The following is a 56,015-nucleotide window of genomic DNA, read 5'->3' on the forward strand; positions in this document are numbered from 1 at the left end:
CTGAACACGCCGGCGTCCTGGAGTTCGAGCGTGAGCGTGACCGGGGTGCTGCCGGAGTTGGTGTACGTGACCGGCTTGGTCACCTTGTCCTTGCTGTGCGGCCATTTGACGAAGCCCATGCTCAGGCTGCCGACGTTCGCGGTGACGGCCTGGCTGACCGCACGAGCCACGTCCACCCTGCCAGCGCCTTGCTGGTAGATGGTCGCCGAGACGGGGTTCGCGGTGCTCATCAACGCGGCCTTGATCTGCTGGCCGGTCCAGTCGGGGTGTTGGGCGGCAAGGATTGCCGCCGCACCAGCGACATGGGGCGTGGCCATGGATGTGCCGTCCAGCCGCGCGTAGTGCTCGTCAACGGCCACGTCGTCGAGCGTGCCCTTGGCCCGTGCGGCCACGATGGCCTCGCCGGGTGCGGCGATGTCCGGCTTGACGGCGAAATCACCGGTGCGCGGCCCAGGGGAGGAGAACCGACTCGGCTCGTCCTGCTTGTTCACGCTGGCCACGGCCAGTGCCGCGTCGGCGGCTGCGGGCGCGGACACCTTGAGGCGCGGGCCGTAGTTGCCCGCCGCGATCACGAACAACGTGCCGCGCTCGGCCGAAATCCGGTTCACCGCGGTCTCAAGGGGACCGGTGCCGTCACCAGGTCCACCTCCGAGACTCATGTTGACGACCTTCGCGCCGCTGTCGGCGGCCCACTGCATGCCTTCGAGGATCGCGTCGAACGGGCAGCCGTTGACCTGGCAGACCTTGCCGATCAACAGGTCCGCGCCCTTGGCCACACCGGTGTACTTACCGCCACGGCCCGCTGCGGTCGACGCGACGTGCGTGCCGTGACCGACCCGGTCTTGGATGCCTTCGTTGACGAAGTCCTTCTCGCCCTTGACGATTCCCCGCAGGTCCGGGTGCTCCGGGTCGTATCCGGTGTCCAGCACGGCGATGGTGGCACCGGCACCGGTGTGCCCGGCCTGCCACGCGGCGGGCGCGCCGACCTGCGGCACGCTCTGGTCCAGCGACGGATATGCCTTGCCGTTGAGCCAGATCTTGCTCGTCTTCGCCGTCTCGAGCACGTCTGCCGCACGCTGCTTCGGCGCGGCGACCGCGGTCATCCGCACTGCGGGCAGATCCCGCTTGACCTGGCCGAGCGCGGCCACGGCGGGCCCGGATTCCACCAGCAGCGGGATCTCCGGTGTGGCGGCGTCGTCGTAGCCCAGTTTGATCAGGCCTGTCACGTCGAACAACGCCTTGTCGAGCCGGCCTGACCTGACCAACGGCACCGCGTCCGACGGGATGACGATGACCCCGTCCGGCCCGACTGACTTGACGAAGCCGCGCGGTGCGCCGATGCGTTTCGCCGGTTCGATCCTGGCGTCCCAGGTGTTCCCGCGTTTGGTCACGGTCACCTTGTCGCCGGTGATCAGCGTGACCGTCTTACCCGGTTGCGGTCTCGCCGATGCGGTGTTCGCAGGGTCAGCGGCCGCGGGCAGCCCCGCGAGTCCGCTGATGAGCACGGCCAGGGCAGCCGTGTAGATGGTTCCGCGCACAGTTGTTGCCCCTCGTCGGAATTCCCCAGCAACTGGTAGACGCCGGTGAGGGGGGTGATGTTGGTTCTTTGGAAATCAATTACCTGGATGGCCGAGTGATCGCGCCAATCAGTAACAGAACGCAACCGCCCGCCGTGTTCCAGAAGCCCTGCCTGAACTGCGACGCGAACGCCTCGACCTGCATCTGCTGGCCGAGGAACACGGCGAACACGACGACCGCGAGGAACGCGCCGAGTGCCATCAGCCAGCGTCTGCCGATGATCAGCCCCAGCATGGCCAGCGCGACCGCGACCACGATCGGCACGAACAACGAGTTGACCATGTCGGTCGTGGTGGCCGTGACCCCGTTCCACAGTTCGTTCAGCGGGATCTGCCTGCCCTGCCGGTCGCGGTACCACGGCAGGAACGTGCTGTAGACGACCGCCGCGGCACCCGCCACGGTGGCCACTATCGCGATCACCATCCGCATGACCACCTAGCATGCCAGCGTGGCGGAGTACCGGATCGACGACCTGGCCAGGGTGAGTGGCACGACCGTGCGCAACATCCGGGTCTACCAGGACCGCGGGCTGCTCCCGCCGCCCATTCGCCGAGGCCGGACCGCGATCTACACCGACGCGCACCTGTCGCGGCTGCGGCTGGTGACCAACATGCTCGGCCGTGGCTACGCGTTCGCGCAGATCGCCGAGATGCTGGCGGCCTGGGAGTCCGGCCGCAGCCTTGCCGACGTACTCGGTCTGGAAGAGGCCATGGGCGCGCCGTGGTCGTCCGAACTCCCGGCGCCGATCACGATCCGCGAGCTGCGCCGGATGTTCGGCAACCAGCTCACGCCCGCGAACACCCGTAAGGCCTTGGAACTGGGGTTGCTGCAGCGCCAGGGCGTGGGTTTCGTCGCGCCGAGCCCGCAGCTGCTGGAAGCCGGGTACGAGCTGGTCAAGCTCGGTGTGCCGCTGGACGAGGTGATCGAGCTCGCCGGGGTGCTGCAGCGGGAGGTCGACCACGTCGCCGGGCTGATGGTCGGCCTGGTGCGGCGGTACGTGCTCGACCCGAAGGGCGAGGACTGGCTGCCCAGCGGCGACGAAGTGCCTTACTACGCCGACGTGCTGCGTCGCCTGCCGCCGGTGGTGATCTCGGCGCTGACCGCCGCCGTGGCCCGGTCGACCGCTCGCGTCATCCCGGACATGCTCGGCGACCGGCTCGAAGCGTTGATCAAATCAAGCAGGCTTTCGAGCGATTAGCACCGCGCCGCGTTTGGTCACGGTCAGCGGGACAGCAAGCTCCCGTGCGGCCCGTTGTGCGGCTTCCTCGGCGACCCGCCTGGCAAGTAGATAGTCCCGAATGGACTCCGCGGTGGGCAGTGTGATCAGGGGAGCGTCCCATGCGTCCACTTCGACGTCGTCGAACACGGTCCGCACGACCTGCGGCGCCTCTTCGGCGTCGAACGGGCTCGGCGGGCGCTCGCGGTACGCGCTGAATTCGGGGGAGTCGGACCGGGCGATCGTGGACGCGACCAGGACGCCACCGGGTTTCAAGACCCGCTTGGCTTCTCGCAGTGCCTGCGTCGGATCTGCCAGGTGGTACAGCATGTTCAGTGTGGTCACCGCGTCAAAAGTGTTGTCCTGAAACGGAATCGCGGTCGCACTGGCCTGGACGCGGGGCTCGGGGTGATTGCGCAGGAACGTTATCGCCATATCGAGGCCGATCACACGCTTGTCCGGCATGGCCTCCCGCAGCACGCCTTCCGCGCATCCCACGTCCAGTACCAGATCGGCGCTGGTCAGGTGCGACGCCACCCGCGCGTAGAGATTGGCTTGGGAGTAGGCCTTCGACAGCCGCGCGCCGCTGCGGTAGCGGTCCGGGTTGCTGTCGTAATCGACAGGTACGGCGTCAGGAGTTGCCATGGGAACAGCCTTTCACCATTCTTCGACATCAGGGAGGCGCGCCATCCGTGATGGGAGTTGCCGATGACCGACTTCGAGCGATATGTCGTCGAAGAACATATCGAGGATTTCAATGACGGCGTGATCAGCCGCCGCGAACTGCTCCGCCGGGTCACCCTGATCACCGGCAGCACGGTGGCCACGATGACCTTGCTGACCGCGATGGGCTGCAGCACCGAACCGAACGGGTCGCCGGTCCAGCCGACGCCGCGGACCTCCGACAACCCGCAGGACTTCGCCACACCACCAGCACAACCGACGCCGGACGGCGTGACCGTCCAGCCCAACGATCCCCGGATCCGTGTCACCGACCTGGCCGTCAAAGGGACCGATGGGGCGCCGCTGATCAGCTATCACGCCTCGCCGGCCAATGGCACACCGGCGGGCGGGATCTTGGTCGTCCACGAGAACCGCGGCCTGGTCCCGCACACCAAGGACGTGGTCCGGCGGGTGGCGACAGCCGGATTCGAGGCGCTGGCTGTGGATTTGCTGTCCAGGGACGGCGGTGCCGACAAGCTCACCGATTCGGCGGCGTACTCGGCCGCGTTGAGCAAGCGTCCGGTCGACGCGATGGTCTCGGACGTCCGGGAGTCGCTGTCCGCCTTGTCGGCGACGGGAAACGGCGTGCGAATCGGGATGACCGGGTTCTGCTTCGGCGGCGGGATGACGTGGAACGCGTTGGCCTCCGGCGTGCAGATGAAGGCCGCCGTGCCGTTCTACGGGCCCGCGCCAACGAACATCGAGGCGCTCGCGAGCGTCCAGGCAGCGGTGTTCGGCGTCTACGCCGAGCGCGACGCCCGGATCACCGGCTCGAAGGACGCCGTCGAGGGCCAGCTCAAACGCAGCGGCCGGCCGTACAAGGTGACCGTCTACCCGGGCGTTGACCACGCCTTCCACAACGACACCGGAGCTCGCTACAACGCGGCACAGGCGGAGGCTGCCTGGATTGCCACGATTGAGTGGTTCAGGCAGTACGTGGTCTGATACGCCCAGGAATCTACTCCCGGTAACCGCGTTTGACCTGCAAAAACAGCACTCCGCCATTGCGATGATGTCAATGGCCGTTGTAACGTTTCTCGTTGTCAGCGACGACGGGAGCGGCCATGCGGACGGTCAAATCGGGTGACGTGTCCCTTGCGGTGTACGAGCAAGGCGACCCGGCCGATCCGACTGTCCTGCTGATCCACGGATACCCGGACAACCACACGATGTGGGACGGCGTCGCAGCGCGTCTCGCCTCCCAATTCCACGTCGTGTCCTACGACGTCCGGGGTGCCGGCGCCTCAACACGGCCACGTGCGGTCGCGGACTACCGGATCCCGGAGTTGGTCTCGGATGTGTTCGCGGTCGCGGACGCCGTCAGCCCCGACCGGCCGGTGCACGTCGTGGCGCATGACTGGGGCTCGATGCAGGCCTGGTACGCGGTGACGTCCGGGACTTCCCGGATCGCCTCGTTCACCACGATCTCCGGGCCGTGCATGGACCACGTGGCCTTCTGGACACGCCGCAGGCTGGCCCGCCCGACACCCCGAAACCTGGCGCAAGTGGTCTGGCAGCAACTGCATTCCTGGTACATCCTGCTGTTCCACCTGCCGGTGGTCCCGGTTGTGCTGTGGCGGCTTGGCTTCGGCAAGATCCTCGCCAGGATCGAAGGGCTGGACCGTGTTCCGTCCGTTGTGGACGGTATTCACGGCATGAAGCTCTACCGTGCCAACATCTTCCAGCGCATGAAGGACGCGACCGAGCAGCGGACCGACGTCCCGGTCCAGATGATCATGCCGACCCGCGATCGTTACGTGACTCCGGGTCTGCTCGAAGACGTGCCGCGATGGGTGCCGAACCTCTGGCGCCGCAAGGTGATCGGCGGCCACTGGGTCGCACTGGAGCGACCGGCGGTGATCGCGCGAATGGCCGAGGAGTTCATCGCGCACATCGAAGGCGAGCCGGTGACCCGCGGGTTGCAACGCGCACTCGCGCCGTCCTCGTTCGCGCATCGCCTGGTCCTGGTCACCGGGGCGGGCAGTGGCATCGGACGGGAAACGGCACTCGCGTTCGCCCGCGACGGCGCCGACGTGCTCGTCACTGACGTGGACTTGTTGTCAGCCAAGGAAACCGCGGACATGATCGGCCCCGCGGCGACGGCCTACCACCTCGACGTGACCGACGAATCGGCCATGCGGCGGCTCGCCGACGCGATCGTGGTCGAGCACGGAGTCCCCGACGTTGTGGTGAACAACGCCGGAATCGCGGTCGCCGGGCCGTTCCTGGAAACATCCGCCAAGGACTGGTCGCGCATCGTGGATGTGAACCTGCTCGGTGTCGTGAACGGCTGCCGCGTGTTCGGCGCACTCATGGCCGAGACAGGCGAAGGCGGGCACATCGTGAACGTCGCCTCGGCTGCGGCGTACCTGCATTCCCGTGCGCTGCCAGCGTATTCGGCCACGAAGGCCGCGGTGTTGGCCTTGTCGGGCTCGCTGCGAGCCGACTTCGAGTCCGCTGGAATCGGCGTGTCGGCGATCTGCCCAGGCTTCGTGCACACGCCCATCACCCGTGCGACGACATTCGTCGGTGTGGACTCGTCCACCCAGGACGCCATGCGGGAACGGACTTCGCGGCTCTACAGGCGGCGCGGGTTCCCGCCTTCGCGGGTCGCCTCGGCGATCGTGGCCTCGGTCCGGTCGAACAAGGCGGTCGTGCCGGTCACGGCCGAGGCCAAATTCGGACTTCTGCTTTCGCGGTTCGCGCCGGGAATCATCCGGCGCCTGGCACGAATCGGGGTAACCAGGTGAACATCTGCTACGAGCGTCGCGGCTCAGGAAGCCCATTGGTGCTGCTGCACGGCATCGGACACCGTTGGCAGGCATGGGAACCCGTACTGGACCGGCTGGCGCAATCGCATGACGTGATCGCGATGGACCTGCCCGGATTCGGGCTTTCGCCGTGTTTGCCCGAGCCGTACTCGGTGGCCGCGGCTGTGGATGCGGCTGTGGACACCTTCAAATCCCTGGGGATAACGCGGCCACACATGGCAGGCAACTCACTGGGCGGAATGCTCGCACTCGAACTGGCATCCGCCGGGCACGCGAGTTCAGTGACAGCATTGGCCCCAGCGGGTTTCTGGACAACGGCTCGTGGGCGGGCGTGGGCCTTGCGGGTGCTCAGCATGATCCGGGCGACCGGGCGGTTGCCGGAGCGAACCCGAACGGCTGTGATGTCCCGGAAGTCATTGCGGTTGGCGAGCGGCAGCTTGCTTTTCGGGCACCCCTCGCGGGTTCCGCTCGAGGTCATGCTGGCCGACTTGGCCTCCATGGCGGCGGCGCCGGGGTTCGACTCCGTGGCCAGGGCAGGCCGGGACTACTTCTACCGCAGCCCTGCGCCGACGGTGCCGGTGACGGTGGCGTGGGGGACCCGGGACCGGATCTTGTGGCCGACACAGGCACGCCGGGCCGCTCAGCTCCTGCCAGAGGCCCGGCATGTCACGTTGCCGGGGTGCGGGCACGTGCCGATGCACGACGAGCCGGAGTTGGTGGCCCGCACGATCCTGGAGACGTGCGCCCGGGTCCCGGTCGCCTAGATCGCCCCGAAGGGATCATCGGCAAATCCAGTTGTCCACAACCCTTGCGAACCCCGCCGCCGACCAAGCCCCACCGATAAACTGGACCAGGGACGCCCCCCGGGAGTGGTGGGGGCTGCTTTGGGGCGGGGCTGTCTTGAGGCCCGGCTGTCTTGAGCCCGGGGCGGGGCTGTTTTGAGGCCGGGCCGCCTTGGTGCCGGGCCGCCTTGGGCTGGGGGCTGGGCTGTCTTGGGCCGGGTCGGTCAGTGGGCTTGGCCGGAGATGATGTCGGCTTCGGTTTCCAGTGGCTCCAGCAGGTTCGAGCTTTGGTTGAGCAGCTGGCTTGTTTCGCGCAACCGCTCGGAAACCCGTTGCCGCAAACCGGTGAGCTGGTCGATTTTCTGCTGCGCTTCGGTCGTCCGGCGGTCTGCTTCGGCTGTCGCGTCGGCGACCAGCTTCTCTGCCTCGCGCTTGCTGGAAATCCGGCGGTCGGCGATTTCCTGGTCCAACGCCGCCCGCCTGGCCGCCATCGCCGACTCGAATTCCTGTTCGACCTGCCTGTGCTGTGCGTCTGCTTGCTCGCCGAATTTGCTGCGGCGTTGCTCGGCCTGGTTCGACATCTGCGTCAGCTGTGCGCGGGCTTGGTCCAGTGCCGCTTTGTGTTCGGCCTGCATCTGGGCTTGTTGGGCTTCCAGATCGGCCACAAGGAACTCGTAGCGGCTGCGCAACGCGGCCGAGGCCTGCTGCGCCGTCGCGAACGTCTGTTCGGCCGCGGCTTGGGCGCGCGCGGTGATTTCCATGGCCTCCGCGCGGGTCACTTCGAGCATTACCCGCAGCTGTTTGTGCACCTCGTCGGCCGCCTTCAGCGGCTGGGTCGCGCCGTTGACCTGCTCGCGCAACTGGGTCAGTTCCGCGCGCATCGCGTCCAATTGTCTGCTCAGCTCGGCAGACTGGGCGCGGGCGTTGTCCCGGTCCGCGGTCAGCCGCCGCAGATTGGACTCCAGATTGGTGACGTGCTGCTGCACTTGCGCGCGGTCGTATCCGTGGCGGACCACGTCGAAACCGAGCGGTATTGGGGCATCGGCGGGGGCCATGCCGCGAGGCTACCCGCCGTGTCCAGATCTACCAGTGGAACCCTCTGGTCAATCTGACCAACGCGGCCGCCGCGGCGGACAGTTTTCGCTCGCCCTTGCCGAACTTGACACGGCCTTCGCCGCCGGCCGCGGTCGAGTCGGGGAACACGCGATAGCCCTGGTAGGCGATGGCGTCGACCAGTCCGGGGGCCAGCGTGTAGGCGGTTTGGATCATGTAACCGGTCGGCGTGCCGATGTGCTTCGGACGGTCACGCAACGCCTCCATCACCATGTCCGCCGCCTGATCGGGTGATTTCGCGGGGAAGGCGTCGTAGATCTTCGTTGGTCGGATCATCGGGGTACGCACCAGCGGCATATGCACCGTCGTGAACGTCACTCCGGCGCCATGTGTCTCGGTCGCGGCGATCTTGCTGAAGTAGTCGAGCGCCGCCTTGGACGCCACGTATGCCGAGAACCGGGGCGCGATTCCTTGAACGCCGATCGACGAGACGTTCACGATGTGCCCGAAACGCCTTTCCGTCATATGCGGCAAAAGCGCCAGGATGAGCCGGATCGCCCCGAAGTAATTGATCGCCATCGCGCGCTCGTAGTCGTGGAAACGGTCGTACGACAGCCTGATCGACCGGCGGATCGACCGCCAGGCATTGTTCACCAGCATGTCGATGCCGGGGTGTTCCTCCAGCATCAGCGCGACCGTCTTGGTCACCGACTCCGCGTCGGTCAAATCGCACGGATAGGTGTACGCCTGCCCACCGGCGGCCACAATCTCGGTGCGCAACTCGTCCAATTCGGTCGCGCGCCTGGCCACCAGCAGCGGAATTCCGCCTGCCGCCGCGACTTTCAACGCCGTCGCCCGGCCGATCCCGGAGGACGCCCCGGTGATCACGATTCGCCTGCCGTCGAGTTTCCCGTGCCTGCCGGATCGGCGGGCCCGGAACGGGTCCAGGTGCTCCCGCCAATACCGCCAGAGCACATCCGCGTACGAATCCAGCTCGGGAACCTGGAAACCCGGCAGTTCTTTACGGGTCTCGGCCGATTCGAACCGCGACTGGAACGTCAACGCCGACAGCACGACCGGGGGAATGCCCAGCCGATCGAGTATCGCGTCACGGGCCAGCGTGAACCCCGGCAAGTACTCGCTCAGCTTGGCCAATTCGACCAAAGGCTTGCTCAGCCCGGTGCCCAGTTCGAAGTCGACAGTGGGCGCGCCCGCGGCACGGGCGAACGCGTTGTAGACCGACTTCGCGGACTGCGGCGACGGGTTGACCAGGTGGAACGTCCGGCCGTCCAAGCCGGGTCTCGCGACGAGGTGCGCCAAGCAGTCCGCGACATAGTCCACGGGAACGATGTTGGTGTCGCCGATGTCCGGCGCCACAACCGGAACGCTCGGCAAAGCCGCGAGCCGCGACAGCGCGGGGAAGAAGTAATAGGGACCGTCGACCTTGTCCATTTCGCCGGTCTGCGAATGCCCGACCACGATCGCGGGCCGGTACACCCGCCACGGCACGGTGTCCTGCTCGCGCACCAGCCGCTCGGACTCGAACTTCGTCCGGTGGTACGGCGTGACGAGGCGTTGCCCAGCGTCGAACATGTCCTCGGAGAACGTGCCCGGGTAGTCCCCGGCGACCGCGACCGACGAGACGTGGTGCAGGCACCCGGCTTCGATGTCCTCGGCCAGCTCGATCACGTGCCGCGTTCCGTCGACGTTGGCAGCGGTGCTTTCCTCGTCGTCCGCGGTGACGTCGTACAGCGCCGCGAGATGCACGATGTTGTCCACGCGCCCGCGCAACGTGGTCAGATCACGTTCGGAGATCCCCAGTCTCGGCTGCGAGATGTCGCCGACGACCATGGTCACCCGGTTCGGCGTCGGCCACGAGCGCACCAGCCTGGCCAGCTTGTCCTGCGATGCGGCCCGCACGACCAGCCAGACCCGCTCGACGTCGGCCGTCTCCAGCAGGCGTCGCGTGAAATGCCTGCCGATCAGCCCGGTCGCACCCGTCACCAGATAGGTCGCCATGACGGGTGATTGTGCCCCCTATGCGGCCGTGTCGGCAGCCGCATAGGGGACGTGCATCAGCAGTCGCGCAGCTCAGGACTTTGGTTGAGCAGCTGGCCACGGGGCGAGATGAACTTGCGGTACCGCTCACCGTCCACAGCGGACGGCAGGAATGCCGCGACCCGGTGGCAGTTCTGGAAGCTCAGCTTCACGCCGAAGTGGCGCTCGAGCCCGCCGCGGATCGCGTCGGACGCCAGCGCGCGCAGCAGCTGGCCACGTTCGGCCTCGCTGGGTGGCGGCGTGGTGTTGTCGGCGAACTCCTCGGTGCCTTCCTTGGCCCTCGCGGCCACCTCGCTGATCAGATCCCACGCGTATGGCAGGGACACACGGACGCAGTCGACGAACTCGGCGTCGGTGACATCGCCACGCTCCGCCTTCTCCAGCAACGCGGTTGGCACGTCCAAGGACATGAATACCTCCGTGTTCTGCGGTTGGTGTTATCCAGCGTTGACGGCTGAGCCAGCCAACGCGACCGCCCCAAGGGTGAACTCGGGGTCGATCTGCTCGGCGAGATCCCGCCCGGTGCGCTCGTTCGCCCACGCGTGCGCGTTGCGGAGGTGGAATTCCACGGCCTGGTCCTGGTAGCGCTGCCAGTCCTTGCCGGTCGAGTCGACCAGGGTCTGCATGGTGCGCAGTGCCTCGCGGTTCTCCGGCTCGAAGGCGTCGATCGGCCGGACCTCGCCGCGTTCGGCCGCGCGCACGTGCCCCGACCGGGTCACCCACGTCAGCAGGTCCTCGCCGACCTGGTCGCGCAGGAACGCGAGGTCGTCATCGTCGGAGATCTTGTTTCCGACGACCGCGACCTTCACCCCGAAGTCCTTGGCGTAGCCCAGGTATTGGCGGTACACGCCGATGCTGCGCACGGTCGGCTCGCAGACCAGGAACGTCACGTCGAACCGGGTGAACAGGCCGGACGCGAACGAGTCCGCCCCCGCGGTCATGTCGACGACGATGTACTCGCCGGACCCGTCGACCATGTGGTTGAGCATCAGCTCGACCGCGCCGACTTTCGAGTGGTAGCAGGCGACTCCGAGGTCGTCCTCGCCGAACGGGCCGGTCACGGCCAGCCGCACGCCGTCGATCTCGCGCACACACGCGTCGTAGATCGGGTTGTCCTCGACGACTCGCAGCACACGGGATCCGCGGCCGGCTGGGGTCGTCTTGACCATCTCGTCGACCGAGGCGATCCGCGGGTTGTCGCCGCGCAGGTAGTTCTTGATCAGTGGCAGGTTCTCGCCAAGCGTCGGCAAAGCGACGGTTTCCGGCTCCGAAGCGCCCAGTGCGCCTGCCAGATGCTGGTTGATGTCGGCGTCCACGGCCAGTACCGGCCGCGCTGCGGCGCCGAGGTGGCGGAGGAACAGTGAGGCCAGCGTGGTTTTGCCGCTGCCTCCCTTTCCGACGAAAGCGATCTTCACCCCGACATTGATATCGGTTTTCATTATCTGAGCGCAAGTCGGGTCCGGCGCTGTCACCCGGTCGGTGCGTCGCTCAGTACTTGACACCAGGCAGTTCGACGATTGTGAACAGGTCCTTGTCGCTCAGCGGCGGCTCGGCCCTTCGCTGGTCGCCGTACGGGGACACGGTCCGGTTGGTGGTGACGACGTGGACCCTGGTGCCGTCTGGGCGGGCCGCGTCGACCGTGACCTCCCGGTAGCTTTCATTGCTGGTCATGGAGACGTCGTCGCGGCCTACATACCGGCTCAACGCCGCCTTCGTCCCGCCAGGCAGCGTGGTGTCCGCGCAGTGGACGAGGGTGACGTTCCTGAGCGGTGGTGCGCTGGGACTCGTGCAGCGGCCGTCCGTGCCCTTGTCGTTGACGTACACGGCGAGCGACCCGAATCCGTCCCTGTCGTTGCCCACCTCGGCGCTGGCGAAGTAGGGCCACTGCGGCCGCTGCAACGCCCCGTTGGCCGTCCTCATGACCGTGAGCACCGGGATGCCGCCTCCGTACCAGCTGCCAGGAGGTGACTTGGCGGTCAGCCCGGCCGGGATGAACTTGTCGGTGGACTCCTGCAGTGCCCTGGTCAGCGCACGTGACCGTTGGTCCTCGGTGAACATGGGGACGACCGGGCACGCCGCCGACGGCAAAACGCACGGCGTGGGCGCGGCCGATTCGAGGGGGAGGGCCGTCGAGTTGTCCGGGGTTGGCCGGACAAGCGTGGTGAGAAAGACAACACCGACGACAGCCAGCGCGACGGTACCGATGGTGGCCGAGCGGATGACCACGGTGTGGCGGCGTCCTTTGCGCACCAGTTCCCGTGAGTCGATGGTCACAGGCGGCTCGTCCTGCAGCAGCGAGCCGAGCAGTGCGCGTGCTTCTTTGCCCTCGTTGTCGCTCATCGGTGTCCCTCCAGTTGATCGGCCACCAAGCCCCGCAGCGCGGCCAATCCCTTCGCACACTGACTTTTCACGGTTCCCTCGGTGCAGTCCAGCAGCCGCGCCACCTCCGCGATCGGCAAGTCGTCCCAGTAGCGCAACACGACGGCCGCGCGCTGCCTAGGCGGCAACGCTGCCATAGCCCGCCGTAAGTCCATCGAGGCGTCTTGGTCATAGCTCGCCGATACGGTGTCAGGCAGGGGATAAGTGGGCCGTTCGTTGCGCCAGAACCGCCGTGATTCATCGATGACCGTGTTGGTCAGGGTCTGCCTGGCGTAACCCAGCGGCGAGGCGGAGACCTTCGACCACGACTTGTACACCTTCAGGAACGCGACCTGGACCAAGTCCTCCGCGCGATGCCAATCACCGCACAGCAGATATGCCGTACGTCTGAGCCGGGCGGCGTTCGCGTCGACGAACTCCGCGAACTCCAAGTCGCGATCCCCCATGCACCTCAGGACGAGGTGGCAGCCGGGAAAGTTGCCATGGTCCTCAGGTTTGTGCTGCTGGGAGCTTTCGCAGTTGTTCGAGCACGGCTGGGTCCTGGGCTTCCATCCACCTGATGACGTCGGAGAACGTCGTGCACACGGTCTCCGGTTTGACGCATACCTCGGCCATGAACTGCTCGGCCGCGACACCGAAGCCGCCGCCGGCCCAGTCGAGGAAATGATTGCCGATCAGCAAAGGCGCGCGGTTTCCGCGCAGTGTGGCGTCGTAGGCGGCGCGGTAGACCTCCAGCGTCGCCCTGGCGAACTCGTCCCGCTTGGTCTTGTCGTCCTTCGAGCGGTTGAGCGCGTCCCAGATCTGGTAGTCGACCATCGTGACCTTTTTGTTGTTCACGGCGGGCATGCGCACCATCGGCAGCGCGAACTCCCAGATGTCCTTCTCCTTGGCCGGCCACAGCACGCCGTCGGAGACCTGGCTGGAGTCGTAGGTCAGGCCACGGCTTTTCATCGCGTCGAACACCGCGTCGAACTTGCCTTCCAGGCACGGCAGCCTGCTGCCCTTGATGGCCGCCGAGTCCACCTTCAGGCCCTGCACGCCCGCCTGGTCGACGAACTGGAAGAACTGCTGCAGTTCGGACTGCCATTGCTGGGTGGTCCACCGCTGGCTGCAGTAATGGCCGTTGTAGTGCGTACCGATCTCGATTCCGGCCTTGGCGGCGGCGTTCAGATCGGCGATCCGGGTCCTGACCTGATCAGGTGATCCCCCGAACGAGATCGACGACTGGCCGGCCGGGTGCCCCGGCGCGGTGTACTGCTTGCGCTGGTCGTCGGCCAGCAGGTACACGCCGGACAGGAACGCGGTGAACTTGGCGTTCGACCTGCCCGCGAGGTCAAGCAGCCGCTGCCACTGGTCGTGCGCGCCCGCGCCGTCGAAGGAGAACAGCACGAACTGCGGCGGGCGCTCGCCGGGGGCGAGTTTGCGCATCCAGTCCTGCGCAGTAGCCGACGCCACTGGTGCGGGCCGGCTGTCCTCGGGCTTCTGCGTGCCGATGACCAGCAGGACCACGAAGGTCACGATCAACGCGGCGCCCAGCGTGATCGGCCGCCAGTTCCTCGCTCTGCGTGCACCCATCACCCACAAGGTAGACGCACGATGCGAGGACGTTACAAGTGGCTGAAAACCCCAGGTGAAGGTTACGAACGGGGCACATCGCCCCATCCGGACGCGTTAGGCTGCGGTTCGACCTGATCGATTTGGTTGGATCGATCTGAGTAAAATCTGCTTTACCCGACGGGAACACACGGGCACTTTCGGCCGTTGGACCCGATGAAGGCCACAACAGGCCCATGGAGGATCAGGTGCGTTCTTCGAGCAACCCCGCGTTCCGCAACTTGCAGGGTCGCGGAAACGTTGGTTACGCGGGCTTCGGCAGTCCGCAGGGTTATCCACAGGGTGGGATGCCCGGATACGGCGTTGACCAGGCGCCGCCGACTCAGGCGGACCGCCCGATCACCGTCGACGACGTCGTGATGAAGACCGCCACGACGCTGGGCGTGGCCCTGCTGACGGGCATCATCACGGCCGTCCTTGTGCTGGGCGGATCGATCAGCCCGTACCCGCCGCTGATCATCGGTGGCCTGGTCGGACTGGTCGTGTCGCTGATCGTCATCTTCAAGCAGACCCCGAACGCGGGTCTGATCTTGACCTACTCGGCCGCGGAAGGTGTCTTCCTCGGCGCGTTGACCGGTGTGTTCGAGACGTTCGCCCCGGGCATCGCCTTCCAGGCGCTGCTGGGCACCGGTCTGGTGTTCGGCGTGATGCTGGTGGTCTACCGGACCGGCGCGGTCAAGGTGACCCCGAAACTGACCAAGTGGGTCATCGCGGCCGCCGGTGGCGCGTTCCTGCTGATGCTGGTCAACCTCGTGCTCAGCCTCTTCGGTGTCAACATGGGCATCCGGGGCGCTGGCCCGCTGGCGATCATCTTCAGCCTCGTGGTGATCGGTATCGCCGCGTTCATGCTGCTGCTCGACTTCGACCTCGCGGACCAGATGATCCGTCAGGGTCTGCCGTCGAAGTGGGCGTGGTACGCCGCGTTCGGCCTGATGACCACACTGGTCTGGCTGTACGTCGAGATCCTGCGCTTGCTCTGGGCACTCAACAGCAGCGATTGACAACCACAGCGCAACTCATCTACCGGACCCCGGCTTTCCGCCGGGGTCCGGTTTTTTGCGGGCCCAAGGGGAGAGCGGCTGGAGCGAAGCGAAGGGGACCGTGCGGGAGTGCCGAACTCTCGGGGTTCTCGGTGGCTCGCGGTGGCTCTCGGTCGCCGAAGCCGTGACCCGGCGGCTGGAACACGGGTCTCGCTGTGTCGGAACGCGGATCTCGGGATGCCGCAGAGTGCATTTCAGAGTGTCGGAGTGGTCGACACACGTTCGAGCCGCCGCGGCTGAGGCCGGACTGTGGATCTCGTGGTGCCGCAAAGTGGGTCTCGTTGTGTCGGAACGCATATCTCGGGGTGCCGCAGAGTGTGTTTCTGGGTGCCGGAGTGGTGGACACACGCTCGAGTCGCCGAGGCTGAACCGGAACGTGGATCTCGCGGTGTCGCCAAGTGCGTTTCGCGGTGCCGGAACGGCGGCCCTCGCGGTGGCGAAGGCGGCCAGGCTGGCGACGCCTGGAACTGTCGGACCCCACCGGTAACGTAGAAATCAGGGGCTCCCCTGGATGGCGGGGTTTGTCGGGAGTGGAGCAAGTGGGGCAGCCCGGGGCGTCGGCCGGAGAGGTTAAGGCGTTGCTGGGGTGTTCGGGGCCTCGCTGAAGGCTTGAGGCGTCGCCGGGAGGCTTGAGGCGTCGCCGGGAGGCTTGAGGCGTCGCCGGGAGGCTTGAGGCGTCAGCGTCGGCGGAAGGCTTGGGGACGTCGTTTGAGGGCTGCTCGGGCGTGGCCGGGAATCTGAGGGCCTAGCCGGGGCGTGGGGCGTCATCGGGACCTTGAGGTGCAGCCGGGAGCTGGGCGCGCGTAAGCCGGAGCTTGGCCGGGTTGGCGGGAAATTGGGCGGAATCTGGGTGTGGGCCGGTGCCTCTTCCGTGATGGAGGAGGAGGGTCTGATGAGCAGCCAGATCAATCCGGCGCCGCCGAAGAGCCTGGTGGAAGCCGCGAGTGCGGGCGGTTTCCTGCTGACCGAGGAGGGTGGCCAGCCGATCATCGACGCGATCGCCAGGGTCCGCAAGGAACTCGAGGCGCACCGCAAAACGCTCGACCAGATCGACCGCGAGCCGTACTTGAGCAACACGCCGGGCGGCAAGTTCGTCTCCGAGCACGCGCGGCTTGTCGCGGCGGGCGATGAGCAGTCGTTGCGGGAAGTGCTTGACCAGGTCGAGCAGGTTCTCGATGACCTGGAGTCCGGGTTGTCGACCGCGATGGACAGCTATCAGCACGTCGAACTGGCCAACGGCGGACTGATCGAGGGGTCGAGCAGCGCATGACCGAGAAGGAGCGCAACCTCGCGGACTCGTTCCGCAAGCTGCACAACGCCCAGGAGGACCTGGCTGACAAGAAGCCTGGCACGCAGGAGTACAAGGACGCCCAACGCAAACTGGCCAAAGCCGAGAAGGACCTGCAGAAGCAGACCAAGACGCAGGGCAACCGGCTGCAGAAAGGCGCCGAGTACCGCTCGCTCGGCGCCCCGCCCAACCCGGATTACCTCGGCTATTCGCACGAAGAACTCAAGAAGATGGTCGACGGCCGCAACGACCCCGGCCAGGTCGGCACGATCGGGTCGTCGTGGACCAAGCTGGGCAACGCTTTCGTCGAGCTTTCCGATGCGTTGCACAAGTCCGTCACCAAGAGCGCGTCCGAGTGGCAGGGTGCGAGCGCGGACGCGGCGCGGGACTTCACCGGTTCGCTGAGCACGTGGTTCAACTCCGTGGCGCAGGGCGCGCAGTTGGCGGGCAACAGGTTGACGGCGCAAGCCCAACTCGCCGCGGACATCCGCAACAGTGTGCCGCCGCCGGTGCGGTTTTCGATGACGGACGCTTTGCAGCAAGCCAATGCGCAGACTGATCCGGTCGCGCAGCAGCAGGCGATGTCCCAGATGCGGGAGAACGCCGCGGCGCAGGAAGCCGCGCACCGGCAGGCCGCGGAAATGGTCGAGAAGTACGACAAGGCACTGATCGACTACGCCGCCACGATGCCCGCGTTCACCCCACCGCCCACAATGGCCGGTTCCGGGCAGTCCGGGCAGAACTTCGTCACGCAGCTCGACGGTCACCAACCGCAAGGCACACGTGATGTCCTGGACGAGCAAAACCAACGGCCGCAACTGAATCCGCAGCAGCCGTCGCCGGACATCGAGCCGAGGCAACCGATCCCGGTGACGCCGGCTCCCGTCGGGCCACAGATGCCGTCTCCGTCGGTAGCTCCGGACATCGGTACTGGGCAGCAGAGTTTTTCGATGCCGAGCATGAGCTCGTTCGTTCCGTCCAGCGGATCCTCTACCGGGTTCACGAGCGGGTCTCCCGGATTCTCAACGGGTTTCGTCGGAGCAGGAGCGCCGCCGCCCATCACGTCCCAGCAACCTGGACCCGGCTCGCGAGCTGGAGTCGGCCCGATCGCGCCCGAGCGCGGCGGAATGGCGGCACGCCCTGGCACGCCAGGAAACCCGGGCATGCGGGGCATGCCTGGGATGGCCGGAGTGCCTGCGGGACAAGCACAACGCGAGGAGGATTACGAACACCAACGCGCCGACTACCTGGTCGAGCCGGACCCGAACGCGCTCTTCGGGATCGACCAGCAGACCGCGCAACCGGTGATCGGGGAGTGATGACGGACTTCACGTTGTCGTTGGCGGCAATGGACATCCTCAGGCAACAACTCGGCATTGAAGCGTCCGCGTATCCCTTCGAGATCCCGCACAACGGCGTGACCCCGGAACAACGTGTCGGTATCCGCATGGCTGTCTTCGCCGATCTGGAACGCCGCGGCTTGGCGCATCGCGGCAAACTCTCGGCGGAGATCGAGGACGCCCTGACGGCCATGGCCAAATGGGACGCGGCCATCGCCGTGGTCGGGATTGAAGAGGGCAGCTCGTGTGCCCGCGCGTTGGTGGTGAGCGCGGGTACACGGGTGTACCGGATCGTGCAGGACAACCAGCTGTTGCGGTTCGACCGGCCGGCCAGTGTCGTGCGCGGCACGGTCGACTTGCTGCCGGACGTGAAGGCGGGGCAAGGCCGGTCGGTCACGTTCACCGCCGACTCGGAGTCAGCGGACGCCCTCACGGCGGGCACGTACCTGAAACGGCCGCGGCGAAGGCTGGGGCAACTCAGCGTTGTCGACAGGCTGGAGCTCACCTGGTTCGACACCGACGTCGGGCGCTACATCTCCTACGCCCAGGACGGCTGGCTGACGTACGCACCCGCCGACAAGAACCGGATCGCCGCGCTGCTGCAGGCGGCGATCTGAGCCGGAGCGCGTTTTTCGGCAGAATTGACCCATGGCGCTCAACATCCCCGGTCCGCGGACCGTGTTCGGCTGGGCCGTGCAGACGGTGACCACGGTCGTGTCGATCCCCGGCCGGGTATTCGGCCTGCTCACCGCCGCGGAACAGGCCGTCCGGCGGGCGAACGAACTCGTTGAACGCACTGACACCGTGGTCACCTCGGCGGAGGCGGCGGTCGAACACGCCCGCAAGGTCACGGTCGCGGCCGAGGAGGTCATCGAGGCCACGAAGCCGATGGTCCGGTTCGCCGCGGAGATGTCCGTGCACGAGGTCGAGGCCGCGATCCGGCTGGTCGACGAGCTGCCCAAGCTCGCCGAGCACATGGTCGAGGACATCATGCCGATCCTGGGCACCCTCGACCGCGTCGGCCCGGACATCCACGAACTGCTGGATGTCGCCAAGGACGTCCGGCAGGCGATCCTCGGCATCCCCGGCTTCAACTACCTGCGCCGCCGCGGTGAGGACCGGCAGATCGAGGAGTGATTCCCGGCCGGTCAGGGGCAGGCACCCTTCCATCCGGGACGTCGGGACGCGGATTCTCCCCAGCACGTGACAAGGGGAGTGAACCATGGTCAAGACCCGGATACTGGTCGTCTTCGCCGCGATCAGCGCACTGTTGTTCACCGCGCTGGCGACACCGGCGTCGGCGGAAGTCCGCTACAACGTGCTGATCCAGAACTCGTACACCCGCAAGTGCCTTGACGTGCGGGACTGGAGCAAGGAGAACCTCGCACCCGTCGTGCAGTTCGACTGCCACGGCGGGGCCAACCAGCAGTGGACACTCAACACGCAGACCGGCATTGTCACCAACGCCCACAGCGGAAAGTGCCTGGAGATCATCGGCTGGGTCACGGGCAACGGTGCCTACGCCGTGCAGTACGACTGCCACTACGGCGCGAACCAGCAGTGGAACATCAACCGGTCGAACGGCGTGATGGTCAACCGGCACAGCCAGAAGTTCCTGTTCGTGCTCAACAACAGCACGGCGAACCTCGCGCACGTCGGCCAGTGGGACTACAACACCTCGGGCCCGGCCGTGCACTGGAACATCGGCTGATCTGACGCGAATGCCCCCAAAGCGCGTGCTTTGGGGGCATTGCAAGCAAGGAGCAGCGGTCAGCTGAGGCGTTCGATGACCATGGCCATGCCCTGGCCGCCGCCGACGCACATCGTCTCCAGGCCGAACTGCTTGTCGTGGTGCTGCAAGGAGTTGATCAGCGTGGTGGTGATGCGGGCGCCGGTCATGCCGAACGGGTGGCCGACGGCGATGGCGCCGCCGTTGACGTTCAGCCGGTCGATGTCGATGCCGAGGTCCCGGTAGGACGGAATCACCTGCGCGGCAAAGGCTTCGTTGATCTCGACGAGGTCGATGTCGCCGATCGACATCCCCGCACGGGCCAGCGCGCGCTGCGTGGCCTCGACCGGGCCGAGACCCATGATCTCCGGCGACAGGCCGGAAACACCGGTCGACACGATCCGGGCCAGCGGCGTGATGCCCAGCTCCGATGCCTTGTCGGAGCTCATGATCACCAAAGCTGCCGCGCCGTCGTTCAACGGGCAGCAGTTACCCGCGGTCACCCGGCCGTCGGGCCGGAAGACCGGCTTCAACGTCGCGGTCTTCTCATACGTCACGCCAGGGCGCGGGCCGTCGTCAGCCGAGACCACGGTGCCGTCGGGCAGGGTGATCGGGGTGATGTCCTTGGCCCAGAAGCCATCCGCGATCGCCTTCTCCGCCAGGTTCTGCGACCGCACGCCGAAGTGGTCCATGTCCTCACGGGACACGCCCTTCAGCAGCGCCAGGTTCTCCGCGGTCTGGCCCATCGCGATGTACACGTCCGGGACCTGACCTGACGAACGCGGGTCCTCCCACGAGTCCGCACCGGTTTCCGCCACCGAGGCCGTCCGGGCCTCCGCGTCGGCGAAGATCGGGTTGTGGGTGTCGGGCCACGAGTCGGAGCTGCCCTTGGCGAACCGGGACACGGTCTCCACGCCCGCGGAGATGAACACGTCGCCCTCGCCCGCCTTGATGGCGTGGAAGGCCATCCGGGTCGACTGCAGGCTGGACGCGCAGTACCGCGTCACCGTGCAGCCGGGCAGGTGGTCGTAGCCCAGTTCGACGGCCAGCACGCGTCCCATGTTGAAGCCCTGCTCGCCGCCGGGCAGGCCGCAGCCGAGGATCAGGTCGTCGATCTGCTTCGGGTCCAGCTGGGGCACCTTGTCCAGCGCCGCGCGCACGATCTGCACAGCGAGGTCGTCCGGCCGGATGCTGACCATCGATCCTTTGCCGGCACGGCCGATCGGCGATCGGGCGGCCGAGACGATGACGGCCTCAGGCATGGTGCAGCTCCTTTGCTCCGCGAAAGTTACTCACCGGTCACTGTAGGCCCAACGGTGAGAATCGCGAGGGGAGCCCGATCACATTGCCGGTCACGTCGACGCTGTTAGCGCTCGGCACAACGGAGCCAGCAACACGTCCGACGCGTGCCGGTATCCGGCGCCGTTCGGGTGGAACCGGTCCGGGCTGAACAGCTCCGAATACCGCATGTGGAACTCGGCCGAGATCAGGTCGGCGGCCGGCACCGGGATCCCGCCTGCCCGCAGCACAGCCGCCCGCTGAGCCTTCGCCAGCATGCGGCCCCACTGCCGGACGATCGACCGCAGCGGCTGCGGAATCGGCCTGATGGTCCCGAGATCAGGGCAGGTCGCCACGACCACAGCGGCCCCGGCCGCCCGCAGCCGCGCCACCTCGATACCCAGCAACGCGGCGGAGGTCCGCACGCGCATCTTCCCGGTCACGTCGTTGCCGCCGATGATCACCAACGCCAGATCCGGCGGATCCGCGACCGCCTGGTCGACCTGGGAGATGAACGTCCTCGTGGTCGCCCCCACCCGGGCATACGTCGTCAGATGCACCGAACGCCCGGTTTCCTCGACCAAACCGCGTGCGAGCAACACACCCGGCAGCAGGTCGGCGTTTTCCGCGCCGAGCCCGGCGGCCAGGGAATCACCCAGTACGGCGAACTTCAGCACACTCCCGACTCCGCCGGGGTAAAGCCCGTCCGCCCGATGCGGGTCCGTTGTGGACCGCCCAATCAATGTCCGCGCCCGCTTGCCCTGCCCGGTGAGCAGTCCGTACATCGCGCCGGACAGTCCGCCCACCCCGCAAAGAGTCACAGCGGCGACCCGAATCCCTCGCAATATCCCCACGGTCGCCTCCCCTCGCAGCCCTGATCCCACTAATACACGGATCATGGCTGATCGGGCACCCGGAATCTCCCCTAATCGGGGTACCTAAGGGGCAGCCCTTCGGTCCGGGGGGACGGAACAGCGCAGGTCGGGATGGGCCTGCGGGCGAACGCGACCTCGAAGCCGTAGCCACGGATCCGGGTCACGTGGTGCAACAACGTCACCTTGTTGAGAAACGGCAACGCGCCAGGTGGATCCATCGCGTAGACGAACCGCGGTTCCTCGACTGTCCAGTCGGGCCAGTGGCCGCGGTGGATCTCCGACAGTTCGTCCCGGCACGAAGGCCATTCCCGCCAGCGTTTCGCGGTCGCACTCGCCCTGGCGAACGTCTGCGTGGTGAACACCAAGTCCATGTCCCTGGTCATCACATCCGCGTGCCGGACAAGGGAAACGCACGGCTGTAACGCGATTTCCCCTGTCACGTCCGGGATCGCGGCGAGTTTGCCCTCCAGTGCGGCCAACTGGCCGCGGTCGACCAGAAACCAGTGGTGTTCGGCGAACACGTAGAACTCGCCGCGGTGGCGCAGTTCCGGCTCCTGCTGCCCGACGTTCAGCCCGGCCCTGATCCGGTGGCCAAGTGTCAGGTCCAACTGCGCCTTGACGTTCGACCGGGGCGGGACCGCGCGGATGATGTCCAGCAGTGGCGCTTCCGTGCGATACCGGGTCGAGGTGTACCGAGCCAGCAGTTCGGCGAGCAGTTGCGGCACGGGCTGCCTGGCTTCCACATGCAGGGTGTGTGATCCCGTCATGCCGCGCACGAGTCCGTCGTGCGCGAGCGCGCGGGACCACTCCGGGTCGAGCCCGATCGCGGGCAGGTACACCGAATTGGCAGCGACTCTGATGCCGAAGTCTGGGACGAGCAGTTCGCGCGGCGGTGTGTTGCCCACCGCGAACAGCCGTCCGTCGACGTCGTACGAGTTGGCGTCGTGCAAGTTGGGCAGGTCGGCTGTCTCCAACAACAGGTGCACGCTCAGTCTCATGCGAAACACCCCCTGTAACTAAAACCATACGGTCGCCCAAGTCCCCCAGTTGTGCTCCTTACGAGTGAAAAACCGCAGGTTAGGTACTGTTGGCCGAGTGAACTTGGCCGATTTCTACCGCGATTTGCACGAGCACCCAGAGCTCTCCGAACACGAGCACCGGACGGCCGAGCGAATAGCGCAAGCGCTTGTTCCCCTGGGCTATGAGGTCACGACCGGCGTAGGCGGCACAGGCGTCGTTGCGCTGCTACATAAAGGCGACGGTCCGACGGTCATGCTGCGCGCGGATATGGACGCGCTGCCGGTCGAGGAGAAGACGGGCCTGCCGTACGCCAGCAAAGTGCCCGGTGTCATGCACGCCTGTGGCCACGACATGCACGTCACGTGTCTGGTCGGCGCCGCGCGTGAGCTCATGGAAGACCTGTGGTCCGGCACGCTGATGCTGGTGTTCCAGCCGGCCGAGGAGATCGCCAAAGGCGCGCGGGCGATGGTCGCTGACGGCCTGTTCGACCGTTTCGGCAAGCCGGACATCGTGCTGGGCCAGCACGTCGGCCCGCTGCCCGCCGGAATGCTCGGCTATGGAACCGGCCCGATCATGGCTGGCGCCGACTCGGTCCAGGTCACGCTGCACGGCCGCGGCGGGCACGGCTCACGGCCGGAGACCACGGTCGACCCGATCCTGATGGCCGCCAACGTGGTCACGCGGCTGCAGGGCATCGTGTCCAGGGAGGTCCCGCCGGGGGAGACCGCGGTCGTCACGGTCGGCAGGCTGCACGCGGGGACGAAGGACAACATCATCCCGGACAGCGCCGAGCTGGGGATCAACATGCGGACGTACACCAAGCAGACGCGTGACCTGGTGCGTGGCGCGATCGAGCGGATCATCCGGGCCGAAGCGGCGGCGAGCGGCGCGGCGAAGGACCCGGAATTCGACTGGAACGACAGCGCTCCCGTGCTTGTCAGCGATCCGGCGGCGACGACGAAGACAGTCGCGGAGTTCACCCAGAAGTTCGGTGCCGACAAGGTGATGACGATGCCGTTGATCACCGGCAGCGAGGACGTCGGCATCTTCGGCGAGGCCGCGGGCGTGCCGACGGTGTTCTGGTTCTGGGGTGGCCTCGAGTTCGAAGTCGTCGTCGAGGCGTTTCAGCGCGGCGGGCTCGAGGCGTTGCCGAGCAACCACTCGTCGGTGTTCGCACCCGTACTCGAACCGACGTTGACCACCGGTGTGCAGGCCCTTCGCGTCGCTGCTCTGACCTGGCTCGGACCGGCGAGTTAGGCTGACCCGGACACAAAACACCGGCCACAAGCACAAGCGCTGTGTCAACGCACCCGATAAGGAGACAGTGGTGGAGTACGTCGAGCATGTCGCTGATCTGATCGGCAACACCCCGCTGGTCCGGCTCAACTCGGTCACCGACGGGCTGAAACCGCTTGTGCTGGCCAAGGTCGAGTACATGAACCCCGGCGGCAGCGTGAAGGACCGGATCGCCGAGCGGATGGTCGAGGCGGCCGAGAAGTCCGGCGACCTGAAGCCCGGCGGCACGATCGTCGAGCCGACGTCCGGCAACACCGGTGTCGGGCTCGCCATGATCGCCCAGCGCAAGGGGTACGAGTGCGTCTTCGTCTGCCCGGACAAGGTCAGCGAGGACAAGCGCAACGTGCTCAAGGCCTACGGCGCGCGTGTCGTGGTCTGCCCGACCGCGGTCCCGCCGGAGCACCCCGACTCCTATTACAACGTCTCCGACCGGCTGGTCCGTGAGATCGACGGCGCGTGGAAGCCCAACCAGTACGCCAACGTCAACAACCCGATCAGCCACTACGAGTCCACCGGCCCCGAGTTGTGGCGGCAGACCGAAGGCAAGATCACGCACTTCGTCGCAGGCGTGGGCACCGGCGGCACGATCTCCGGCACCGGCAGGTACCTCAAAGAGGTCTCCGACGGCCGCGTGAAGATCATCGGCGCGGACCCGGAAGGCTCGGTGTACTCCGGCGGCTCCGGTCGTCCGTACCTGGTCGAGGGGGTCGGCGAGGACTTCTGGCCGGAGACGTACGACCGGGACATCGCCGACGAGATCATCGAGATCTCCGACACGGACTCGTTCACCATGACCCGCAGGCTCGCCCGCGAGGAGGCGCTGCTGGTCGGCGGCTCGTGCGGGATGGCCGCGGCGGCCGCGCTCCGGCTCGCCGAGCGGTGCGGCCCGGACGACGTGATCGTCGTGCTGCTGCCCGACGGCGGCCGTGGCTACCTGTCGAAGGTGTTCAACGACAAGTGGTTGGCGTCCTACGGCTTCCTGCCGCCGGAGCACAGCGGTGCCACGGTCGGTGACGTGCTGCGTCGCAAGGACGGCCGCATTCCTGAGCTGGTGCACGCACACCCGACCGAGACGGTCGCCGACGCGGTCGCGTACCTGCGTGAGTTCTCCGTCAGCCAGATGCCCGTGGTCAGCGCCGAGCCGCCGGTGATGGCCGCCGAGGTGGTCGGCGCGGTGAACGAACGTGACCTGCTGGACGCGCTGTTCACCGGCAAGGCCGCGCTGGCCGACCGGCTGGACAAGCACATGACCGCGCCGTTGCCGACGATCGGCGCGGGCGAGCAGATCAACGTCGCGATGAAGGCCCTCGCCAATGCCGACGGCGCGTTGGTGCTGATCGACGGCAAGCCCGCCGGGGTCGTGACCCGTCAGGACCTGCTCGGGTACATGGCCGGGAGCTGACTGTCCAGTCGAATCGTCTAGCGTGTTGCGCCAACAGCGTGCCGACCCAGGGGGATACGCCCGATGAGTGCTCCGCAGAACCCGAACCAGCCACCGCAGCAACCACCAGGTGCTCTGGCGAACCCGGAGCCGACGATCGCGATCGGCGGTCCCGGCAAACCGGCCCAGCCGCCAGCGGCTCAGGACGTCAACCCGGACGCCACCCAGGTGGTCCGGCCTGGTAGCGGCGGGGCGAACGACCAGCCCGAGGCCACGCAGGTGGTCCGGCCGGGTCAGGGCGGCCCGCCGTCCGGTCCGCAGCCGACGCAGCAACCTCCGCAGCAGCCGTATGGCCAGCCCACGCCGCCGCCCGGCTACCCCCAGCAGCAGCCGCCGCAGGGTTACGGCCAGCAGCCGCCTCCTGGATATCCGCCGCAGCAACCGGGCTTCGGCCAGCAGCTCGGCCAGCAGCAGGGCTACCCGGGCCAGCAGCCTCCGGGCTACCCGCCGCAGCAGCCCGGCTACCCGGGCGCGCCCGCCGCGCCGTACCAGTACGGCGGCCCTTACCAGCTCGCGACCTGGGGCCAGCGGTTCGTCGGCGGTCTGATCGACTACGTGTTGATCAGCGGCATCGCGGCCACTCTCGGCATCGTCGGCTCCACCAACGGGACGGTCGCACTCGGCGCGGTCGGTGGTCTGATCAACCTCGTCAACCTCTTCTACAACATCTGCTACCTCGGCGGCGTCCAGGGACAGACGCTCGGCAAGAAGGTCGCCGGGATCAAGCTGGTGCGTGAGGACAGCGGCCAGGTGATCGGCTTCGGTCTCGCGTTCGGCCGCCAGTTCCTGCACATCATCGACGCGTTGCCGATCTACATCGGCTTCCTCGCGCCGCTGTGGAGTGCCAAGAACCAGACCTGGGCCGACAGCATCGTGAACACGCTCGTGATCGTGGCGCCGAAGGCGGGCCAGGGTTACCCGCAGCAGCAATACGGCCAGCAGCAGCCCTATGGCCAGCAACAGCCGTACGGGCAGCCGCCGCAGCAGCCTTACGGCCAGCAGCAGCCGCCGCAGCAGTGGTGAACTGACTGACCGAAAAGGGCCCGCGTTTCGGCGGGCCCTTTTTTCATGATCGTGTTATCTCCGGCGAATCGCCTTGACCTGGACTAGCGTTACACCCGAACGTGAGATTGCAGGCCTAGGGAGTTGTTGAAGGCGATGAGTGCTCCGCAGCCGCCGAACGAGCCATGGCAGGGCGGCCAGCCACCGCAGGAGCAGGGCGGCGCGCCGCCGGAGCAGCCGGAGAGCACGCAGGTGATGCAGCCCGGCCACCCGGCAGCGGCCCAGCAACAGCAGTCGGCACAGCAGCAGGACCAGTCGCCCGAGGCGACGCAGATGGTCCAGCCGGGGCAGCCGCCGCAGCAGGGTGAGTCCACCCAGATGGTGCCGCCGGGGTCGATGCCTCCGCCGGCACCGCAGTACGAGCCGCCGCCCAGCGCGGCCGACCAGCCGCCGTCGCCGCCTGGTGGGTTCCCACCACCTCCCGGCCAGCAGCAGACCCAGGTGATGGGCAACTACGGCCAGCCGTCGCAGTTCGGCCAGCCGTCACCACAACCAGGGTTCGGTCCGCCGCCCGGTTACCAGCAGCCCGGCGCGTACGCACAGCCTCCGGGTTATGGCCCGCCGCCCGGCTACGGATCGCAGGGCGGTGGTGGCGGAAACACCCAGACCATGACCATGGTGGTCGGTGGCGTGGCCGCGCTTCTCGGCCTGCTCACGGCGATCTTCGTGCTCGTGGATTTCGGCGACCTCAGCGATTACGCCGAGGGGTATTCCAGCATCCCGGAGGCGGCTCGTGATTCCACGCCGCTGCCGTCGAGCACGTTGCTCTGGATTCTCGCCATCGCCACGCTGCTCGGTGCGCTTGCCGCGATCGGCGCGGGCGTGATGATCTTCATGAAGAACGCGATGGGCGCGATGCTGCTGCTCGTCGGCGGTGGCCTGATGCTCGTGGCCACGGCGGTCTGGTTGATCGTGAAGGACAGGCTGCCGCTGGACGACCTCGGCCCGTTCGTGATCATCGGCTTGATCGCGGGCATCCTGGTCGCTGGTCTCGGCTCGTTGCAGTTCTTCCCGAACACCAAGGCGTACGTCGGGCTTGGTGGTCCGCAGAAGCCCACTGGTGGGTTCCAGCAGCCTCCGCCGCCCGGGTTCGGCCCGGCGCCGTACGGTCAGCAGCAGCCGCCGCCCGGTTATGGGCAGCAGCCACCTCCTCCGGGATACGGCCAGCAGCCGCCACCCCCAGGGTTCGGCCAGCAACCGCCTCCGGGGCATCAGCCGCAGGGTTACGGTCAGCAGCAGCCGCCACCCGGATACGGCCAGCAGCAACCGCCACAGCAGTGGTGATCAAGGGGCGCCCCGCGGGGCGCCCCTTGCCCGTTCGGGCTGATTGTTGTTTCCGGGTTTGGTGAAAACCGCCTGATCAGCGAGCGGCTGGTTTATGGTCATCGCACTAGTCGCCGAGAGCCCGCCCTAGCGGTTGGGGGAGATAGCCGTGACCTATCCACAGCAGGGTGGATACCCGCAGCAGCCGTACCCGCAGCAGCAGCCCTACCAGCCCGAACCCAGAAGCGGCGGCAACCCGGCGACCGCGATCATCACGGTGTTGTTCGCGCTGGCGTGCGCGGCGTTCGAGATCGTCCTGCTGGTCAACTGGCTCGAGCTGATCGACGGGCAGTTCGGCAGCCTGCCAGGTGAGCTGATCGTGGTGCTGGTCATCCAGGCCGTGGCCACGTTGCTCCTGGTGCTCGGCGCGATCCTGGCGTTGTTGCGCAAGACGGCCGGTGCGGTGCTGGCGATCGCCGGTGCGATCGTGGCGCTCGCGGGCTTCTTCATCGAGCCGCTGCTCGCCGATCGTCCGAACCTCGGCCGTTATCTCGAGTCGGTCTTCGAGTTCGGCAACTCGGCCGCCACGTTCCGCGCGCTCGTGGCGATCGCCGCGGTGCTGACGCTGATCTTCGCCGTGCTGCCGCCGACGTTCAAATACTTGCGCGGCAACCGGAACGACGACTTCCCGCAGCAGCAGTACCCCGGCTCTGGTGGCTTCCCGCAGCAGGGCTATCAGGCCAACCCGAACTCGGGCGGGTTCCCGCAGCAGCAGTACCCGAACTCGGGTGGATTCCCCCAGCAGGGTGGTTACCCCCAGCAACAGCAAGGCGGCGGTCACCCCCAGCAGCAGGGCTGGTGACCCGTCGTCCAACCAGGCGAGACGTCCCACGATGTGGTCACTCGACTGGCCCCACGTAAGATCGCTGTATGTCAGAAGGGGATTCCAGGCTGGGTTTTGAGACCCGGGCCATCCACGTTGGGCAGACGCCGGATCCACGGACCGGCGCGGTCATCCCGCCCATTTACGCGACATCCACCTTCGCCCAGGACGGCGTCGGTGGCCTGCGTGAAGGCGGTTACGAGTACTCGCGTACCCGTAACCCGACGCGGACGGCCCTCGAGGAGTGTCTGGCTTCCCTGGAAGGCGGACGGCACGCGCTGGCGTTCCCGTCCGGCATGGCCGCCAGTGACGTCGCGATGCGCACGATGCTGCGTCCCGGCGACCACATCGTCATCCCGGACGACGCGTACGGTGGCACGTTCCGCCTGGTAGACAAGGTTTTGGTGCTCTGGGGCATCGAGCACACGCCGGTGCACCAGGCCGATCTGGCCGCGGTGCGGGCCGCGATCCGCCCGAACACCAAGGTGATCTGGTGCGAGACGCCGACCAACCCGTTGCTGGCCATCTCGGATCTCGCCGGGCTCGCCCAGATCGCGGCCGAGGCGGGCGCGCGGCTCGTGGTCGACAACACGTTCGCCACGCCGTACCTGCAGTCCCCGCTGGGGCTGGGCGCGGACGTGGTGCTGCACTCGACGACCAAGTACCTCGGCGGTCACTCCGACGTCGTCGGCGGCGCGCTGATCACCTCGGATGACGAGCTGAACGAGCAGTTCGCCTTCCTGCGCAACGCTTCCGGCTCAGTGCCTGGCCCGTTCGACGCGTGGTTGACGCTGCGTGGCGTGAAGACCCTCGCGGTGCGCATGGAGCGGCATTCCGACAACGCCGAGCGCATTGTCGAGGCGCTGCTCGGGCACCCGCGTGTGGAGCGCGTCTACTACCCGGGCCTGCGGGAACACCCTGGTCACGAGGTGGCGGCCAAGCAGATGCGCCGGTTCGGCGGCATGGTGTCGTTCACGGTCGCGGGCGGTGAGCAGGCCGCGCTTGACGTGACGGCGAAGACGAAGCTGTTCATCCTGGCCGAGTCGCTCGGTGGCGTGGAGTCGCTGATCGAGCACCCGCACAAGATGACGCACGCCAGCGTCGCGGGTTCGGAGCTCGAGGTGCCGGACAACCTGATCAGGCTGTCGGTGGGCATCGAGGACGGCACTGACCTGGTGCAGGACCTGCTGCAGGCCTTGGCCTGACGGCGTTACTGCTGGAAGAACGAAGGCTCGCCCTGGTGGACCGCCGGGGCGAGCGGTGCGGGCGGCAGGTCGTGTGAGTCGATGCAGCCGCCGACCAGTTCGACGTAGCCGTCTCGCTGGACGTACTGGCCTGGGCTGGCACAACCGGCACTGGACGCGCTGAACACAGCGACGCCCGCGAGCGCAGCGGCAGTGGCCAGCGCACCGACCAGTGGCACCATTCCAGCGGCCCGGTTCGCGCCTGCCATTTTGCTTACTCTGCCCCTCGTCGATGACTACTCGTTGTCGCTGAGGATACCTGCCCGATCGGCCGGATGTGCTCGACCGGCCACAATGACAGCAATCCTTAAGGGAAGCTGCGGGTTGGCGGATGCATCGGCGGAATGGGCTACCGTTTCGGCCGGTAGTCGCCGGGCAAGCCGGACGTGACGATCTCCCGGTACGTGTCCACCGCGTCGGTCGGCTGCCGTGCCAGCGCCGGATCGGTCTCAACGTCCACTGTGTACAGTCCGAAGCGCGGCCGGTACGTGCCCCACTCGAAGTTGTCGGTCAGGCTCCAGTAGTTGTAGCCGAGTACGTGCACGCCCTCGGACTGGGCCCGTTGCATCCAGTACACGTGGTCACGCAGGTGGTCCGACCGGGTGTAGCCGTCCGGCCGAGGCTGGCCGTTGTCCGTGGGCATCCCGTTCTCGACGATGTACAACGGCAGTTTGGGGAACCTGCGTGCGTAGTGTTTCAGTGCCCGGTAGATCCCCTTGGGTTCAGGGTCGATCTTGTACAGCTTGCCGGTCGCGCCGTGCAGTGCGGTGATGTTGCCCGGCGTGACGTCGTAGTAGTAGTCGATCCCGACGAAGTCGAGGAAACCGCCGACCCAGTCGAGGAAACCGAAGTCCACCAACCGGTTCACCACCGGGATGTACGCGACGTTGCTGGACACCAACGCTTGCGGGTCGGCTTCGTGGATCAGCCGGTACGCGCCCTTGTGCGCCTGGACCATCCGGCTGGGCATCATCGGGCTGAACCGGCCCTGCCGGATCTCGTGTGCCATGTAGACGGTCGGTTCGTTGAAGGTGATCCAGTTGGTGCCGTTGCCCGCGTAGCGCTTCACCACGCGATCGGCGTTGGCCAGCCACAGCTCGACGATGCGCGGGTTGCGCCAGCCGCCCGTCCACGCCGGATACACCCAGTGGTCCAGGGTGATCATCGGACGCATTCCGGCCGCGCGCACCTTCGCGATGACGTCGTCGTAGAACTCGAAGTCCCACTCACCGGGCACCTGCTGGACGCGGGCCCACTCGACGCACAGCCGGAAGACCTGGACGCCGAGGTCGGCGGCCAGTTCGATGTCCTGCGGATAGCGGTGCAGGAAGTCGACGGAGTCCCGGTAGCCGGTCGCGAACCGCGACCAGTTGCTGTCCGGGGCCGCTCCCTCGGACTGGTATCCCGCGCCTGCCACGCCCCACAAGAACATGACTGTCAGGCTATCGAGACCCTCGCGATAACGGGACGTAGTCGGAAGTGTCGCCCGGTCGTGGCGGGCGTAACGCCTTCCGGCGAACCTGGCCGTCCGGTGTTCTGATCTGGGTCTGCCGTGCGTCCTTCTGTATGTGACTGCTGAGATTTACGACATCGGGATTCCCCGTCGGCTGAGTCGCGCGGAGTTGACTTTGCTGTGCCAGCAGAACCGGGCATGGCTGCTGGCGTACTGCCAGAAGCGCGTCGGCAACCAGCACGACGCGGAGGACCTGGTGCAGGCCATCTTCGAGAAGCTGCAGCGCAGACCGCCGAAGCACCCGATCGTGAATCCCCGGGTCTTTCTCGCCACCGTGGCGCTCAACCTGGCCAAGGACGCGATCCGCAGCGAGGCGCGGTCGCCGCGGTCGGCGTCCTACGCGATGGAGCTGCTTGACCAGCTGGCCTCGGAGGAAGTGGTCGGCCGGACCAGTTCACTGGACGCCAAGCGGTTCATCGAAATGGCCAAGCCGCTGTTGACCCCGCGCCAACTCGAAGTGCTCGCGTACAACCTGGCGCTCGAAGGCGGGGTGCTGACCGAGGACGAAGTGTGCGTGGAACTGGACCTCAAACCGTCCGCGCTGCGGGTCACGTTCCAGCGCCTCGCCGAGCACGTCGGTGAAGCGATCGTCGCGGCGACACTCGCGACGGACGACGCCATGCGCTGCCCGGAAGTGGCGAAAGCAGTCAGCAAACCGGATCCGCATGGCACGTTGTGCACGCGGATCCACAAGCATGTCAGGACATGCGTGTCGTGCCGGGAACGGAAAGCGGCCACCCTGGAAGGCGTCCGCAAAGCCATCTTCGTGGTGCCGATCGGCTTGCTGGGCACATTGCTCACGGTGAAGAAGGTCGCTGTCGCCGCCGTTGTCGCCGCCGCGGCCATCGGCGGTGCGCTGATCGTCACGCAGGACACCAAAATCGTCGAACCCGGCGTGGCGATGCCCGCGACGGTGAGCCAAGTCGCGTCGCCGGTCGTGCAGCCTGAAATGCCCGTCCAGCCAACGGCAACTGCCGCATCGGTCGTGGAAACACCGCCCGCGGTCCGCTCGACATCCTCGACACCAGCGAAACCCGCACAGGCCGCACCGCCCCCGGCGCCCGTGGCACAGACACGAAACGCTGTGGCACCAACGATTGTTGCGGGCCCGGACGCGATCGAACACCGCACGATCGGCACCGGGGACAGGTGCCGATCGTCAACCCGCGTCAAGGTCGGCGTGCACGCCCCGGACGGGGTGGAATCGGTGAAGATGACCGTGCACATCCGGGACACGACACTGACGATCCCGATGATCCGGATCGGCGAGACCTGGTACAGCCAGGTCGGGCCATTCCCGGAAAGGTACGCCGGTCACGTCGCCGACGTGACCGTTGTGGTCGTCGGCGCGGGCGGCCAGAAGGCGACCAAGGACTTGGGGCAGGTCCAGGTCGTCAAATGCTGAGGGGTGGCGTTTTCCCCTGCCACGCAAGGGGAAAACGCCACCTTTCAGTACTCCTCAGGGAGGAGCTTCCCGCCGGTCTTGTCAGACCCTCCCGGTACTTTGGGCCATCGGGGGGTGCTCAGTTCGGATCCGGTTTTCTGTCGGTGGCATGCCGTAGGGTCGCGAGGCCAAGTCTGTCTCTGAGCTTGCCTCGGCGAGCCGATGGCGCCTCGTGTTGCTGGTTGCCTTGACTGTGGTGGTGGCTCGCCGCAAGAGCTTGCCTTGGCTGTGGTGGTGGCGCCTTGCCGCTACAGGTTGCCTCGGCCGCACTGATGGCGCCTCGCCGCTACAGATTGCCTCGGCGCTCCTGCTCGCGCTCGATCGCCTCGAACAAGGCCTTGAAGTTGCCCTTGCCGAAGCCCAGCGAGCCGTGCCGCTCAATCAGCTCGTAGAACACCGTCGGCCGGTCACCGATCGGCTTGGTGAAGATCTGCAGCAGGTAGCCGTCCTCGTCCCGGTCGACCAGGATCCGGTGCTTCTTCAGCGTCTCGATCGGCACCCGCACCTTGCCGATCCGGGCACGGAGCTCCGGGTCGTCGTAGTACGAGTCCGGCGTCTCCAGGAACTCGACGCCTGCCGCGGCCATCGCCTCGACCGTGGCGATGATGTCGTTGGTGGCCAACGCGATGTGCTGCACGCCGGCGCCCTCGTAGAACTCGAGGTACTCGTCGATCTGCGACTTGCGCTTCGCGATCGCGGGCTCGTTGAGCGGGAACTTCACCCGGTGGTTGCCGTTGGACACCACCTTCGACATCAGTGCCGAGTAGTCCGTGGCGATGTCGTCGCCGATGAACTCCGCCATGTTCACGAAGCCCATCACGCGGTTGTACCACTCGACCCAATAGTCCATCTTGCCCAGTTCGACGTTGCCGACGCAGTGGTCGACGGCCTGGAACAAGCGCTTGGGCGCGCCTTCCGGTCGCTTGACCGTGCTCTCGCGGGCCACGTAGCCCGGCAGGTACGGGCCGGTGTAGCGGGAACGGTCGATCAGCGTGTGGCGGGTCTCGCCGTAGGTCGCGATCGCGGCCATCCGCACCGTGCCGAACGAGTCGGCGACGTCGTGCGGCTCTTCCAGCACGGTCGCGCCCTGGCTGCGGGCGTGCTCGATGCACTGGTCGACGTCGCCGACCTCGAGCGCGAGGTCCACGACACCGTCACCGTGGCGGCGGTGGTGGTCGAGCAGCGGGCTGTCCGGCGCCACACCGCCGTTGATCACGAACCGGGCTGAGCCCGACTTGAGCACATAGGACTTGTGGTCCCGGTTGCCCGTCTCCGGTCCGGAGTACGCGATCAGGCTCATCCCGAACGCGGCCTGGTAGAACCACGCCGTCTGGGTGGCGTTGCCGACGACGAACACCACCGCGTCCATCGACTTGACCGGGAACGGATCCTTGGCCGAGTCGTAGTCCACCAGGCCGACCAGCTGCTTGAGCTGGTCGAAGCTCACGTCATCCAGCTGCGCCTCAGGGCGTCCAAGAATGTCGGTCATGTCCGCCAGGATCGCCCTAGGCCTGCAACTTGAGCAAGTGTTGGAAAATTCGCTGTACAAGCTGACCAGTGCGCACCGGGGTTCGCCGGAAATGTTGTGCAATACGACCAGCGTCACTCTTCCTCAACTTGCATAGCGCGCACAACAAGCGAATGCTTGGGTCAGGCAACTAGTTGTAAAGACCAAGCATTTGTAGCGGAGCGCGGGTCATGGCTGACCAAGAACAAGACCTCGCTGTCGCCGAGGAACTGGGTTATCAGTTGGTCCGGCTGCTGACCATGGTCGGACGAGCCAAGGCCCAGTTCTCGCAGGCGACGGGCGACGGCATCGAGCGAGCGGCGTACGCGCTTCTGGCGCACCTGGTCCGGGAGGGACCGAAGCGGATCACGGCGCTCGCGGACGCCGTGCACTCCGACACATCGACGGTCAGCCGACAGACCAGTGCGCTCGTAGCGCACGGCCTGGTGGAGCGCACAGCCGACCCGGAGGATGGCAGGGCATGCCTGCTGGTGGCCACCGACGCGGGGCGCGGCACGTTCGACCGGGCAAGGGCGGAACGGACCAAGCACATCGCGGCGGTTCTCGCCGACTGGCCCGTGAGCGAACGACGCACGTTGGTGATGCTGCTCGACCGCCTCAACACAGACTTCGAGAACTACCATCCCCTGGGGGAAGTCCGATGACCGAAACCGCCGTGGCGCAACAGCACCAGGCGCCGCCGGCACAGCTGTCACACCGCCAGATCCTGGTGATCCTCAGCGGCCTGATGCTCGGCATGTTCCTGGCCGCGCTGGACCAGACCATCGTCGGTACGTCGATCAGGACGATCGCCGACGACCTCGACGGGCTGAGCCTGCAGGCGTGGGCGACCACCGCGTACCTGATCACCTCCACGATCACCACGCCGATCTACGGCAAATTGTCCGATATATATGGACGTAAGCCGTTCTACCTGACGGCGATCTCGTTGTTCGTGATCGGCTCGCTGGCCTGTACGTTCTCGCAATCGATGTACCAGCTCGCGGCTTTCCGCGCGCTGCAAGGACTTGGCGCCGGTGGTCTGATGTCGCTGGCGTTCACGATCATCGCCGACATCGTCTCGCCGCGGGAGCGCGCCAAGTACCAGGGCTACTTCATGGCCGTGTTCGGCACGTCCAGCGTGCTCGGCCCGGTGCTCGGCGGATTCCTGGCCGGGCAGCAGGAGATCCTGAACATCACCGGCTGGCGCTGGGTGTTCCTGGTGAACGTGCCGATCGGGATCATCGCGCTGTTCGTGGTGGCCCGGGTGCTGAACGTGCCGCACGAGCGGCACGACCACAAGATCGACTGGTTCGGCGCGCTGTTCCTGGTGGTCGGCGTGGTGCCGTTGCTGATCATCGCCGAGCAGGGCCGGGAATGGGGCTGGGCCTCGGAGCGGGCGATCCTCTGCTACATCGTCGGCGCGGTCGGCCTGATCATGTTCCTGCTGACCGAGACGCGGATGAAGGACGCGGCGCTGATCCCGTTGCGGCTGTTCCGCAATTCGACGTTCTCGATGGTGATCCTTGCGGGCGTGATCCTCGGTGTCGGCATGTTCGGCGGGATCACGATGGTGCCGCAGTACCTGCAGATCGTGAAGGGCGAGACGCCGACCTCGGCGGGTCTGCTGATGCTGCCGCTGATGGTCGGCATCATGACCGCCTCGCTGATCTCCGGCCGGATCACCGCGAAAACCGGCTGCTACAAGATCTTCCCGATCATCGGCAGCCTGTTCCTGATCGCGGGAATGGGATTGTTCTACACGATCGAAGTGGACAGTCCACTGTGGCAGCCGATGGTCTACATGGGAGTGTTCGGTCTCGGTCTCGGCCTGTCGATGCAGACGCTGACGATCGCGGCACAGAATGCGGCGCCGCCGCGTGACATGGGCGTTTCGACCGCGTCGGCCACGTTCTTCCGCCAGATGGGCGGCACGATCGGTGTCGCGGTGTTCCTGTCGGTGTTGTTCAGCACGGTCGGTGACAAGATCCGCGACGCCTTCACACGGATCGCGCCAACGCCCTCGTTCCAGGCCGCGTTGACTGACCCGGCGGTGCTCGCCAACCCGGACAACCGTCAGGTGATCGAGGGGTTGCAGGGTGGCGGCGTCGGCAACGTTCTGCAGGATTCCTCGTTCCTGCAAAGGATCGACGCGCGGCTGGCCAGGCCGTTCCTCGAGGGCTTCACCGACTCGATCCAGATGGTGTTCCTCGCCGGGATGTTCGTGATGGTGCTGGCGTTCATAGTTTCCTTGTTCATCAAGGAAATCCCGCTGCGCACCGGCAACGCGATCCAGGCGGCGATGGTCGAGGGCGGCGAGGCACTGCTCGACGAACCCTCGCACGGCAAGCACGTCAAGCCCGAAGTGCCAGTGCAGACCAACGGACATCAACCCGTGCACGGCCTGATCCAGAACGGCGACGGCACAGCGGTCGGCGGCGCGATCCTGACGTTGATCGACCACACCGGCCAACAAGTGGCCCGCAGCAACGCCGACGCCTTCGGCCGATACCAACTGCAAGCACCCGGCCAAGGCGCCTATGTGCTCATCGCCTCAGCGCCAGGACACCAGCCGTATGCGTCATCCCTGAAGCTCGACTCCCAACCGATCGTCGTCGACCTGACGTTGATCGGCGCAGGCGAAGTAGCCGGCGTCATCCGTGCCGCACGTGCAGGCTGCCCAGTCCAGGCCGCGACGGTGACATTGACAGACCGCGCGGGCCACGTCATCGGATCACACCGCAGCGCGTCCGACGGCACGTACCGGTTCACCAGCGTCGGCGCAGGCGCGTACACGCTCGTCGTCAACGCCTCCGGATACCGCCCGACAGCCGTGCCATTGGCCGTGCCCGAGGTTGGCGAGGTCCGTCAGGACGTATCGCTGACCAGCGGCGCCGAGTTGTGCGGCGTCGCACGTAACCACCGAGGCGTACCCGTGTCCGAGGCTCGCATCACCGTCGTCGACAAGGACGGTTCGGTCGTCAGCGTGACCACAACCGATGACGACGGCCGCTACCAAGTCACCGACCTAGGCCCCGGCGAGTACACGGTCATCGCCAGCGGATACGCGCCCACCGTCGACCACCTGCGATTGGGCGACGGCGAGCGCATGAACCACGACGTGACCCTAGGGTTCGAGGAGTGGAAGTAAATCCGATCGACTCCCTGGACGCCCGGCTGCTGCTGTTGCTCACCGACGAGCCCCGGCTAGGCGTCCTGGAGTGCTCCCGCCGCCTCGGCGTCGCAAGAGGAACGGTCCAGGCGAGGCTGGACCGGCTCGTCAAAACCGGGGTCCTTGCCGGATTCCCACCAGAACTGAGCCTCGAAGCGATGGGCTACGGCCTGACAGCGTTCGCAGTCGTGGAGATCGCCCAGGGATACCGCGGTCCGGTCACCGAAGGCCTGGCGTCCATCGACGAGGTATGCGAGGTACACGCGACAACCGGCCAAGGAGACCTGCTGGTCAGGATGGTCGCGAGGTCGAACGAAGACCTCCAACGCGTGATCGACGAGGTGGTGAACGTCGCAGGGGTGCAGCGGATGTCGACGTCAATCGCCTTGTCCACGCCAATCCCGCTCCGCTCCCGCCCCCTGCTCGAACGAGTCGCCCAGACGCAGTCCTGACAAGGCCGAATCCGTTACGCCACTTCCGGGAGGGTTGCGTCAACGTCAGTCGCCGCAGCGCTGTCAGGTCCTTGTCGTGGTTCCGGTGCGGGGCACAGGGATGGCTCTTCTGGTGCCGAAGCTTTTCGGTGCGGCGGCGGAGGAGTGGTTCTTCCGGTGTGGCAGGCAGGCTAGGGGTGGCTTTTCCGGTGCGGTAGCACAGGGGTGGGCTTCGTGGGTGTTCCCTCCGGTATGGCCTGGGCTTGTCCAACCACGGGGTGTCAGGAGGTCGGCCTACGCGACCCAGCCCGCAGCGGCGGCTATACCGACCTCTTGACGCACCGTGGTTCCGTCAGGCAGGCCGTACCGGAGGGGACGCCCGCGCCACCCAAACCAAGGGGAAAATGCAAGCTGAAAGCCCACTCCCTCTGGGTGGCCTCCCTGCAATCCTTTCCAAGAGCCCGAAACAAGAGCGTCACGGAGAAACCCAGCCGCCGCGTCACAGTCCTGACCTGGCCAACCCGCCCGAAGTCGACAACCCCACCCCCCCAGAAAAAGAACATCCCCCACCACTCCCGGGGGGCGACCCCGACGCCATTCTATCGGGGGTATGGGCTGGTCAAGGGGGTTACCGGGCGGTTGTGGACAACCAGATTTGCGAGCGGACCGTTCGTACGGTCCAAGCTCCAAGAATCCCCGCACCCGGGCACGCCAAAGTGGGCACGGCCGATTTCCGTGCCCACTTGGATGCGTCTGTCAGGCGCTGTACGGAACCGCCTTGATCAGGGTGACCTTCTGGGAGGCGCCGCTGGGCAGCTCGTACTCCCGGGTCTCGCCTTCCTTGGCGCCGAGCAGGGCGCGGCCGAGCGGGGACTCGGGGGAGAACACGTCGAGGTCGCCCTCCGCGCCTTCCTCGCGCGTGGCCAGCAGGAACTGCTCTTCTTCTTCGTCGCCTTCGTATCGGATCGTGAGCACCTTGCCGGGCTCGGCCAAACCGTCGTTTGCGGGCGCCTCACCCACCTTGGCGTTGCGCAGCAGCTCTTGGAGGTGCCGGATCCGTGCCTCGGCTTGCCCCTGCTCCTCGCGTGCCGCGTGGTAACCGCCGTTCTCCTTGAGGTCGCCCTCTTCCCGGCTGGCGTTGATCTTCGCGGCGATGACCGGGCGGTTCTCGATCGCCTCGTCAAGCTCCTGCTTGAGGCGGTTGTAGGCTTCCTGCGTCAGCCAGGTCACCTTGCTATCGCTCACGGTCACCAACTCCTCGTCTTGCTCCCGGATCCCGCGGATGCGGGTCGGTGGTTTCCGTACCCGTAGGGGCCGGAACGTCAAAACACGGCCCGCCAGGGGCCGTGCCGGTATAAGAGGATAACACGATCAGTAGTGATCACGTTTCCGAAATGTCCGATTTGTCGCCTCTCGGCTTAGGTTTCACTCCGTTGGCCGCGCCTCCGTGGACAGATATGGCGGGACCTGGTACGAGCACCCGAACACGTCCGCCGTGACCGGTTCGCCGGAGCTTTTGATCACAGTGGAAATCGTGCTCTCACCTGGTGGGATGAGTACTTCCTTGCGGCCGCCCTCCGATCCGTCGAGCACCCGTGCCCGCACCACGCACACGGCTGCCCGGGAGGGCTCGTCTCTGGTCACTGTGAACGTGATCCGGACCGCGTCGGCGCCAACCGGGCTGAACGCCGTGCTCTCCGACTCGATCGGAGCGGAGCCGAGGTTGCGGTACGCGACGAAGGCGATGGCTACAGCGAGTAACAGACCCACGCCGGTCAACACCCATTTCCACCGGCGCGCGAGCGGCCGGGCTCGTGAGGAGCCATAACGGCCCTCCGGAAGGGTGACGCGGCTCTCCAATTCAGGGTCTCCTGATCAGCGCTGTAGTCCCCACGGGAACAATGTAGGGCGCGTACTTGTCGAGTATCCGTGGGGGCCTGGGGGACTGGCACGCGGGGTACACGAGAGAGGGACCATGGCGGAGAAGCTGCGTTTGATGGCGGTACACGCACACCCGGACGACGAATCGAGCAAGGGTGCCGCGACCATGGCCAGGTACGTGGCTGAGGGGCACGAGGTCATGGTGGTCACGCTGACCGGTGGGGAGCGCGGCAGCATTCTCAACCCGGCCATGGACCGGCCGGACGTGCTGGAGAACATGACTGAGTTCAGACGGCAGGAGATGGCCGAGGCCGCGCGCATCCTCGGCGTCCAGCACCGCTGGCTCGGCTACGTCGACTCGGGCCTGCCGGAAGGCGACCCGATGCCGCCCCTGCCGGACGGGTGCTTCGCGCTCGTCCCGCTCGAGGAGGCGGCCGAGAAACTGGTCGAGGTAGTGCGCGAGTGGCGCCCGCACGTGATCGTCACGTACGACGAGAACGGCGGCTATCCGCACCCCGACCACATCAAGTGCCACGAGGTCTCGGTGGCGGCCTTCGACGCCGCGGGCGACCCGGACCGGTTCCCGTCTGCAGGCGATCCGTGGACGCCGTTGAAGCTGTACTACTCGCACGGCTTCTCCCGTAAGCGCCTGCAAGCGATGCACGACGCGATGCTCGAGCGCGGCCTGGAGTCGCCGTACACCGAGTGGCTGGAGAAGTGGGATCCGGACAAGCCGGACAACGCCGACCGGGTCACCAGCCGGGTCGAGTGCGGCGAGTACTTCCCCGTCAGGGACGATGCGTTGCGGGCGCACGCGACCCAGATCGACCCCAACAGCCGCTGGTTCTTCATACCCTTGGAGATCCAGCAGGAGGTGTGGCCGTTCGAGGAGTACGAACTGGCCCGCTCGCTGGTGGACACGACTCTGCCGGAGGACGACCTGTTCACCGGCATCAACGAGAAGGTGACCGCATGACCTTCACGGCAATGGTGGCGCAGCCGCCACCCATGCCCGACGACCCCGGCGGCCGCGGGGAGGACTTCGGCAAGTCCTCCCCGGTCGGCCTGCTGGTACTCCTGGTGTTCCTCGTCGCAGTGGTGTTCCTGGCCCGTTCGATGACCAAGCACCTCAGGCGCGTCCCGGCCAGCTTCGACCCGCCGGCGGGCAAGCACGAAGCCCCGGAAAAAGAAGTCGCCCCGGTCGAGAAGCCCGAAGAGCAGAAGAACGGCGCCTCCTGACCGACGGGCTGTCCGCGAACCTGGTTGTCCACGACCCCGATGGACTGGCGTCGGGGTCGCCTCCGGGATGGCGGCGGTTGGAGTCCCGCTGCTGGTTGGTGAGGGTGTAGCTGTGCGTTGACCGGGCCGCCGTCCGGCGCTGACACCTTGACCTACCCACGCGAATACGCAGCCCGTTCCGCCACTGGTCTCCGATGCTCCGATGCGGGATGCACCGGAGAAACGAGGCAAAGGGATCATCGGCAAATCTGGTTGTCCACAACCACCCGGTAACCCCCTTGACCAGCCCATACCCCCGGTAGAATGGCGTCGGGGTCGCCCCCCGGGAGTGGTGGGGGATGTTCTTTTTCTGGGGTGTGGAGGTCGGGGCATATCGGCCAGGTCAGGACTGTGACGTGGCGGCTCGGTCTCCGTGAAGGTTTTGGTTCCGGGCTCCTGGAAAAGAATGGCAGGGAGGCCACCCAGAGGAAGGGGGCTTTCAGCTTGCATTTCCCCGTTGTTTGGTGGGCGTGTGTGTTCCCTCCGGTACGGCCTGCCTGACGGAACCACGGTGCGTCAAGAAGTCGGTATCGCTTCCGCACGGGGCTGGGTCGCGTAGGCCGACCTCCTGACACCCCGTGGTTGGACAAGCCCAGGCCATACCGGAGGAAACACCCACGAAGCCCACCCCTGTGCTACCGCACCGGAAAGCCGCCCCTGGCCGCCGCGCCGGAACGCCGCAGCACCAGAAGAGACCATCCCTGTACCGCCGCATTGGAAGAGCTGCCGCACCCAAGGAGCCACCCCTGTGCTCCCGCACCAGGAAATCACCTTCCCGCCCAAGCGGCGACCCTGTCCTGGACAGCGCCTTGGTGGTGGCTGCGCACTGCAGCCACCACGTGGCGCCTAGAGCCGTGGGTCCACTGGTTCGGATTCCAGGGCGAGCACGGCGAAAACGCATTCGTGCACGCGCCAAAGTGGCTCACCGCGCGCAACCCGGTCCAAAGCCTCCAGGCCGAGCGCGTACTCGCGGCCGGCGAGTGAGCGTTTACGGCCCAGGCTGCGCTGCTTGAGCCGCTTGAGGTGTTGTGGCTCGGTGTAGTCCGGGCCGTAGATGATTCGCAGGTACTCCCGGCCACGCACCTTCATGCCCGGCTGGACCAGCCATTTGGGGCCGCGGACCAGGTTCGCGGCTGGTTTGACCACCATGCCTTCGCCTCCCGCGCCGGTCATCTCCTCCCACCAGGCGATGCCCTCGGCCACGGATTCCTCGGAAGTCGTGTCCACGTACAAACGCTTGGTCGGCGCGAAGAGCGAAGCGTCTGCCGCGACAAGCCGGTCGGCGATGGCCAAGTGCCAGGAGTGCGGCGAGGTCGCGAACGATCGTCCCTCGGCGGCGAGCAGTTGGAACGGCGCCAGTCGGACGCCGTCAAGCCCATCGACTGGCCAGCAGTACCTGCGATACGCAGAGCGGTATCCGTCCGCGTTGGCGGCACGGGATCGTGTCGAAGCCAGCAATGCGCCCACATCGATCCCGCGGTCTGCGGCCGAGTTCAGCGCGTCGAGCGATGCCGTAAGTGCCGCCGATGAGGCCGCGCCGACGGGTGCGTACTGCTGGGTGATCAGTCCCGAGGCTTTTGCGCTCCACGGCATCAGTTCCGCGTCGAACAGCAGCCAGTCGGTGTTCAGTTCCTCCCAGAGTCCGGCGCATGCTGTCCGGACCCGTTCAAGCAACTGCTCGGTCAGGTCTGGGTCGAAGAACGACCGGCCAGTGCGTGTGTACACCGCGCCGCCGCCGTCGATGCCGAACCGTGAGGCACCGGAATCGCGGCATACCAATACGACCGCGCGTGAACCCATGTGCTTTTCTTCGCACACAACGGACTCGACTCCCTCAGCGCGGTATCCGGAGAATGCCTCGGCTGGGTGCTCGAGCACGTCTGGAAGGTGCGAGGTGGCCACTGGGCTCATCGTTGGCGGGAGGTACAGCAGCCAGCGCGGGTCGACTGCGAACCGGCTCATCACCTCCAGCGCTGCCGCGGCCTGCTCCTCACGGACCGACACGCGACCGTGGTGCTCTGTTTCGACAATGCGTCGGCCTGTCACGTCAGTGAGGTCGAGTACGTCCGGGTCTCGCTGGGCGGTCGGAGACACCAACGGCTTGACCGGCTCATACCAGACCTTGTGTGCGGCAACGGAAACGACTTCCCGCTCCGGGTAGCGCAGTGCGGTGAGCCGTCCACCGAACACGCATCCGGTGTCCAGGCACATGGTTCCGTTGATCCACTCGGCGACCGGGGTCGGTGTGTGTCCATACAGGACCATGGCGCGGCCTCGGTAGTCCTGTGCCCAGGGGTATCGCACCGGCAAACCGTATTCGTCCGTCTCGCCTGTGGTGTCGCCGTATAGCGCGAAGCTTCGCACTGCGCTCGACGCGCGGCCGTGGTAGTTCTCTGGCAAGCCTGCGTGCGAGACGACTAGCTTGCCTTCATCGAGTACGTAGTGCGCGATGAGTCCACCGCAGAAGACCTCCGCGCGCTTGCGGAAATCGTCGCTCTCGGCAGCCAGTTGTTCCAGCGACTCTTCGAGGCCGTGTGAGATACGGACATTGCGGCCGCGCAACGCGCGCACCAGCTTCTGTTCGTGGTTTCCGCAGACACACAAGGCATTGCCCGCGTCGACCATCCCCATCACCAGACGCAGTACGCCAGGAGTGTCCGGCCCACGGTCAACCAGGTCGCCGACGAACACGGCGCGACGTCCCGATGGGTGTGCGGCGCCGACCGGGCGGCCTTCGGCGTCCCGGTCGAGTACGTATCCCAGCTTTTCGAGCAGTTCCTCCAGTTCCGCGCGGCAGCCGTGCACGTCGCCGATCACGTCGAACGGGCCGGTCTCCGAGCGCCTGTCGTTCATCAGCGGCTCGATCTCGATCTGCGCTGCCTCGACTTCTTCCGGCGTACGCATTACGTACACCCGCTTGAAGCCTTCCTTCTCCAGGCCTCGCAACGACTTTCGCAACTCATTGCGGTGCCGTCGGATCACATGGGCGCCGAAGTCGCGGTCCGGCCGTGCCGCATTGCGTTCGACGCACAGGCTTTCGGGCATGTCGAGCACGATCGCGACCGGCAGGACGTGGTGCTTCTTGGCCAGCGCCACCAGCTGTCCGCGCGACGACCGCTGCACGTTCGTCGCGTCGATCACCGTCACTTTGCCTGCCGCCATTCGCTTCTCGGCGACGAAGTGCAGTGCCTCGAACGCCGGGCCCGAAGCAGTCTGGTCGTTTTCGTCGTCCGCGACCAAGCCGCGGAAGTAGTCACTCGACAGCACCTGAGTGGACTTGAAGTGGTTGTGCGCGAACGTGGACTTGCCCGAACCGGACGCGCCGACGAGCACGACCAGTGCCATGTCTGGAATGGACAGTTTCATCGGGACACCTCGAACACGGCTAGCTGGGTCGGCGGACCGACTTCCGGGTCGTCCTGGCCGACCGGGAGGTAACGGACGCGGTAGTCGTAGCGTTCGGCAACGCTGTCAGCCCACGCGCGGAACTGGGCGCGAGTCCACTCGAAACGGTGGTCCGAATGGCGCATCTTGCCCACGGGCAGCGTCGGAAACCGAACGTTGTATTCAACATTCGGTGTTGTGACGACTACCGTTCCCGGGCGCGCCTCGCCGAACACGCTGCGCTCCAACGCGGGCAGCCGCGGCTCGTCGAGGTGCTCGATCACCTCCATCAGCACGGCAGCGTCGTACCCTGCCAGCGACTTGTCCACATAGGTCAAGGCGGATTGCCTCAGTGTCAACCGATTACGCACTCGCTCCGGCGTCCGCTCGAATCGGCGCGCGGCGACTTCCAGTGCACGCGCGGAGACGTCCACGCCGACGATCTCGGTGAACGACGGTTCCTTGATCAGGTCGCGCAGCAAGGCGCCACCACCGCACCCGAGGTCGAGAACCCGGTGCGCGCCGGCGGCCTTCAGCACCGCGACAACACTTTCCCTGCGCTGCAAAGAAAGTGGCACGGGACGATCCGGCTCCTCCTCGACGACCGGCGCGTCGAGGGCGTTGTCGAGCTCCTCCTCGTCAGATTCGTCCGCTTCCGCGAGACGACTCAGCGCCAGCCGTACGTAGCCCCTGCGGTGCTTGAGGTACCGCTGGCTGATCAGCTCCCGGGACGGGTGATCGGCCAGCCAGCCTTCGCCGGCCCGCAGCAGCTTGGTGATCTCCTCCTCGGTCACCCAGTAGTGCTTCGCGTTGTCCAGCACCGGCAACAGCACGTACAGGTGCCGTAGCGCCTCGGAAAGCCGGTGCGTACCCGTCAGCCGCAAGTCGATGTACGGCGACTGACCCCATTGCGGGAACTGTGGGTCCAGCGGGACAGTCTTCGCCTCCACCTGCCAGCCGAGCGGTTCGAACAGCTTGACGACCAGGTCAGGACCGCCGCGCGACGGCACAGCCGGGATGTGGATCTTCAGCGGGATGGCCGTGCCGGCGAGCTGCGGGCGGGACTTCAGCACCCCGTTCATCGCGGTCTTGAACACCGAGCTCAGCGCGACCGCCATCATCGATCCGGCCGCGTACGGGCGGTCGTTGACGTACTGGTTCAGCGTGAAAGCCCGGTCGTACCGGCCGCGGACCAGCTCGATCGGGTCGATGTCCAGCAGTAGCGCCGCGGTGCACTCGTCCTCGCGGGCCGTGGGGTAGAAGACGTGTGCCATGCCGGCCGCGACAGGGAAGGATTGCGCCTTCTCGGGATGCTTGTGCAGCAAGAAGCCGAGGTCGGTCGCGGGACGATGCGTCGTGGTCATGGTCAGCAGCACCGCGTGAGTGTCCCGCATCCGTCGTCACCCTTCATCTGGTTTCCGGAACTAGGGTGGGGACATGGCGAATCGATTGGCCGAGGCCACGAGCCCGTACCTGCTGCAGCACGCCGGCAACCCGGTCGACTGGTGGCCGTGGTGCCCCGAAGCGTTCGCCGAGGCGGCGGACCGCGATGTGCCCGTGCTGCTCTCGATCGGTTACGCCGCGTGCCACTGGTGCCATGTGATGGCGCACGAGTCGTTCGAGGACGACGACACCGCCGCGCTGATGAACCGGCACTTCGTCAACATCAAAGTGGACCGTGAGGAACGTCCGGACGTCGACGCGGTCTACATGACGGCCACCCAGGCGATGACCGGGCAGGGTGGCTGGCCGATGACGTGCTTCCTGACTCCGTCGGGTGAGCCGTTCCATTGCGGCACTTACTATCCGCCTCGCCCTCAAGGTGGCATGCCGTCGTTCAAGCAGTTGCTTGCCGCGATCGTGGAAGCGTGGGACCAGCGGGCCGACGAGGTGCGCACGGCCGCTGGCAAGCTCGTTGCCTCGCTTGCCAGGCATTCCGCTGCGCTGCCGTCGTCCGCTGTGGACAATGCGGTGCTGGATGGCGCCGTTGCCTCGTTGCTCGGTGATTTCGACCGGCGCAACGGCGGATTCGGTGGCGCGCCGAAGTTCCCGCCGTCCATGGTGCTGGAGTTCCTGATCCGGCACCACGAGCGAACCGGATCGGTTGAAGCCTTGTCCATTGTGGAGGCTACGGCTGACGCGATGGCGGGTGGTGGTATCTACGACCAACTCGCTGGCGGGTTCGCCCGGTACAGTGTGGACGCTTCGTGGGTGGTGCCACACTTCGAGAAGATGTTGTACGACAACGCTTTGCTGCTCGGCGCGTACGCCCATCTGGCCAGGCTGACCGACAGTCCGACGTATCGCCGGGTCGCCGTCGAGACGGCGGAATTCCTGATCAGGGACCTCGGTACGCCCGAAGGCGGCTTCGCGTCGTCGCTCGACGCGGACACCGACGGCGTGGAAGGGCTGACGTATGTCTGGACTCCGGCTCAGCTGACCGAGGTGCTCGGCGAAGAAGACGGCGCTTGGGCCGCCACGTTGTTCCGTGTGACGCCGGAAGGCACGTTCGAGCACGGCACGTCCACCCTCCAGCTGCTTGAGGACCCCGACGATCTCGAGCGCTTCGAGAGCGTCCGGTCACGGCTGTCGGCTGTCCGGGCAAACCGGCCGCAGCCCGGCCGGGACGACAAGGTCGTGGCCGCGTGGAACGGGCTCGCGATCACGGCGTTGGCCCAGGCAGGCGTGTACTTCGCGCGCTCGGAGTGGATCGAGGCGGCCAGCCGGGCCGCGGATCTGCTGTTGACGCTGCACCTCGTGGACAGTCGTTTGCGGCGGACATCGCGTGACGGCCAGGTGGGAACGTCTGCCGGAGTGCTGGAGGACTACGCGTGCCTCGCCGAAGGCCTTCTCGCTTTGCACCAGGCGACGGGGGAGAAGCGTTGGCTGGACGCCGCAGTCTCGTTGCTCGACGACGCGTTGTCGCGGTTCGCGGACCCGGACAACGTCGGTGCCTTCTTCGACACGGCTGAGGACGCCGAGACCCTGGTGCACCGGCCCGCGGATCCGTCCGACAACGCCAGCCCGTCCGGTGCGTCGGCGTTGGCGTCCGCGCTGCTCACGGCCTCCGCGCTGGTCGGGCACGAACGCGCGAGCATCTACCGCGAGGCTGCTGAGCAGGCCGTTTCCCGAGCCGGACTGCTTGCCGCGCGGGCGCCGAGGTTCGCCGGGCACTGGTTGGGCGTGGCCGAGGCGTTGGCTCAGGGCCCGGTTCAGGTGGCGATCGTCGGGGACAGTCCTGCGCTGCTCGCCGCAGCCGTGCATAAGGCGCACGGTGGCGCCGTCGTACTCGCGGGCGAGCCGGACTCGTCGCCGTTGCTCACCGACCGTCCGTTGGTCGACGGACAGCCAGCTGCCTACGTGTGCCATGGGTATGTCTGCGACCGCCCGGTGACCTCGGTGGAGGAGCTCGTCGCGGCGCTCAGCTGAGAGAGAACGTCCCTGTCGTCTTCAGGTCTACACGCGTAGCTTGAGTAGTGGTGTAATCATGTAATCAAGGAGCTGCGCATGTTTGGAGTACGACACATGGGACGTGGTGGCTGGCACGGGCGCGGCGGCTTCAAGGGCCGTGGCGGGTGGCAACAGTCGGATCTGCCGTCCGCGGACGACGCGTCCGCATGGTTCGCCGGACGGTTGCCTGACGGCTGGTTCACCGAGCCGCCGACGGTCACGGTCGACCGTGAAGAGATCATCATCGTCGGCACGCTGGCGCCGGTCGAAGGCGAATTCGAGGACGACGCGGCCCGCGCGTCCGCCGAAGCCGGCCGGATCAGCCGGTTCCGCGAGGAGACCAGGGACGAGCGGATCGACATCGCCAGGCAGGCCGAGCACCGCTACGGCCGCAAGGTCGCGTGGGGCGCTCGCGTCGGCTCGACGGAGGAGCTGTTCACGACGCTGTCCGCGCCGGTGATGACCAGGTTGCGGCAGCCAGAGCGGCTGATCCTGGACACGCTGGTCGACGCGGGTGTGGCCCGGTCGCGTTCGGAAGCACTGGCGTGGGCGGTGCGCCTGGTCGGCGAGCACGCCGACGCGTGGCTCGCCGAACTGCGCGAGGCGATGTCCAAGGTGGACGACCTGCGGGCCAAGGGGCCCGAGTTCGAGGCCTGAGTCAGCCCTCGTCCACCAGGTCGAACATCCCGGGTGAGGCCACGACGTCGGCGATTTCCGGGTTGCGCAACAGTTCGCGGAATCGCTCGTCGTGGGCCGCCGCGATGTGCTCGGCCGACTCCCACTGGGTGACGTTGACGAACTGGAACCGTCCTTCGGGGTTGCGCGCCCGATACATCCGATAGTTCACGAACCCGGGCTTCGTCTTGAAGTGCCCGACGGCCATCTCCCGCCAGACCGCGAAGAACCGGTCCTGCTGCCCGTCGGGCACCTCGAAGCAATTGATCCACGTGACCATGGCTAGACCCCTGTTCTGCTCACTAGAACAACGTTCTACTGACTAGAGTACCGGATCGTGGACGAGGTGCTTCCTGGCGTGGTCCGGCTCCGTGAGCAGCGGGAAGCCTTGACCAAACACACGATCTTGCGTGCGGCGCGTGAACTGTTCGCCGAACGCGGCTACGCGAACACGCCCGTCCGTCTGCTCGCGCAACGGGCGGGCGTCGCGCTGCAGACCGTGTACGCCACCTACGGCTCGAAGGCCGGCGTGCTCGCCGGTATGCCGGACCTGCTCGATCATGAGGCGGGCGTCGTCGAACTCTTCGCCTTCCGCGACTCCATCGACGACCCGGTGGAACTGGTCGGCCTGCTGGCGAAGATCGCCCGTCAGATCAGGGAACGCTGCGGCGACATCATCAAGATCATGCGATCCGGCGCGGCCGTGGACGCGGCGGCGGTTCTCGCCGAAGGCCACCGGCGTCGCCGTCTGGGCGCTCTCTCGATCCTCGAACGCATTGAAACCCTTGGCGCGCTGGGCCTCCCGCGCGAACGAGCCGCCGACATCGCGGTCGCGTTGTCGACCGACGAGGTCTGTGACGTCCTGGTGGACCAAGGCGGCTGGTCGTACCAGGAGTACGAGGACTGGCTCAAGGCCACCTTGGCGAAGCAACTTCTCCGGCCACCCGCTCCGTAGGTAGTGGGTGACATGCGAGGAGGGGTGGATGGACTTCCACGAGTTCGCCCGCGCGAAGACGTTGTCGTTGCGGCGAACGGCGTACCTGCTGTGCGGGGATTGGCACCTGGCCGAGGATCTCGTGCAGACGGCGCTGATGAAGCTCTATCGCGCGTGGAGCCGTGTCGCCGACAGCCCGGCAGCCGACAACTACGCGCGCCAGGTACTGCTGCGCTGCTGGCTGGACGAACAACGAAAACCCTGGCGCCGTAGGGAAAATCGTGACGGGGTCGTTCCAGATCGCTCGCAGGTCGATGCCCCCGCGGGTATTTCCGAAACGCTGCTGAAGGCGCTGCTTTCGCTTGCTCCGAAACAGCGGGCCGTGGTGGTGCTGCGGTATTGCATGGACTTGTCGATCGCCGAGGTGGCGACGGTGTTGAAGTGCTCGGAGGGGACGGTGAAAAGCCAGGCCTCCCGTGGCCTGGAGGCATTGCGCGAACTCGTCGGGCAACTGGAAAGGAGCCTGTGATGGACGAGCGGGAAATCATCGAAGGTCTGCGCAGGCTCGAACTGGCCGAGCCGAAGCTCGGTTTCGACCCCGACGAGGTCGCCGGCCGTGCCGCCAAACGCTTGCGCACCCGCAGGGCGATCCTGGCGACCAGCGCGGGCACCCTGGTCGTAGCCGCAATGGCCGTGGCGACCCTGATCTACGGAAACGCCTCCAGCGGCTTGCCCCTCGTCCCGGCGGTTACGACGACATCGAGCCCGCGAACCCACCCGTTGGCGACCACAGTGCGGTCGATCATGACCCGCCTCGTGCCCGACGCGAAAGACGTGAAGATAGACGTCCACGAGGAGTACAACATCAGGCTCATCGTGGTCGGATACCGCGACGGTTTCTCGATAGAGGTCCGAATTCCGGAGACTGCGGAGCGCGGCCTGAACATGTACCTGTCCAAGTTCAGCACGGAACCGCCACAAAAGAAGCCCGACGGCGGCACGCTGTATCTGGAAAAGCCAACGGCAGAGCGGCGCGGCGCGGCGTACTACCGGCCAGGCCGGGGCCTGACCATCGTGCACAACGAAGCACGTTCAACGTTGCCGCTCAATGAGGAACAGCTCATCGCGTTGGTCTCAGACCCGTCGCTGGTCCTATGAGAAGTAGGGCTCGGCCCGCTCGTCGAAGCCATGCTGAATGCGCAGCCGAGTCGCGGGGTGGATGGGCAGCTCGTAGAGGAGCGACTCCTCCACCCACTCGGCGGCCTTGCTCTCACCCGCAGGACGCGGCTCGCCGCCGACCGGCCGAGCCCGGAAGCAGATCGAGAACTCCTGCCGCACGTCGCCGGGGCCGTACTCGATGACGTGCTCGGGATCGGAGTAGATGCCGATGAGCCCGGTGATCTCGACGTCGATCCCGGTCTCCGCCTTGGTCTGCCGGACGGCAGCGCTTGCGACGGTCTCGCCAACCCGCTGCACACCACCAGGAAGGTGGCAGAGGTTGGTGTCCTTGCGCCGGATGATGAGAAGGCGCCCACCCTCGTCGAGTGCGAAGACGCTGACGCCCACGACGATGGTGTTCGCCTGAGGAGCGTGCGCCTCAAGATAGTGGTCGATCCGGGCCATACCTCTGCTTACCACGCCCGACGGTTACCGGCGCGCTTTGAAGCGCCGACGCAGAACCTTTGTCCAGACAGGTTTCAGGGAGGACTGAAGCGGATTGTCCGCCTATGTGACTCCTGGCTACGTTCGCCCGGTCCCGGCCAAGGCGGGCACGACCGAAAAATTCCTGTCAGGGGGAACAAGTGCGGCGTCGGAAGTTCACTGCGTTCTTCATGGGTATCACCGTTGTGGCGTCGATGCTTTTCATCGCCTCACCGGCATCGGCTGCCGCGGGGAGGTTGTTCAACGCCGGACCCCAGATGACCGGCTACTGCCTCGCGACCCACGAACCGTACGTTTTCGCGTACAGCAAGTGCAGCACCGAAAAGTACATCGACCAGAGGTGGGACGTCGTCAACTGGAACAACGGGTACCGGATCCAGAGCCTGTACCTGCAAGGCTGCCTTACCGCGCGCGCGGATGGCAGTGTGTTCACCTACTACGGGTGCGAGAACTACCTCGATGCGCGTTGGCGTCCGTACCGGGGTCAGTGGGGTATGTGGGAGAACGCGTACTACACGGAGCGCTGCCTGGCCGCGCATCCCAACGGCCACGTCTTCCTCTCACCGTGCAACCTGGATTACAGCGACCAGTACTGGTTCATGAACGACTGATCGTGTGATCTCAGGACAAAGGCCCGTCACCCAGCTTCCGGTGACGGGCCTTCGACGTGGGGCTACGGGTACATCGCGAGCCAGATCGCGATGTAATGACAAATCGCCGCGAGGATGGTCGCCGCGTGGAAGAACTCGTGGTGGCCGAAGTGGCCGGGCCACGGGTTGGGCCACTTCGTCGCGTAGAACACCGCACCCACCGTGTACAGCAGGCCGCCTGCGAGGATCAGGACGAGTGCGGCGACGCCGGCGTGGGTGAGCAGGTCCGGGAGGACGAAGACGGCGACCCAGCCCAGCGCGATGTAGATCGGCGTGCCCAGCCATCGGGGGGCGTGTGGCCAGATGAGTTTCAGCGCCACGCCCGCGAACGCGCCGCCCCAGACCACCGCGAGGACGACCAGGCCTGTGTCGCGCGGCATCGCCAGCAGCGAGAAGGGGGTGTACGTCCCCGCGATGAACAAGAAGATCATCGAGTGGTCGAGGCGCTTCATCCATGCCCGGGTGCGCTCGTTCTCCCACCATGTGCGGTGGTACAGGGCGCTCACGCCGAATAGGCCGAGCACCGTGGCGCCGTAAATCGATGTCGCGAGGGCGGCCATTGCCGATACCGTCAACGCCGCGAGCGAGATCAGCGCGGCGCCGGTGGCGATCGAGACGAAGAATGACCAGAAGTGGAGCTTCCCCCGCATGCTCGGCTTGTCGGCAGGTGTGGGCCGGTCGAGTGTCGCTGCGGTCACGAGTAACAAGGCTACGGGAGGCGTTACCCCGCGCCAAAGGCCTAGCCCTGGTTCCACAGAGAACTCTTAGCTTTACGCTGTGCGACAACGGATGCGTGTGAGGCATAGGCCACAGATCCCTGGCCTGATCGGCATGGCTGCGCTACCGACCGGGGCCACGACACGCTTACCCAGGCTTGGTCGCGCCGGTCATTTACGCACCGCAACACGCCCGACGCCGCCCCGCCCACGGCGTCGGAGGGCGCTGCGCGGTATCGGTCGGCTGTGGCGGCCAAGCCCGTCCGAGCGAAGCGAGGACAATCAAACGCAGTACCCTCGGTCGTCGTGGATCGTCGGAGTTGGATCAGAAGGCGTGTCGCGGACATCGTGTACCGCCTGTATGAGGCGCGGCTGTCGGCGCAGGTGAAGGGCCTGAAGCGGCGGCCGAGGCACATCGGCCTGATGCTGGACGGCAACCGCAGGTGGGCACGTGCCGCCGGGTTCACCGACGTCGCGGACGGGCACCGGGTCGGCGCCGCGAAGATCGCGAAGCTGCTCGAGTGGTGCCAGGAGTCCGGCATCGAGGTCGTCACGCTGTGGCTGCTGTCCACGGACAACCTCAACCGCCCGGAGTCCGAGATCGTGCCGCTGCTGGAGATCATCGGCGACGTCGTCGACGAGCTGGCCGAGCCGGAGTTGCCGTGGCAGCTGCAGATCCTCGGTGCTTTGGACATCCTGCCGCCGGAGACCGCCGACCGGTTGACGGCCGCGGCGGCGCGGACCAAGGGGCGATCCGGCCTGGTGGTGAACGCCGCAGTGGGTTACGGCGGGCGCCAGGAGATCGCGGACGCCGTCCGCAAACTGCTGCAGACCCACGCCGAGCAGGGCACGTCCATCGAGGAGCTGGCCGAGGTCCTCAGCGTCGACCACATCGCCGAGCATCTCTACACGTCCGGCCAGCCCGACCCTGACCTGGTCATCCGTACGTCCGGCGAGCAGCGGATGTCCGGCTTCCTGCTCTGGCAGTCCGCCCACTCGGAGATGTGGTTCTGCGAGGCCTATTGGCCCGACTTCCGGCGCACCGACTTCCTGCGCGCATTGCGTGACTACGCCATCAGGCACCGCCGATTCGGCTCTTGAGCGCACACGAAAATGGCCGGGAACCCGTGGTTCCCGGCCATTTCACGTTTTACGACGTCAGTCGTCGATGCCGCCTGCCGCGCAGGTCTCGGTGATCTGCGGGGACAGCACCGGCACTGCCGCGCCCAGAACGCCGACGTTGTTGCCGCACGCGCCGACGATCAGGTTGACGTTGATGTCCTTGGCGATGTCGATGTCGTTCAGGTTGACCAGGCCAACCTGCCCGTTGTGCGCGCTGTTGATGTCAGCGAACGCCGGGGCGCCGAGCATCATCAATCCGGCCGCCGCGGCGGCGATAACACCAGCCTTCTTCAGCACTTGACACACTCTCCTAAATGGGTCCAGGGCGGTTAGTGGAGAACAATGCCCTTTGCTCTCTTGCGGAGTGAACCTACTCCGAATCATGGTGATAAAGGTCGGGTATTCCACCATCGTGTGACCCGGGCACGGTGAATCATCCCTATTCCGGTGATCTTCGTTTTTCTCGGCGTGTCGTATTGCCCTGGTTCAGGGCCACTGCCTGCGAGAACGTCGATGGTGTGCTCGGGCGGGATTACTGAACGTAACGCTGTCACCCATTGGTGAAGAAAGCGCGAAAAAGCGCAAGGGGCGCCGGAGTTCTCCGGCGCCCCTTGCGCTGGTTTTACCAGTAGTTACTGGTTTCAGTCGCCGTCGACGATGCCGCCGGCAGCGCACGTGCCGGTGATCGACGGGGACAGGATCGGCACAGCGCCGCCCAGGACGCCCACGTTGTTGCCGCACACGCCGAGGACACCGTTGAGGTTGATGTCCTTGATGATGTCGATGTCATTCAGGTTGACGATGCCAACCTGGCCGTGCTTGGCGTTGTTGATGCCGGAGCCGTGGCCCTCGCCGGCGAAAGCCGGAGCGCCGAGCATCAGCAGTCCAGCCGCAGCCGCGGCAACCACACCAGCCTTCTTCAACACTATTCCCACACTCCTGCAGTCGGGGATCTTTCGAGAAGCTCGAGCCACGCCCGTTGTTCTCGCGGTGAAACCTACTCGGCAAATGTCGGGATTACCCCGCGATATCCACGATTGTGTGACCCGCGAATTCCAAATATCCCCTAATAAGGTGTAGTTCGATTTTCGGCTTGCGGCCAGGCGAGTCGGTGCAGCGCTCCGCGTTGTGGCAGCTACGCAGGGCTATCGCGGCGGGACCGGGACCCACGGACGGTCCTGTCGGCCCTGAAGATCAACTACCGAATGTGATCACGATCCCCCGTAAGGAGGATGTTCGGTGGGTGAACAAGCGGCTGCATCAAGCCCGTTGTACCCGCTCTGAACAGGCCTTTTGTCGCTCCGTATGCGCCGGGACGGACCCTCCGGCGCGTTTCGTCATGGTGACCAATTGGCGAATCACCTGTGTGGCAGCCTGCGCCACCGACCGAAACGCAGGTAACTTTCGGAAGTGATGGGTCGTGCGCATGCGACCTGTCCCGGGAGGCCCTGGTCGTGGCAGTGACGAGCACGAGAGGGCCGGCACCGGGCCCTCGTTGGCGACGCGCCTAGCAGGCGGCAGTCGTCAAACCAGGGGCCAGTACCGGCCCAACGAGGAAAGCGGACGCCGTGCCGCGTTCGTCAGGGAGTTGCCGTGACCGCACCGCGTTCGGCCAGGCGTTCCGCCGGCCAAGGTTCTTCCCGCAGTTCCTCCCGCGGCGCCTCGCGTCGTACCACCCCCACCCGTCATGTCTACGTGCTGGACACCTCTGTGCTGCTCTCGGACCCTTGGGCACTGACCCGGTTCGCAGAGCACAGCGTGGTGCTCCCGCTCGTGGTGATCAGCGAACTGGAGGGAAAGCGGCACCACCCCGAACTGGGCTGGTTCGCCCGGACCGCCCTGCGCATGCTGGACGATCTGCGGCTGCGGTACGGCAGGCTCGACAAGCCGGTGCCGATCGGCGAGACCGACGGCACGTTGCACGTGGAGCTCAACCACTCGGATCCGTCGGTGTTGCCGGCCGGGTTCCGTACCGATTCCAACGACGCCAGGATCCTGGCGTGCGCGCTCAACCTGGCTGCCGAGGACGCCAGCCAGATCGTCACCCTGGTCACCAAGGACATCCCGCTGCGGGTCAAGGCAGCCGCGGTCGGCCTGAACGCGGACGAGTACCGCGCGCAGGAAGTCACGCCGTCCGGCTGGACCGGCATGGCGGACGTCGAGGTGTCACAGGAAGTCGTCGACGCCCTGTTCGCGCAGAACGTCGTCGACCTGGCTGATTACGGCGTCGAGCAGGCGGCTGAGCTGCCCTGCAACACCGGTC

General features: G+C 66.4%; 55 protein-coding genes (2 of these 55 only partly in view). 30 read left to right on the plus strand and 25 right to left on the minus strand.

All coding sequences use genetic code 11. The features are described from left to right. Positions 1–1,538, minus strand: partial view of a S8 family serine peptidase gene (locus B9C43_RS25620; protein WP_084429610.1) — the beginning only. The gene continues 2,032 nt to the left of window position 1, outside the view; only the first 1,538 of its 3,570 coding nucleotides appear in the window; the start codon lies at positions 1,536–1,538; the stop codon falls past the left edge of the window. 79 nt (positions 1,539–1,617) lie between these two features. Beyond that, positions 1,618–2,007 carry a hypothetical protein gene (locus B9C43_RS25625; RefSeq protein WP_143446586.1) on the minus strand — a complete coding sequence of 130 codons (390 nt, stop codon included), beginning with the start codon at positions 2,005–2,007 and terminating at the stop codon, positions 1,618–1,620. A gap of 19 nt (positions 2,008–2,026) precedes the next feature. Between B9C43_RS25625 and B9C43_RS25630 the strand changes: the two genes are divergently transcribed. After that, positions 2,027–2,776 (plus strand): MerR family transcriptional regulator, encoded by a 750-nt coding sequence (locus tag B9C43_RS25630; protein ID WP_084429612.1) that lies wholly within the window; start codon positions 2,027–2,029, stop codon positions 2,774–2,776. Here B9C43_RS25630 and B9C43_RS25635 read toward each other — a convergent pair. Next, positions 2,753–3,439: a class I SAM-dependent methyltransferase gene (locus B9C43_RS25635; protein ID WP_084429613.1), complete on the minus strand. Its 687-nt coding sequence runs from the start codon at positions 3,437–3,439 to the stop codon at positions 2,753–2,755. The two genes, B9C43_RS25630 and B9C43_RS25635, sit on opposite strands and share 24 nt — an antisense overlap. Before the next feature lie 63 nt (positions 3,440–3,502). On the opposite strand from B9C43_RS25635, the gene B9C43_RS25640 reads away from it, so the two are divergent. The 3 genes from B9C43_RS25640 to B9C43_RS25650 all read left to right on the plus strand — a co-directional run bounded on the left by B9C43_RS25640 (position 3,503) and on the right by B9C43_RS25650 (position 7,052). Next, positions 3,503–4,462: a dienelactone hydrolase family protein gene (locus B9C43_RS25640; RefSeq protein WP_033385157.1), complete on the plus strand. Its 960-nt coding sequence runs from the start codon at positions 3,503–3,505 to the stop codon at positions 4,460–4,462. Between the two features lie 119 nt (positions 4,463–4,581). Beyond that, positions 4,582–6,267 carry an SDR family oxidoreductase gene (locus B9C43_RS25645; protein ID WP_084429614.1) on the plus strand — a complete coding sequence of 562 codons (1,686 nt, stop codon included), beginning with the start codon at positions 4,582–4,584 and terminating at the stop codon, positions 6,265–6,267. Beyond that, complete coding sequence (locus tag B9C43_RS25650) at positions 6,264–7,052, plus strand: alpha/beta fold hydrolase (protein ID WP_033385155.1); 789 nt, start codon at positions 6,264–6,266, stop codon at positions 7,050–7,052. Before B9C43_RS25645 ends, B9C43_RS25650 begins: the two co-directional genes overlap by 4 nt. A gap of 242 nt (positions 7,053–7,294) precedes the next feature. Here the strand turns inward: B9C43_RS25650 and B9C43_RS25655 are convergent, their stop codons facing one another. The 7 genes from B9C43_RS25655 to B9C43_RS25685 form a co-directional block, all read right to left on the minus strand. Next, a complete protein-coding gene (locus tag B9C43_RS25655; RefSeq protein WP_084429615.1) occupies positions 7,295–8,125 on the minus strand; it encodes a coiled-coil domain-containing protein in 831 nt (276 codons plus the stop codon). A 28-nt stretch (positions 8,126–8,153) separates the two neighbouring features. Then, positions 8,154–10,142: an SDR family oxidoreductase gene (locus tag B9C43_RS25660; RefSeq protein ID WP_084429616.1), complete on the minus strand. Its 1,989-nt coding sequence runs from the start codon at positions 10,140–10,142 to the stop codon at positions 8,154–8,156. A 56-nt stretch (positions 10,143–10,198) separates the two neighbouring features. Further along, entirely contained in the window at positions 10,199–10,591 is a 393-nt protein-coding gene (locus B9C43_RS25665) for an SCO5389 family protein (protein WP_033385151.1), read from the minus strand. Between the two features lie 27 nt (positions 10,592–10,618). Continuing rightward, positions 10,619–11,596, minus strand: a complete 978-nt coding sequence (locus B9C43_RS25670) for an ATP-binding protein (protein WP_084429617.1) — start codon at positions 11,594–11,596, stop codon at positions 10,619–10,621. A 73-nt stretch (positions 11,597–11,669) separates the two neighbouring features. Then, positions 11,670–12,521, minus strand: a complete 852-nt coding sequence (locus tag B9C43_RS25675; RefSeq protein ID WP_084429618.1) for a hypothetical protein — start codon at positions 12,519–12,521, stop codon at positions 11,670–11,672. Next, positions 12,518–13,006: a SigE family RNA polymerase sigma factor gene (locus tag B9C43_RS25680; RefSeq protein ID WP_033385149.1), complete on the minus strand. Its 489-nt coding sequence runs from the start codon at positions 13,004–13,006 to the stop codon at positions 12,518–12,520. Before B9C43_RS25680 ends, B9C43_RS25675 begins: the two co-directional genes overlap by 4 nt. A gap of 43 nt (positions 13,007–13,049) precedes the next feature. Next, positions 13,050–14,135: a polysaccharide deacetylase family protein gene (locus B9C43_RS25685; RefSeq protein ID WP_084429619.1), complete on the minus strand. Its 1,086-nt coding sequence runs from the start codon at positions 14,133–14,135 to the stop codon at positions 13,050–13,052. Between the two features lie 227 nt (positions 14,136–14,362). On the opposite strand from B9C43_RS25685, the gene B9C43_RS25690 reads away from it, so the two are divergent. The 6 genes from B9C43_RS25690 to B9C43_RS25715 all read left to right on the plus strand — a co-directional run bounded on the left by B9C43_RS25690 (position 14,363) and on the right by B9C43_RS25715 (position 19,553). Continuing rightward, positions 14,363–15,175 (plus strand): Bax inhibitor-1/YccA family protein, encoded by an 813-nt coding sequence (locus B9C43_RS25690; protein ID WP_033385146.1) that lies wholly within the window; start codon positions 14,363–14,365, stop codon positions 15,173–15,175. 931 nt (positions 15,176–16,106) lie between these two features. Then, positions 16,107–16,484, plus strand: coding sequence for a magnesium transporter CorA family protein (locus tag B9C43_RS25695; RefSeq protein WP_033385142.1), 378 nt, complete (start codon positions 16,107–16,109; stop codon positions 16,482–16,484). Continuing rightward, positions 16,481–17,821: a PPE domain-containing protein gene (locus tag B9C43_RS25700; protein WP_084429620.1), complete on the plus strand. Its 1,341-nt coding sequence runs from the start codon at positions 16,481–16,483 to the stop codon at positions 17,819–17,821. The genes B9C43_RS25695 and B9C43_RS25700 overlap by 4 nt, the downstream gene beginning before the upstream one ends. Further along, positions 17,821–18,459, plus strand: coding sequence for an ESX secretion-associated protein EspG (locus B9C43_RS25705; protein ID WP_084429621.1), 639 nt, complete (start codon positions 17,821–17,823; stop codon positions 18,457–18,459). The genes B9C43_RS25700 and B9C43_RS25705 overlap by 1 nt, the downstream gene beginning before the upstream one ends. 31 nt (positions 18,460–18,490) lie before the next feature. Then, positions 18,491–18,979 carry a hypothetical protein gene (locus tag B9C43_RS25710; protein WP_033385138.1) on the plus strand — a complete coding sequence of 163 codons (489 nt, stop codon included), beginning with the start codon at positions 18,491–18,493 and terminating at the stop codon, positions 18,977–18,979. A gap of 85 nt (positions 18,980–19,064) precedes the next feature. Beyond that, on the plus strand, positions 19,065–19,553 hold the full coding sequence (locus tag B9C43_RS25715) for an RICIN domain-containing protein (RefSeq protein WP_084429622.1): 489 nt from the start codon (positions 19,065–19,067) through the stop codon (positions 19,551–19,553). 59 nt (positions 19,554–19,612) lie between these two features. On the opposite strand, the gene B9C43_RS25720 is transcribed toward B9C43_RS25715, so the two are convergent. The 3 genes from B9C43_RS25720 to B9C43_RS25730 all read right to left on the minus strand — a co-directional run bounded on the left by B9C43_RS25720 (position 19,613) and on the right by B9C43_RS25730 (position 22,722). Next, a complete protein-coding gene (locus B9C43_RS25720) occupies positions 19,613–20,833 on the minus strand; it encodes an acetyl-CoA C-acetyltransferase (RefSeq protein WP_033385134.1) in 1,221 nt (406 codons plus the stop codon). 90 nt (positions 20,834–20,923) lie between these two features. Continuing rightward, positions 20,924–21,703, minus strand: coding sequence for an SGNH/GDSL hydrolase family protein (locus B9C43_RS25725; protein ID WP_235038829.1), 780 nt, complete (start codon positions 21,701–21,703; stop codon positions 20,924–20,926). 71 nt (positions 21,704–21,774) lie between these two features. Next, complete coding sequence (locus tag B9C43_RS25730) at positions 21,775–22,722, minus strand: hypothetical protein (RefSeq protein WP_143446587.1); 948 nt, start codon at positions 22,720–22,722, stop codon at positions 21,775–21,777. A 97-nt stretch (positions 22,723–22,819) separates the two neighbouring features. Here B9C43_RS25730 and B9C43_RS25735 point away from each other — a divergent pair, with 97 nt between their 5' ends. The 6 genes from B9C43_RS25735 to B9C43_RS25760 all read left to right on the plus strand — a co-directional run bounded on the left by B9C43_RS25735 (position 22,820) and on the right by B9C43_RS25760 (position 29,894). Beyond that, a complete protein-coding gene (locus B9C43_RS25735) occupies positions 22,820–24,001 on the plus strand; it encodes an amidohydrolase (RefSeq protein ID WP_200825694.1) in 1,182 nt (393 codons plus the stop codon). Positions 24,002–24,071: 70 nt separating this feature from the next. Next, positions 24,072–25,442: a cystathionine beta-synthase gene (locus B9C43_RS25740; protein ID WP_033385143.1), complete on the plus strand. Its 1,371-nt coding sequence runs from the start codon at positions 24,072–24,074 to the stop codon at positions 25,440–25,442. A gap of 63 nt (positions 25,443–25,505) precedes the next feature. Then, the gene (locus tag B9C43_RS25745) at positions 25,506–26,504 is read left to right on the plus strand and encodes an RDD family protein (protein ID WP_084429625.1); all 999 of its coding nucleotides are present in this window, start codon (positions 25,506–25,508) and stop codon (positions 26,502–26,504) included. 135 nt (positions 26,505–26,639) lie between these two features. After that, positions 26,640–27,827, plus strand: coding sequence for a hypothetical protein (locus B9C43_RS25750; protein WP_084429626.1), 1,188 nt, complete (start codon positions 26,640–26,642; stop codon positions 27,825–27,827). A 148-nt stretch (positions 27,828–27,975) separates the two neighbouring features. Beyond that, the gene (locus tag B9C43_RS25755) at positions 27,976–28,668 is read left to right on the plus strand and encodes a hypothetical protein (protein WP_084429627.1); all 693 of its coding nucleotides are present in this window, start codon (positions 27,976–27,978) and stop codon (positions 28,666–28,668) included. A gap of 68 nt (positions 28,669–28,736) precedes the next feature. Further along, a complete protein-coding gene (locus B9C43_RS25760; RefSeq protein ID WP_084429628.1) occupies positions 28,737–29,894 on the plus strand; it encodes a cystathionine gamma-synthase in 1,158 nt (385 codons plus the stop codon). 5 nt (positions 29,895–29,899) lie between these two features. Here B9C43_RS25760 and B9C43_RS25765 read toward each other — a convergent pair whose 3' ends face one another. Both B9C43_RS25765 and B9C43_RS25770 read right to left on the minus strand, forming a co-directional pair. Then, a complete protein-coding gene (locus B9C43_RS25765; RefSeq protein WP_051898368.1) occupies positions 29,900–30,142 on the minus strand; it encodes a hypothetical protein in 243 nt (80 codons plus the stop codon). A 140-nt stretch (positions 30,143–30,282) separates the two neighbouring features. Continuing rightward, positions 30,283–31,365 (minus strand): family 1 glycosylhydrolase, encoded by a 1,083-nt coding sequence (locus B9C43_RS25770; protein ID WP_084429629.1) that lies wholly within the window; start codon positions 31,363–31,365, stop codon positions 30,283–30,285. A 136-nt stretch (positions 31,366–31,501) separates the two neighbouring features. Here B9C43_RS25770 and B9C43_RS25775 point away from each other — a divergent pair, with 136 nt between their 5' ends. Then, positions 31,502–32,851: an RNA polymerase sigma factor gene (locus B9C43_RS25775; RefSeq protein ID WP_160096693.1), complete on the plus strand. Its 1,350-nt coding sequence runs from the start codon at positions 31,502–31,504 to the stop codon at positions 32,849–32,851. 325 nt (positions 32,852–33,176) lie between these two features. Here B9C43_RS25775 and hppD read toward each other — a convergent pair whose 3' ends face one another. Beyond that, positions 33,177–34,379: a 4-hydroxyphenylpyruvate dioxygenase gene (gene hppD, locus B9C43_RS25780; protein ID WP_084429631.1), complete on the minus strand. Its 1,203-nt coding sequence runs from the start codon at positions 34,377–34,379 to the stop codon at positions 33,177–33,179. A gap of 209 nt (positions 34,380–34,588) precedes the next feature. On the opposite strand from hppD, the gene B9C43_RS25785 reads away from it, so the two are divergent. From B9C43_RS25785 to B9C43_RS25795, 3 genes are read left to right on the plus strand one after another with little or no spacing between them, the layout of a single operon-like run. Continuing rightward, positions 34,589–35,062, plus strand: coding sequence for a MarR family winged helix-turn-helix transcriptional regulator (locus B9C43_RS25785; protein WP_084429632.1), 474 nt, complete (start codon positions 34,589–34,591; stop codon positions 35,060–35,062). Continuing rightward, a complete protein-coding gene (locus B9C43_RS25790) occupies positions 35,059–37,548 on the plus strand; it encodes an MFS transporter (RefSeq protein WP_084429633.1) in 2,490 nt (829 codons plus the stop codon). The genes B9C43_RS25785 and B9C43_RS25790 overlap by 4 nt, the downstream gene beginning before the upstream one ends. After that, positions 37,539–38,021, plus strand: coding sequence for an Lrp/AsnC family transcriptional regulator (locus B9C43_RS25795; protein WP_033394103.1), 483 nt, complete (start codon positions 37,539–37,541; stop codon positions 38,019–38,021). The genes B9C43_RS25790 and B9C43_RS25795 overlap by 10 nt, the downstream gene beginning before the upstream one ends. Before the next feature lie 735 nt (positions 38,022–38,756). On the opposite strand, the gene greA is transcribed toward B9C43_RS25795, so the two are convergent. Together greA and B9C43_RS25810 are read right to left on the minus strand one after the other, a co-directional pair. Then, positions 38,757–39,254: a transcription elongation factor GreA gene (gene greA / locus B9C43_RS25805; protein ID WP_084429635.1), complete on the minus strand. Its 498-nt coding sequence runs from the start codon at positions 39,252–39,254 to the stop codon at positions 38,757–38,759. Positions 39,255–39,425: 171 nt separating this feature from the next. Further along, positions 39,426–39,860 carry a DUF4307 domain-containing protein gene (locus B9C43_RS25810; RefSeq protein WP_084429636.1) on the minus strand — a complete coding sequence of 145 codons (435 nt, stop codon included), beginning with the start codon at positions 39,858–39,860 and terminating at the stop codon, positions 39,426–39,428. Between the two features lie 115 nt (positions 39,861–39,975). On the opposite strand from B9C43_RS25810, the gene mca reads away from it, so the two are divergent. Both mca and B9C43_RS25820 read left to right on the plus strand, forming a co-directional pair. Further along, entirely contained in the window at positions 39,976–40,857 is an 882-nt protein-coding gene (gene mca / locus B9C43_RS25815; RefSeq protein WP_033394261.1) for a mycothiol conjugate amidase Mca, read from the plus strand. Next, the gene (locus B9C43_RS25820) at positions 40,854–41,120 is read left to right on the plus strand and encodes a hypothetical protein (RefSeq protein WP_084429637.1); all 267 of its coding nucleotides are present in this window, start codon (positions 40,854–40,856) and stop codon (positions 41,118–41,120) included. The genes mca and B9C43_RS25820 overlap by 4 nt, the downstream gene beginning before the upstream one ends. An 885-nt stretch (positions 41,121–42,005) precedes the next feature. On the opposite strand, the gene B9C43_RS25825 is transcribed toward B9C43_RS25820, so the two are convergent. Both B9C43_RS25825 and B9C43_RS25830 read right to left on the minus strand, forming a co-directional pair. Then, positions 42,006–44,525, minus strand: a complete 2,520-nt coding sequence (locus B9C43_RS25825; protein ID WP_084429638.1) for a polynucleotide kinase-phosphatase — start codon at positions 44,523–44,525, stop codon at positions 42,006–42,008. Next, complete coding sequence (locus B9C43_RS25830; RefSeq protein WP_084429848.1) at positions 44,522–45,919, minus strand: 3' terminal RNA ribose 2'-O-methyltransferase Hen1; 1,398 nt, start codon at positions 45,917–45,919, stop codon at positions 44,522–44,524. The genes B9C43_RS25825 and B9C43_RS25830 overlap by 4 nt, the downstream gene beginning before the upstream one ends. 61 nt (positions 45,920–45,980) lie before the next feature. Between B9C43_RS25830 and B9C43_RS25835 the strand changes: the two genes are divergently transcribed. Continuing rightward, positions 45,981–47,972 (plus strand): thioredoxin domain-containing protein, encoded by a 1,992-nt coding sequence (locus tag B9C43_RS25835; protein ID WP_084429639.1) that lies wholly within the window; start codon positions 45,981–45,983, stop codon positions 47,970–47,972. A 78-nt stretch (positions 47,973–48,050) separates the two neighbouring features. Further along, positions 48,051–48,650 (plus strand): hypothetical protein, encoded by a 600-nt coding sequence (locus B9C43_RS25840; RefSeq protein WP_380144619.1) that lies wholly within the window; start codon positions 48,051–48,053, stop codon positions 48,648–48,650. 1 nt (position 48,651) lies between these two features. Here B9C43_RS25840 and B9C43_RS25845 read toward each other — a convergent pair whose 3' ends face one another. Further along, positions 48,652–48,948, minus strand: a complete 297-nt coding sequence (locus B9C43_RS25845; protein ID WP_051897559.1) for an antibiotic biosynthesis monooxygenase family protein — start codon at positions 48,946–48,948, stop codon at positions 48,652–48,654. A 57-nt stretch (positions 48,949–49,005) separates the two neighbouring features. On the opposite strand from B9C43_RS25845, the gene B9C43_RS25850 reads away from it, so the two are divergent. From B9C43_RS25850 to B9C43_RS25860, 3 genes are read left to right on the plus strand one after another with little or no spacing between them, the layout of a single operon-like run. Then, positions 49,006–49,623 carry a TetR/AcrR family transcriptional regulator gene (locus tag B9C43_RS25850; protein WP_084429640.1) on the plus strand — a complete coding sequence of 206 codons (618 nt, stop codon included), beginning with the start codon at positions 49,006–49,008 and terminating at the stop codon, positions 49,621–49,623. Positions 49,624–49,651: 28 nt separating this feature from the next. Next, positions 49,652–50,131, plus strand: a complete 480-nt coding sequence (locus B9C43_RS25855) for a SigE family RNA polymerase sigma factor (RefSeq protein WP_084429641.1) — start codon at positions 49,652–49,654, stop codon at positions 50,129–50,131. Continuing rightward, a complete protein-coding gene (locus B9C43_RS25860; RefSeq protein ID WP_033392513.1) occupies positions 50,131–50,760 on the plus strand; it encodes a hypothetical protein in 630 nt (209 codons plus the stop codon). The genes B9C43_RS25855 and B9C43_RS25860 overlap by 1 nt, the downstream gene beginning before the upstream one ends. Here the strand turns inward: B9C43_RS25860 and B9C43_RS25865 are convergent. After that, the gene (locus B9C43_RS25865; RefSeq protein ID WP_084429642.1) at positions 50,755–51,225 is read right to left on the minus strand and encodes an NUDIX hydrolase; all 471 of its coding nucleotides are present in this window, start codon (positions 51,223–51,225) and stop codon (positions 50,755–50,757) included. The genes B9C43_RS25860 and B9C43_RS25865 overlap by 6 nt on opposite strands. A 179-nt stretch (positions 51,226–51,404) precedes the next feature. Here B9C43_RS25865 and B9C43_RS25870 point away from each other — a divergent pair, with 179 nt between their 5' ends. Beyond that, positions 51,405–51,875: a ricin-type beta-trefoil lectin domain protein gene (locus tag B9C43_RS25870; protein ID WP_084429643.1), complete on the plus strand. Its 471-nt coding sequence runs from the start codon at positions 51,405–51,407 to the stop codon at positions 51,873–51,875. A 62-nt stretch (positions 51,876–51,937) separates the two neighbouring features. Here the strand turns inward: B9C43_RS25870 and trhA are convergent, their stop codons facing one another. Further along, positions 51,938–52,564, minus strand: a complete 627-nt coding sequence (gene trhA, locus B9C43_RS25875) for a PAQR family membrane homeostasis protein TrhA (RefSeq protein ID WP_084429849.1) — start codon at positions 52,562–52,564, stop codon at positions 51,938–51,940. 372 nt (positions 52,565–52,936) lie between these two features. On the opposite strand from trhA, the gene B9C43_RS25880 reads away from it, so the two are divergent. Next, on the plus strand, positions 52,937–53,731 hold the full coding sequence (locus B9C43_RS25880; RefSeq protein ID WP_380144616.1) for an isoprenyl transferase: 795 nt from the start codon (positions 52,937–52,939) through the stop codon (positions 53,729–53,731). 57 nt (positions 53,732–53,788) lie between these two features. On the opposite strand, the gene B9C43_RS25885 is transcribed toward B9C43_RS25880, so the two are convergent. Beyond that, positions 53,789–54,049 (minus strand): hypothetical protein, encoded by a 261-nt coding sequence (locus B9C43_RS25885; RefSeq protein WP_033392516.1) that lies wholly within the window; start codon positions 54,047–54,049, stop codon positions 53,789–53,791. A 344-nt stretch (positions 54,050–54,393) separates the two neighbouring features. Beyond that, entirely contained in the window at positions 54,394–54,678 is a 285-nt protein-coding gene (locus tag B9C43_RS25890; protein WP_084429644.1) for a hypothetical protein, read from the minus strand. Between the two features lie 769 nt (positions 54,679–55,447). Here B9C43_RS25890 and B9C43_RS25895 point away from each other — a divergent pair. Beyond that, on the plus strand, positions 55,448–56,015 hold the 5' portion of the coding sequence (locus tag B9C43_RS25895; protein WP_380144784.1) for a PhoH family protein. It continues 728 nt past the right edge of the window; only the first 568 of its 1,296 coding nucleotides appear in the window; the start codon lies at positions 55,448–55,450; its stop codon lies off the right edge, out of view.

The sequence above is a fragment of the Kibdelosporangium aridum genome (assembly GCF_900176515.1).
Classification (GTDB): Bacteria; Actinomycetota; Actinomycetes; order Mycobacteriales; family Pseudonocardiaceae; genus Kibdelosporangium; species Kibdelosporangium aridum.

Excerpts from the sequence above, each read along its gene's own strand:
- B9C43_RS25685 (WP_084429619.1), bottom strand. The coding sequence starts at position 14,135 with ATGGGTGCACGCAGAGCGAGGAACTGGCGGCCGATCACGCTGGGCGCC.
- B9C43_RS25710 (WP_033385138.1), top strand. The coding sequence starts at position 18,491 with ATGGCGCTCAACATCCCCGGTCCGCGGACCGTGTTCGGCTGGGCCGTG.
- B9C43_RS25695 (WP_033385142.1), top strand. The coding sequence starts at position 16,107 with ATGAGCAGCCAGATCAATCCGGCGCCGCCGAAGAGCCTGGTGGAAGCC.
- B9C43_RS25645 (WP_084429614.1), top strand. The coding sequence starts at position 4,582 with ATGCGGACGGTCAAATCGGGTGACGTGTCCCTTGCGGTGTACGAGCAA.
- B9C43_RS25745 (WP_084429625.1), top strand. The coding sequence starts at position 25,506 with ATGAGTGCTCCGCAGAACCCGAACCAGCCACCGCAGCAACCACCAGGT.
- B9C43_RS25635 (WP_084429613.1), bottom strand. The coding sequence starts at position 3,439 with ATGGCAACTCCTGACGCCGTACCTGTCGATTACGACAGCAACCCGGAC.
- B9C43_RS25660 (WP_084429616.1), bottom strand. The coding sequence starts at position 10,142 with ATGGCGACCTATCTGGTGACGGGTGCGACCGGGCTGATCGGCAGGCAT.
- B9C43_RS25855 (WP_084429641.1), top strand. The coding sequence starts at position 49,652 with ATGGACTTCCACGAGTTCGCCCGCGCGAAGACGTTGTCGTTGCGGCGA.
- B9C43_RS25700 (WP_084429620.1), top strand. The coding sequence starts at position 16,481 with ATGACCGAGAAGGAGCGCAACCTCGCGGACTCGTTCCGCAAGCTGCAC.
- mca (WP_033394261.1), top strand. The coding sequence starts at position 39,976 with ATGGCGGAGAAGCTGCGTTTGATGGCGGTACACGCACACCCGGACGAC.
- B9C43_RS25730 (WP_143446587.1), bottom strand. The coding sequence starts at position 22,722 with ATGAGACTGAGCGTGCACCTGTTGTTGGAGACAGCCGACCTGCCCAAC.
- B9C43_RS25865 (WP_084429642.1), bottom strand. The coding sequence starts at position 51,225 with ATGGCCCGGATCGACCACTATCTTGAGGCGCACGCTCCTCAGGCGAAC.
- B9C43_RS25765 (WP_051898368.1), bottom strand. The coding sequence starts at position 30,142 with ATGGCAGGCGCGAACCGGGCCGCTGGAATGGTGCCACTGGTCGGTGCG.
- B9C43_RS25820 (WP_084429637.1), top strand. The coding sequence starts at position 40,854 with ATGACCTTCACGGCAATGGTGGCGCAGCCGCCACCCATGCCCGACGAC.
- B9C43_RS25750 (WP_084429626.1), top strand. The coding sequence starts at position 26,640 with ATGAGTGCTCCGCAGCCGCCGAACGAGCCATGGCAGGGCGGCCAGCCA.
- B9C43_RS25770 (WP_084429629.1), bottom strand. The coding sequence starts at position 31,365 with ATGTTCTTGTGGGGCGTGGCAGGCGCGGGATACCAGTCCGAGGGAGCG.
- B9C43_RS25715 (WP_084429622.1), top strand. The coding sequence starts at position 19,065 with ATGGTCAAGACCCGGATACTGGTCGTCTTCGCCGCGATCAGCGCACTG.
- B9C43_RS25785 (WP_084429632.1), top strand. The coding sequence starts at position 34,589 with ATGGCTGACCAAGAACAAGACCTCGCTGTCGCCGAGGAACTGGGTTAT.
- B9C43_RS25825 (WP_084429638.1), bottom strand. The coding sequence starts at position 44,525 with ATGAAACTGTCCATTCCAGACATGGCACTGGTCGTGCTCGTCGGCGCG.
- B9C43_RS25835 (WP_084429639.1), top strand. The coding sequence starts at position 45,981 with ATGGCGAATCGATTGGCCGAGGCCACGAGCCCGTACCTGCTGCAGCAC.
- B9C43_RS25705 (WP_084429621.1), top strand. The coding sequence starts at position 17,821 with ATGACGGACTTCACGTTGTCGTTGGCGGCAATGGACATCCTCAGGCAA.
- B9C43_RS25680 (WP_033385149.1), bottom strand. The coding sequence starts at position 13,006 with ATGGGGGATCGCGACTTGGAGTTCGCGGAGTTCGTCGACGCGAACGCC.
- B9C43_RS25845 (WP_051897559.1), bottom strand. The coding sequence starts at position 48,948 with ATGGTCACGTGGATCAATTGCTTCGAGGTGCCCGACGGGCAGCAGGAC.
- B9C43_RS25675 (WP_084429618.1), bottom strand. The coding sequence starts at position 12,521 with ATGAGCGACAACGAGGGCAAAGAAGCACGCGCACTGCTCGGCTCGCTG.
- trhA (WP_084429849.1), bottom strand. The coding sequence starts at position 52,564 with ATGCGGGGGAAGCTCCACTTCTGGTCATTCTTCGTCTCGATCGCCACC.
- B9C43_RS25840 (WP_380144619.1), top strand. The coding sequence starts at position 48,051 with ATGTTTGGAGTACGACACATGGGACGTGGTGGCTGGCACGGGCGCGGC.
- B9C43_RS25665 (WP_033385151.1), bottom strand. The coding sequence starts at position 10,591 with ATGTCCTTGGACGTGCCAACCGCGTTGCTGGAGAAGGCGGAGCGTGGC.
- B9C43_RS25655 (WP_084429615.1), bottom strand. The coding sequence starts at position 8,125 with ATGGCCCCCGCCGATGCCCCAATACCGCTCGGTTTCGACGTGGTCCGC.
- B9C43_RS25625 (WP_143446586.1), bottom strand. The coding sequence starts at position 2,007 with ATGCGGATGGTGATCGCGATAGTGGCCACCGTGGCGGGTGCCGCGGCG.
- hppD (WP_084429631.1), bottom strand. The coding sequence starts at position 34,379 with ATGACCGACATTCTTGGACGCCCTGAGGCGCAGCTGGATGACGTGAGC.
- B9C43_RS25640 (WP_033385157.1), top strand. The coding sequence starts at position 3,503 with ATGACCGACTTCGAGCGATATGTCGTCGAAGAACATATCGAGGATTTC.
- B9C43_RS25720 (WP_033385134.1), bottom strand. The coding sequence starts at position 20,833 with ATGCCTGAGGCCGTCATCGTCTCGGCCGCCCGATCGCCGATCGGCCGT.
- B9C43_RS25860 (WP_033392513.1), top strand. The coding sequence starts at position 50,131 with ATGGACGAGCGGGAAATCATCGAAGGTCTGCGCAGGCTCGAACTGGCC.
- B9C43_RS25760 (WP_084429628.1), top strand. The coding sequence starts at position 28,737 with ATGTCAGAAGGGGATTCCAGGCTGGGTTTTGAGACCCGGGCCATCCAC.
- B9C43_RS25790 (WP_084429633.1), top strand. The coding sequence starts at position 35,059 with ATGACCGAAACCGCCGTGGCGCAACAGCACCAGGCGCCGCCGGCACAG.